Source organism: Comamonas granuli NBRC 101663, assembly GCF_000739995.1.
GTDB classification, from domain to species: Bacteria; Pseudomonadota; Gammaproteobacteria; order Burkholderiales; family Burkholderiaceae_C; genus Simplicispira; species Simplicispira granuli.
Genome location: NZ_BBJX01000002.1, coordinates 278,080 through 335,750 on the forward strand (window position 1 = coordinate 278,080; position 57,671 = coordinate 335,750).

Annotated in this window: 46 protein-coding genes (1 of these 46 running past the window's edge); 30 read left to right on the top strand and 16 right to left on the bottom strand. The window is 70.7% G+C overall.

Features of this window, described 5'->3' with window-relative positions:
- Window positions 1-9 precede the first annotated feature (9 nt).
- Window positions 10-315 (top strand): flagellar basal body rod protein FlgC, encoded by a 306-nt coding sequence (locus CGR01S_RS02985; RefSeq protein WP_042422355.1) that lies wholly within the window; start codon window positions 10-12, stop codon window positions 313-315.
- Here CGR01S_RS02985 and CGR01S_RS02990 read toward each other — a convergent pair.
- Window positions 299-553, bottom strand: coding sequence for a DUF2061 domain-containing protein (locus CGR01S_RS02990; protein ID WP_042422217.1), 255 nt, complete (start codon window positions 551-553; stop codon window positions 299-301). The two genes, CGR01S_RS02985 and CGR01S_RS02990, sit on opposite strands and share 17 nt — an antisense overlap.
- 193 nt (window positions 554-746) lie before the next feature.
- Between CGR01S_RS02990 and CGR01S_RS02995 the strand changes: the two genes are divergently transcribed.
- The 11 genes from CGR01S_RS02995 (at window position 747) to CGR01S_RS03045 (ending at window position 19,791) form a co-directional block, all read left to right on the top strand.
- Window positions 747-1,799 carry an SPFH domain-containing protein gene (locus CGR01S_RS02995; RefSeq protein ID WP_042422218.1) on the top strand — a complete coding sequence of 351 codons (1,053 nt, stop codon included), beginning with the start codon at window positions 747-749 and terminating at the stop codon, window positions 1,797-1,799.
- A 103-nt stretch (window positions 1,800-1,902) separates the two neighbouring features.
- A complete protein-coding gene (locus CGR01S_RS03000; protein WP_042422220.1) occupies window positions 1,903-3,390 on the top strand; it encodes a DUF4178 domain-containing protein in 1,488 nt (495 codons plus the stop codon).
- A gap of 21 nt (window positions 3,391-3,411) precedes the next feature.
- Window positions 3,412-3,633 carry a DUF350 domain-containing protein gene (locus CGR01S_RS03005; protein ID WP_042422222.1) on the top strand — a complete coding sequence of 74 codons (222 nt, stop codon included), beginning with the start codon at window positions 3,412-3,414 and terminating at the stop codon, window positions 3,631-3,633.
- A gap of 75 nt (window positions 3,634-3,708) precedes the next feature.
- The gene (locus CGR01S_RS03010; protein WP_042422224.1) at window positions 3,709-5,349 is read left to right on the top strand and encodes a site-specific DNA-methyltransferase; all 1,641 of its coding nucleotides are present in this window, start codon (window positions 3,709-3,711) and stop codon (window positions 5,347-5,349) included.
- 4 nt (window positions 5,350-5,353) lie between these two features.
- On the top strand, window positions 5,354-7,270 hold the full coding sequence (locus CGR01S_RS03015; protein WP_042422226.1) for a DUF8451 domain-containing protein: 1,917 nt from the start codon (window positions 5,354-5,356) through the stop codon (window positions 7,268-7,270).
- Entirely contained in the window at window positions 7,267-9,963 is a 2,697-nt protein-coding gene (locus CGR01S_RS03020; RefSeq protein WP_042422227.1) for a DEAD/DEAH box helicase, read from the top strand. Before CGR01S_RS03015 ends, CGR01S_RS03020 begins: the two co-directional genes overlap by 4 nt.
- A complete protein-coding gene (locus CGR01S_RS03025; RefSeq protein WP_042422228.1) occupies window positions 9,960-11,537 on the top strand; it encodes a polyamine aminopropyltransferase in 1,578 nt (525 codons plus the stop codon). Before CGR01S_RS03020 ends, CGR01S_RS03025 begins: the two co-directional genes overlap by 4 nt.
- A gap of 85 nt (window positions 11,538-11,622) precedes the next feature.
- Complete coding sequence (locus CGR01S_RS03030; RefSeq protein ID WP_042422230.1) at window positions 11,623-15,318, top strand: PAS domain S-box protein; 3,696 nt, start codon at window positions 11,623-11,625, stop codon at window positions 15,316-15,318.
- The gene (locus CGR01S_RS03035; RefSeq protein ID WP_042422232.1) at window positions 15,315-16,307 is read left to right on the top strand and encodes a response regulator; all 993 of its coding nucleotides are present in this window, start codon (window positions 15,315-15,317) and stop codon (window positions 16,305-16,307) included. Before CGR01S_RS03030 ends, CGR01S_RS03035 begins: the two co-directional genes overlap by 4 nt.
- 34 nt (window positions 16,308-16,341) lie before the next feature.
- Window positions 16,342-18,009 (top strand): FAD-dependent oxidoreductase, encoded by a 1,668-nt coding sequence (locus tag CGR01S_RS03040; protein ID WP_042422234.1) that lies wholly within the window; start codon window positions 16,342-16,344, stop codon window positions 18,007-18,009.
- Window positions 18,010-18,120: 111 nt separating this feature from the next.
- Complete coding sequence (locus tag CGR01S_RS03045; RefSeq protein ID WP_084690535.1) at window positions 18,121-19,791, top strand: flagellar assembly protein A; 1,671 nt, start codon at window positions 18,121-18,123, stop codon at window positions 19,789-19,791.
- Between the two features lie 17 nt (window positions 19,792-19,808).
- On the opposite strand, the gene CGR01S_RS03050 is transcribed toward CGR01S_RS03045, so the two are convergent.
- The 6 genes from CGR01S_RS03050 to CGR01S_RS03075 all read right to left on the bottom strand — a co-directional run bounded on the left by CGR01S_RS03050 (window position 19,809) and on the right by CGR01S_RS03075 (window position 25,720).
- Window positions 19,809-20,120: a hypothetical protein gene (locus CGR01S_RS03050; protein ID WP_042422358.1), complete on the bottom strand. Its 312-nt coding sequence runs from the start codon at window positions 20,118-20,120 to the stop codon at window positions 19,809-19,811.
- A gap of 102 nt (window positions 20,121-20,222) precedes the next feature.
- Entirely contained in the window at window positions 20,223-21,194 is a 972-nt protein-coding gene (locus CGR01S_RS03055; protein ID WP_042422236.1) for an FAD:protein FMN transferase, read from the bottom strand.
- Entirely contained in the window at window positions 21,175-23,382 is a 2,208-nt protein-coding gene (locus CGR01S_RS03060; RefSeq protein ID WP_042422239.1) for a PepSY domain-containing protein, read from the bottom strand. Before CGR01S_RS03060 ends, CGR01S_RS03055 begins: the two co-directional genes overlap by 20 nt.
- A gap of 9 nt (window positions 23,383-23,391) precedes the next feature.
- Window positions 23,392-23,868: a DUF2271 domain-containing protein gene (locus CGR01S_RS03065; protein WP_042422241.1), complete on the bottom strand. Its 477-nt coding sequence runs from the start codon at window positions 23,866-23,868 to the stop codon at window positions 23,392-23,394.
- Between the two features lie 25 nt (window positions 23,869-23,893).
- Window positions 23,894-24,316, bottom strand: a complete 423-nt coding sequence (locus tag CGR01S_RS03070; protein ID WP_042422243.1) for a PepSY domain-containing protein — start codon at window positions 24,314-24,316, stop codon at window positions 23,894-23,896.
- Window positions 24,317-24,337: 21 nt separating this feature from the next.
- A complete protein-coding gene (locus CGR01S_RS03075) occupies window positions 24,338-25,720 on the bottom strand; it encodes a ferredoxin reductase family protein (protein WP_042422360.1) in 1,383 nt (460 codons plus the stop codon).
- Window positions 25,721-25,828: 108 nt separating this feature from the next.
- Here CGR01S_RS03075 and CGR01S_RS03080 point away from each other — a divergent pair, with 108 nt between their 5' ends.
- The 5 genes from CGR01S_RS03080 (at window position 25,829) to CGR01S_RS03100 (ending at window position 29,364) form a co-directional block, all read left to right on the top strand.
- A complete protein-coding gene (locus CGR01S_RS03080) occupies window positions 25,829-26,203 on the top strand; it encodes a PepSY domain-containing protein (RefSeq protein ID WP_052382487.1) in 375 nt (124 codons plus the stop codon).
- Entirely contained in the window at window positions 26,184-26,855 is a 672-nt protein-coding gene (locus tag CGR01S_RS03085; protein ID WP_042422244.1) for a response regulator transcription factor, read from the top strand. Before CGR01S_RS03080 ends, CGR01S_RS03085 begins: the two co-directional genes overlap by 20 nt.
- Window positions 26,852-28,237 carry a sensor histidine kinase gene (locus CGR01S_RS03090; protein ID WP_042422247.1) on the top strand — a complete coding sequence of 462 codons (1,386 nt, stop codon included), beginning with the start codon at window positions 26,852-26,854 and terminating at the stop codon, window positions 28,235-28,237. The genes CGR01S_RS03085 and CGR01S_RS03090 overlap by 4 nt, the downstream gene beginning before the upstream one ends.
- Window positions 28,238-28,312: 75 nt before the next feature.
- The gene (locus CGR01S_RS03095) at window positions 28,313-28,837 is read left to right on the top strand and encodes a GNAT family N-acetyltransferase (protein WP_042422249.1); all 525 of its coding nucleotides are present in this window, start codon (window positions 28,313-28,315) and stop codon (window positions 28,835-28,837) included.
- 38 nt (window positions 28,838-28,875) lie between these two features.
- Window positions 28,876-29,364, top strand: coding sequence for an NUDIX hydrolase (locus tag CGR01S_RS03100; RefSeq protein WP_042422251.1), 489 nt, complete (start codon window positions 28,876-28,878; stop codon window positions 29,362-29,364).
- Between the two features lie 4 nt (window positions 29,365-29,368).
- Here CGR01S_RS03100 and CGR01S_RS03105 read toward each other — a convergent pair whose 3' ends face one another.
- Together CGR01S_RS03105 and CGR01S_RS03110 are read right to left on the bottom strand one after the other, a co-directional pair.
- Entirely contained in the window at window positions 29,369-30,865 is a 1,497-nt protein-coding gene (locus CGR01S_RS03105; protein WP_042422252.1) for a M20 family peptidase, read from the bottom strand.
- 47 nt (window positions 30,866-30,912) lie between these two features.
- Entirely contained in the window at window positions 30,913-31,341 is a 429-nt protein-coding gene (locus tag CGR01S_RS03110) for a hypothetical protein (RefSeq protein WP_042422254.1), read from the bottom strand.
- Between the two features lie 80 nt (window positions 31,342-31,421).
- On the opposite strand from CGR01S_RS03110, the gene CGR01S_RS03115 reads away from it, so the two are divergent.
- The 3 genes from CGR01S_RS03115 (at window position 31,422) to CGR01S_RS03125 (ending at window position 34,675) form a co-directional block, all read left to right on the top strand.
- Entirely contained in the window at window positions 31,422-31,841 is a 420-nt protein-coding gene (locus tag CGR01S_RS03115) for a MerR family transcriptional regulator (RefSeq protein WP_084690536.1), read from the top strand.
- Window positions 31,842-31,932: 91 nt separating this feature from the next.
- Entirely contained in the window at window positions 31,933-33,042 is a 1,110-nt protein-coding gene (gene mnmA, locus CGR01S_RS03120) for a tRNA 2-thiouridine(34) synthase MnmA (protein WP_042422256.1), read from the top strand.
- 181 nt (window positions 33,043-33,223) lie between these two features.
- Window positions 33,224-34,675 carry a catalase gene (locus tag CGR01S_RS03125; protein WP_042422258.1) on the top strand — a complete coding sequence of 484 codons (1,452 nt, stop codon included), beginning with the start codon at window positions 33,224-33,226 and terminating at the stop codon, window positions 34,673-34,675.
- Window positions 34,676-34,801: 126 nt separating this feature from the next.
- On the opposite strand, the gene ssb is transcribed toward CGR01S_RS03125, so the two are convergent.
- Together ssb and CGR01S_RS03135 are read right to left on the bottom strand one after the other, a co-directional pair.
- Window positions 34,802-35,350, bottom strand: a complete 549-nt coding sequence (ssb, locus tag CGR01S_RS03130) for a single-stranded DNA-binding protein (protein WP_042422260.1) — start codon at window positions 35,348-35,350, stop codon at window positions 34,802-34,804.
- 150 nt (window positions 35,351-35,500) lie between these two features.
- Window positions 35,501-36,685, bottom strand: coding sequence for an MFS transporter (locus CGR01S_RS03135; RefSeq protein ID WP_042422261.1), 1,185 nt, complete (start codon window positions 36,683-36,685; stop codon window positions 35,501-35,503).
- Between the two features lie 230 nt (window positions 36,686-36,915).
- On the opposite strand from CGR01S_RS03135, the gene uvrA reads away from it, so the two are divergent.
- Window positions 36,916-39,918, top strand: a complete 3,003-nt coding sequence (gene uvrA / locus CGR01S_RS03140) for an excinuclease ABC subunit UvrA (RefSeq protein ID WP_439644720.1) — start codon at window positions 36,916-36,918, stop codon at window positions 39,916-39,918.
- 58 nt (window positions 39,919-39,976) lie between these two features.
- Here uvrA and CGR01S_RS03145 read toward each other — a convergent pair whose 3' ends face one another.
- Window positions 39,977-40,987, bottom strand: a complete 1,011-nt coding sequence (locus CGR01S_RS03145) for an alpha/beta hydrolase (protein WP_245616744.1) — start codon at window positions 40,985-40,987, stop codon at window positions 39,977-39,979.
- Between the two features lie 142 nt (window positions 40,988-41,129).
- Entirely contained in the window at window positions 41,130-41,615 is a 486-nt protein-coding gene (locus CGR01S_RS03150) for a glutathione peroxidase (protein WP_042422268.1), read from the bottom strand.
- Between the two features lie 180 nt (window positions 41,616-41,795).
- On the opposite strand from CGR01S_RS03150, the gene CGR01S_RS03155 reads away from it, so the two are divergent.
- On the top strand, window positions 41,796-42,200 hold the full coding sequence (locus CGR01S_RS03155) for a DUF2251 domain-containing protein (protein WP_042422270.1): 405 nt from the start codon (window positions 41,796-41,798) through the stop codon (window positions 42,198-42,200).
- Between the two features lie 54 nt (window positions 42,201-42,254).
- On the opposite strand, the gene lplT is transcribed toward CGR01S_RS03155, so the two are convergent.
- A complete protein-coding gene (gene lplT, locus CGR01S_RS03160) occupies window positions 42,255-43,556 on the bottom strand; it encodes a lysophospholipid transporter LplT (RefSeq protein WP_042422273.1) in 1,302 nt (433 codons plus the stop codon).
- Window positions 43,557-43,702: 146 nt separating this feature from the next.
- Between lplT and alr the strand changes: the two genes are divergently transcribed.
- A complete protein-coding gene (alr, locus tag CGR01S_RS03165; RefSeq protein ID WP_042422275.1) occupies window positions 43,703-44,812 on the top strand; it encodes an alanine racemase in 1,110 nt (369 codons plus the stop codon).
- Complete coding sequence (locus CGR01S_RS03170) at window positions 44,809-45,603, top strand: hypothetical protein (protein ID WP_042422277.1); 795 nt, start codon at window positions 44,809-44,811, stop codon at window positions 45,601-45,603. Before alr ends, CGR01S_RS03170 begins: the two co-directional genes overlap by 4 nt.
- A gap of 34 nt (window positions 45,604-45,637) precedes the next feature.
- Here CGR01S_RS03170 and CGR01S_RS03175 read toward each other — a convergent pair whose 3' ends face one another.
- Window positions 45,638-48,508, bottom strand: coding sequence for a bifunctional diguanylate cyclase/phosphodiesterase (locus CGR01S_RS03175; protein WP_245616745.1), 2,871 nt, complete (start codon window positions 48,506-48,508; stop codon window positions 45,638-45,640).
- A gap of 179 nt (window positions 48,509-48,687) precedes the next feature.
- Between CGR01S_RS03175 and otnI the strand changes: the two genes are divergently transcribed.
- From otnI to CGR01S_RS03205, 6 genes are all read left to right on the top strand, one after another.
- Window positions 48,688-49,509 (top strand): 2-oxo-tetronate isomerase, encoded by an 822-nt coding sequence (gene otnI / locus CGR01S_RS03180; RefSeq protein WP_042422278.1) that lies wholly within the window; start codon window positions 48,688-48,690, stop codon window positions 49,507-49,509.
- A 94-nt stretch (window positions 49,510-49,603) separates the two neighbouring features.
- A complete protein-coding gene (locus CGR01S_RS03185; protein ID WP_042422281.1) occupies window positions 49,604-51,613 on the top strand; it encodes a methyl-accepting chemotaxis protein in 2,010 nt (669 codons plus the stop codon).
- A 103-nt stretch (window positions 51,614-51,716) separates the two neighbouring features.
- Entirely contained in the window at window positions 51,717-52,922 is a 1,206-nt protein-coding gene (locus CGR01S_RS03190; RefSeq protein WP_245616746.1) for a GGDEF domain-containing protein, read from the top strand.
- Between the two features lie 51 nt (window positions 52,923-52,973).
- Complete coding sequence (locus tag CGR01S_RS03195; protein WP_042422282.1) at window positions 52,974-54,434, top strand: M20 family metallopeptidase; 1,461 nt, start codon at window positions 52,974-52,976, stop codon at window positions 54,432-54,434.
- A 60-nt stretch (window positions 54,435-54,494) separates the two neighbouring features.
- Window positions 54,495-55,553 (top strand): AbrB family transcriptional regulator, encoded by a 1,059-nt coding sequence (locus CGR01S_RS03200; RefSeq protein ID WP_042422284.1) that lies wholly within the window; start codon window positions 54,495-54,497, stop codon window positions 55,551-55,553.
- Window positions 55,554-55,586: 33 nt separating this feature from the next.
- Window positions 55,587-56,474, top strand: coding sequence for an alpha/beta hydrolase (locus tag CGR01S_RS03205; protein WP_042422286.1), 888 nt, complete (start codon window positions 55,587-55,589; stop codon window positions 56,472-56,474).
- Window positions 56,475-56,534: 60 nt separating this feature from the next.
- On the opposite strand, the gene CGR01S_RS03210 is transcribed toward CGR01S_RS03205, so the two are convergent.
- On the bottom strand, window positions 56,535-57,671 hold the 3' portion of the coding sequence (locus CGR01S_RS03210) for an MFS transporter (protein ID WP_042422288.1). 27 nt of this gene lie beyond the right edge of the window; the window shows 1,137 of its 1,164 coding nt (coding positions 28-1,164); the start codon falls outside the window, past its right edge; its stop codon occupies window positions 56,535-56,537.

A 57,671-nucleotide genomic window follows, 5' to 3' on the forward strand; every position in this document is an offset into this window, starting at 1 on the left:
ATGGCTGCCATGTCCAGCATCACCGCCATCGCCTCATCCGGCCTGCGTGCCGCGCAGCAGCGGCTGGACGCCTCCGCGCACAACATTGCCAATGCCCAGACGCCTGGCATGCGCCCCCTGCGCGTGGAGCAGGCCGAGGCCGCCACGCCGCCAGGCGGGGTGCGCACCAGCGTGCAGCGCGCATCCCAGCCCGGGGTGGCGCTGGAGCAGGAGATGGTGGACCAGATGAGCGCCACCTACGCCTTCAAGGCCAATCTGCGCACCCTGCAGACCCAGGACCGCATGCTGGGCGCCTTGCTCAACGAGCAGGCGTGAGCAGCGCCTGCGCTGGCGCAGGGGTGCGCCGCAGCGCGCGCTCCCAGGCTTTCTCGTGGAAGAAAAAGGCCACGGCCTGCACCGTTGGCTCCAGCAGGCTGAGCGTGAACGAGGCGACCAGATTGCCGGTGATGGCGTAGGCCACCATGGCCGCCACGCAGATGTGGATGAGGTAGTAGCTGCCGGTCTTGAGCAGCATGGCCCGGTTCTGGCGGGCGATGTGGCGGATGCGGGACATGGCGGACTCCTGGAAGGCGGGACCAGCGGATGCGCCGGCCTGTGTAAATAATAATGCTTCGCAATTGCATTGCCCATTGAGTCTCCCTACCAGCGGCATAGCCTGCACGCACCGCCGGGCCCCGCCGCAGCAAGGCTTGTTCTATGATGGCTGGCCCTACCAACCCCCTTCGTTCAGCAACCGGGAGCAGCGCATGGCCCTCATGGACTTCATCAAGAAACAGTTCATCGACATCCTCCAGTGGACCGAGGACGGCGACGGAACGCTGGCATGGCGCTTCCCGATGGAGGGGATGGAAATCCAGAACGGCGGCACGCTGGTGGTGCGCGAGTCGCAGATGGCGGTGTTCGTCAACGAAGGCCAGGTGGCCGACGTGTTCGGCCCCGGCACCTACAAGCTGACCACGCAGACGCTGCCGGTGCTCACCTACCTGAAGAACTGGGACAAGCTGTTCCAGTCGCCCTTCAAGAGCGACGTGTACTTCTTCAGCACGCGCCAGCAGATCGACCAGAAGTGGGGCACGCCGCAGCCCATCACCATCCGCGACAAGGACTTCGGCGCGGTGCGCCTGCGCGCGTTCGGCAACTACGCCTACCGCATCGCCGACCCCAAGCGGTTCCACACCGAGATCTCGGGCACGCGCGATGTGTACCCCGCGGCCGACCTCGAAGGCCAGTTGCGCGGCCTGGTGCTGCAGAACATCAGCAACGCCATCGCCGGCAGCGGCCTGCCCTTCCTCGACCTGGCGGCCAACCAGGTGATGTTTGCCGACGCGCTGGCCAAGGAACTGCAGCCCGCGTTCGAGAAAATCGGCCTCAAGCTGGAGGCGATGACGGTGCAGAACGTCTCGCTGCCCGAGGAGCTGCAGAAGATCCTCGACCAGAAGATCGGCATGGGCATGGTCGGCGGCGACATGGGCAAGTTCATGCAGTACCAGACGGCGCAGGCCATCCCCAAGTTCGCCGAGGGTGCGGGCCATGGCGGTGGCGGCATCGCGGGCGACGCCATGGGCCTGGGCGCCGGCGTGGCGCTGGGCCAGGTGCTGGCGCAGAACCTGCAGGCCGGCCTGCAGGGCGCAGCGGCCCAGGCCGCGCCCGCCGCGGCTGCCGCAGCGGCGGCCGGGGGCGTCAAGCCCGAGGACGTCATGGCCACACTGGAGAAGCTGGCCGAGCTCAAGACCAAGGGCATCCTCACGCAGGACGAGTTTGACGCCAAGAAGGCCGAACTGCTGAAAAAGCTGGTCTGAGTCAATACTATAAAAACTATAGCTGCCAGCGCTTGAGGGGCGGGCACCAGAGGCCTGAAAACCTCTGAGTCCGCACGGAGCGGCGCAGGCAGGCGCACCCACGATGGCGACCAGCCCCACCCAGCGCAGCTACCGGGCGCCCTGCCCGGGCTGCGGCGCGCCCGTCGAATTCCGCAGCGCGCAATCCACGCACGCCGTCTGCGGCTACTGCCAGAGCACGGTGGTGCGCAGCGGCGAGGTGCTCGCGCGCCTGGGCAAGATGGCCGAGCTGTTCGACGACCATAGCCCGTTGCAGCTCATGGCCAGCGGGCGCATCGTGCTCGATGGCCAGGAGCAGCCCTTCACCCTCATCGGCCGCCTGCAGTACAAGAACGAGGCGGGCACCTGGGCCGAATGGGTCGCCTACCTGAACGACGGCAGCATGGCCACGCTGGGCGAGGACAACGGCGCCTACGTCTTCACCCGCCCCGACCCCGCCATCCGCGCCCTGCCCGACGCCGGCCGCCTGCGCGCGGGCACGACCACGGCCATCAACGGCAAGACCTTCAGCGTGGCCTATGCCGGCCAGGGCAGCCTCATCGCCGCGCAGGGCGAGCTGCCGCGCCTGCCACCCCTGGGCCAGCCCTTTGCCATGGCCGAGCTGCGCAGCAGCGACGGCGAGGTGCTGTCCATCGACTACGGCGTGCAGCCCCCGCGTGTGGAGCGCGGGCGCAGCGTGTTGCTCGACGACCTGAAGCTCCAGGGTCTGAAAGACGCGTCGGCCAAGGAGGAGAAGGGCCGCCAGTTCGACTGCCCGCAGTGCGGCGCGCCCGTGCAGGTGCAGCTGGAGACCACCAAGAGCTGCACTTGCCCCTCGTGCAAGAGCGTGATCGACCTCTCCCACGGCCTGGGCGGCGAGCTGCGCGCGGCCGTGCAGGACGAGCCCGTGCGCCCCACCATCGCGCTGGGCGCCAAGGGGCAATTGCAGGGGGTGGACTGGCAGGTGGTGGGCTTTCAGCACCGCATGGGCCAGGAGCCCGGCGACGACGAGCATTTCGGCTGGAACGAATACCTGCTCTACAACCAGAAGCGCGGCTTCGCCTTCCTGGTCGATTCCGAGGAAGGCTGGAGCCTGGTGCGCCCCACCACGGGCGCGCCGCAAATGACGGCCAATGGGCGCAGCGCCACCTACCTGGGCAGCAAGTACGAGCTCAAGTACAGCTACCACGCCGAGACGACCTATGTGCTGGGCGAGTTCTACTGGCAGGTCGAGCGCGGGCAAAAGACCTTCAACCGCGACTTCGCGAGCAGCAAGGGCCTGCTGTCCATGGAGCAAAGTCCCAGCGAGGTCACCTGGTCCAGCGGTGACAGGCTGGCGGCCGCCACCGTGGCCCAGGCCTTCGGCATCGCCCCGTCCCGGATCGGGGACGACGTGGGCCCCTTTGTCCCCGCGGGGGGCGACAGGATCAAGACCATCCTGATCGTGGTGGTCATCGTCATCATCCTGCTGGTCATCCTGAGCGACTGCTCGGGCTCATCGGGTGGCAGCGGCTACACGCGCAGCACCGGCGGCTCCTGGGGTGGCTACTCCAGCGGCGGCGGGCACAAATGAATTTTGCAAGGAGAAACAGCAATGATGGGAATCGAATGGCTCCGGCCCGCGGCCTTCCTCGGGTCCATCCTGTACGCCATCATCGGCGTGGTGGTGTTCTGGCTGTGCTTTGTCATCATCGACAAGATCACCCCCGCCGACCTGTGGCGCGAAATCGTCGAGAAGCAGAACCAGGCCCTGGCCCTGGTGGTGGCGGCCATGTGCCTGGGCATCAGCATCATCGTGGCGGCGGCGATCCATTGACGCGGTGGCGGTGACTCGCCCGCACAATAGCGGACTCGCCCGCCAGCCCGGACACCGGGCACCCCAACATCCGACATGCCTACCCTTGACTGGCTTAACCGCGCCACTGCCTTCACCACCGCCGCCCAAGTGCCCTACCGGCTGCTGGACACCGTCTCCACCCACGGCGATGCCGCCAGTGCGCAGGGCAACCTACTGATCCAGGGCGACAACCTCGAAGCCCTGAAGGCCCTGCTGCCGTTTTACCGAGGCAAGGTGAAGTGCATCTTCATCGACCCGCCGTACAACACGCAAAGCGCCTTCGAGCACTACGACGACCACCTGGAACACAGCCAGTGGCTGAGCATGATGCTGCCGCGCCTGCAACTGCTGCGCGAGCTGCTGAGCGAGGACGGCTCGATCTGGGTGACTATCGACGACAACGAAGGGCATTACCTCAAGGTGTTGATGGATGAGGTGTTTGGGCGGAGGAATTTCCTGACCACGTTCATTTGGCAGAAGAGCTATGGTGGTGGCGCTAAAGCTAGATATTTCGTTGGGCTGCACGAGTACATACACTGCTTCGCAAAAAACATTGCTGCTCTGCCAGACTTCTTTTGGCCACCCGATGAAGGGGTGCTCAAGTACTACAAATTGCGCGACGCAAAGTTTGTAATACGTGGGCCTTACCGACTGCAGCCACTCGCGACCACAAGTAACGACGAAAGACCCAACTTGCGTTACGCCCTTCCCGGGCCAGACGGCACAGAAGTTTGGCCAGTGAAACAGTGGCAATGGTCTCGAGAACGAGCACTCAACGCACTAGCAAATGATGAGCTCGTTTTCACGCCGTCAAAAACCGGCTTTACCGTCAACTACAAACAGTATTTGAGAGATACCGACGGTGAGGAGAGGCGTGCAAAACCAAAATCAATCATTGAAGGGCAGTACACACAACACGGAACACAAGAAAGTGTTGCCCTTTTTGGCCAAGAGAAGAAATTTTCTTTTCCTAAACCCGAAGGAATCATTGAACGCATTCTGGAGGCCGCCACTACCCCCGGCGACCTGGTTCTCGACAGCTTCCTCGGCTCCGGCACCACGGCCGCCGTGGCGCACAAGATGGGCCGCCGCTGGATCGGCATCGAAATGGGCGAGCACGCCGCCACGCACTGCCTGCCCCGGCTGGAGAAGGTGATCGCGGGCGAACAGGGCGGTATCAGCCAGGCGGTAGGTTGGCAGGGCGGCGGCGGCTTTCGCTTCGCCCGCCTGGGCGCGCCCGTGTTCGATGCGCAAGGCCGCATCCACCCCGAGGTGCGCTTTGCCACGCTGGCGGCCTTTGTCTGGCAACAGGAGACGGGCACCGCCTTCGACCCTGCCCAGGGCCGCGCAGGCACGCCCTGGATCGGCACACACTCTGTCTTTGATAGCTGCTCGCGCTCGCCTGATGCGCCCGAAGCGGCAGTTCCGCCTGACATCGCGCTCCTCGAACTCGTGCTGCGCAGCCGCACGGCCTACTACCTGCTGTTCAACGGCATCCTGGGCGACAAGCGCCCCGCCAGCGGCAATGTGCTCACGCGCGCCGTCCTCGATGCGCTCTTGCAACTGCACGCCACCACGCCGCACCCCGAGGCGCCGCTGGTGGTCTATGGCGAGGCCAACCGCCTGGGCCCCGAAACCCTGGCCCGCGCGCGGGTGACGTTCAAGCACATTCCGTATGACGTGAAGGCGAGGTGAGGGGATGACTGCGCAGGAGCTTCTGGAAAGCCTGAATCTGCTCGATGAAAACGAGCGCATCGAGGCCAAGCGCGCACAGGAGGCTGGCAAGTCGCTGCTGGAAACCATTTGCGCCTTTGCCAATGAGCCCCATTTGGGCGGCGGCTGGCTGTTGTTGGGGGTGGCGCCGGATGAACAGGCGTTGTTCCCCGGCTATGCGGTCGAGGGGGTGCTACATCCGGACAAGCTCAGCGCCGACCTGGCCAGCCAGTGCGCCACGACGTTCAACATGCCGCTGCGGGTGGATATCCGCACCGAAACGCTGGCGGGTGAACCTGTCGTCGTCGTGTTCGTGCCCGAGGCTGCGCCGCAGGACAAGCCCATTTACTTCAAGGCCACCGGTTTGCCCAGGGGTGCGTTTCGCCGTATCGGCAGCACCGACCAGCGGTGCACCGAGGACGACCTGGAAATGCTGTACCAGTCGCGCCAGCGCGAAAGCTTTGACGCAGGGCTGGTCTCTGGCGCCGGGCAGGACGATATCGACGACGCGGCCATTGCCGACTACCGCCAGGCCCGGGCCGAGGCCAACCCCGATGCCGAGGAACTGAGGTGGACGGACGCAGAGCTGTTGCAGGCGTTGAACGCGGTACGGCGCGATGCGGCAGGCGCCTGGAAGCCCACGGTGGCGGGCTTGTTGCTGTTTGGGAAGGCTGTGGCTTTGCGGCGCTTTTTCCCGATGACGCGGGTGGATTACATCCGGGTTCCGGGGCGCGAATGGGTGCCGCATCCCGACCGCCGCTTCGACACGGTCGAGCTGCGTGCGCCGCTGTTCACGCTGCTGCGCCGCACCCAGGCGGCCGTGCTGGACGACCTGCCCAAGGGCTTTGGTCTGGAAGAGGGTCAGCTGCAGCGCAGCGACAAGCCCATCATCCCGCTGCGCGCGCTGCGCGAGGCACTGGTCAATGCCCTGATGCACCGCAGCTACCGTGTGCAGGCGCCGGTGCAGGTGATTCGCTATGCGAACCGGCTTGAAATCCGCAACCCGGGTTTTTCGCTCAAGTCGCCCGATCACCTGGGCGAGCCGGGCTCCATGCCGCGCAATCCCCATATTGCTGCCGTGTTGCACGAAACCCGCTTCGCGGAGACCAAGGGCAGCGGCATTCGCGCCATGCGCGAGGCGATGGACACAGCCGGCTTGGTGCCGCCCTTGTTCGAGTCTGATCGGGGGCAGGATCAGTTCAGTACCTTGTTCTTCTTTCACCACTTTCTGGGCGAGGACGACATCCGCTGGCTGGCGCAGTTCAAGGCGCTGCACCTCAGCGACGAAGAGGCTCGCGCCCTGGTCGTGGCCCGCGAGGCCAACGCCATCGACAACGCGACCTACCGCGCTCTGAACAAGGTGGACACCCTCACCGCCAGCAGTGCCCTGCGGCGATTGCGCGACGCGGGCCTGTTCAGCCAGCAGGGCCGTGGCTCGGCCACGTGGTACCAGCCTACGGACAGGCTGCTGGGCGGAGCGCCTGGCGGCTTGCTTGGCAAGCTGGACGCGCTATCCAGTAAGCCTGTCCCTTTATCTAGCATGGCTGAGGGCTTATCTAGTAAGTCCGCCTCCTTATCTAGCAAGTCCGACGGCTTATCTAGCAAGCCTGATCCGGCCCGCATGGCCTTGCTGGACGAACTGCCTGGCCAGCTTGCGGCCCGCATTGGCGCGCTGGGGCAGCGCCATCCGCCGGAGCGAGTGCGCGATCTGGTGGTGGAGCTGTGCCAGCGCCGCCCCTGGCGGGCGGACGAACTGGCGCTGCTGCTGCAACGTAACCCGGAATCCATCCGCCAAAACTACCTGCGTCCTTTGCTGGCGCAAAAGCGCATTGCCATGACCCTGCCAGATACGCCCCATTCTCCGCAGCAGGCATACCGCAGCGTGCAGGAAAGCCTTTCATGACGCCGATCACCCTCAAGACCTACCAGCAAACCGCCCTGGACACCCTGGCCGGTTTCGCCCGTACGGCGCGCCTGCAAGGGGCTGCGCAGGCGTTTGCGTCGCTGGCGGGCCGCCCTTACCAGGCAGATGCTTTTGGCGAGGTGCCCTGCGTGTGTCTGCGCCTTCCCACGGGCGGCGGCAAGACGGTGATGGCCGCGCACGCCGTGCCGGTGCTGGCGCGCGCGTGGGCGGCCGTGGATGCACCCGTGGCACTGTGGCTGGTGCCCAGCGATGCGATCCGCAGCCAGACCCTCAAGGCCCTGCAGACGCCCGGCCACCCCTACCGCGCTGCGCTGGCCGATGCCTACGGTGAGGGACTGCGCGTGTGCGTGCTGGAGGACGTGGCCCAGATTGCCCCGCCCGAATGGGGCCGCAACGCCATCGTGGTGGTGGCGTCGATCCAGAGCTTTCGCATCGAGGATGCGGGCCAGCGCAACGTGTATAGCTTTTCAGAAAGTTTCGAGCCGCATTTCAGGGGCGTGGACGAGCGGGCGCTGGGCCGCCTGCGCGAGCTGCCCGACGCGCTGGTGACGCACGAGGATGTGGCGCGCGACGCCACCGGCGTGCTGGCAGGCTTTGCGGGCCAGCCGCGCTGGAGCCTGGCGAACTGGCTGGCGCTGCACCAGCCCCTCTTGATCGTGGACGAGGCGCACACGGCCAAGACGGACAAGAGCTTCACGGCGCTGCAGCGGCTGAACCCCAGCTTCATCCTGGAGCTGACGGCCACGCCGATCGCTGCCAAGACCAACGTGCTGTACCACGTCAGTGCGCAGGAGCTCGCGGCCGAGGACATGATCAAGCTACCCATCGTGCTGGCCGAGCACCCGGAGGGCTGGTCCGCCGCCGTATTCGGCGCGGTGCAAACCCAGCGCAAGCTGGAGGCCGAGGCACTGAAGGACGAGGCGGCGGGCGCGGGCTATGTGCGGCCCATCGTGCTCTTTCAGGCCCAGAACGCGGGCGAGGAGATGCCCCCCGAAAAGCTGCGCGACTATCTGGTCGATGAACTGAAGCTGCCGGCCCATCAAGTGGTCGTGGCCACGGGCAAGGAGCGTGGCCTGGACGACATCCACTTGGCCGCGCGCGATTGCCCGGTGCGCTACGTCATCACCGTGCAGGCGCTGCGCGAGGGCTGGGACTGCCCTTTTGCCTACGTTCTGTGTAGCCTGCAAAAACTGAGCAGCGCCACGGCGGTAGAGCAACTGCTGGGCCGCGTGCTGCGCATGCCCTACGCCGCGCGCCGGGGGCGCGAGGCGCTCAACCGCGCCTACGCCCATGTGTGCGCGGCGGAGTTCTCGCAAGCCGCGCATGCGCTGGCGGACCGGCTGATCGAGCACATGGGTTTTGAGGCGCTGGATGTGGCGAGCATGATCGCGCCACCGAGCAGCCTGCCGCTGTGGGACAACGGTTTGGAGCAAGATCAGACTCCAGCACCCATCCAGCAAGCGCCAATAGCTACAAATTTTGAAGCGATTTCCGCCACGCCCGAGCTGCTGGCCGTGCCTGGCGTGCAGCAGCGGGCGATTGCCGGCGTGCAGCAGGTGGTGGTGACCGGCCACATCGGCCAGGACACCGAAGCGCTGCTGCTGGCCCAGGTGCGCGGCGCCAAGAAGCAGGAGCAGGTGCGCGAGCAGGTGGCACAGCACAACGCGCTGGTGGCGGCACAGGCGGCGCCCGCTTCGCGCGGCAGGCCCTTCGCGCCACTGCCCCGGCTTGCCTACCGCACGGGTGCGCAAGCGCCGCTGTGGCCGCTGGAGCGCGAGGCGGTGCTGGAAGAGCTGGAGCTGGATTTGCTGCAGCCCCAGGCCGTGCAGTTGCCGGGTTTTCACGCGGCCCAGGAGGCGGAGTTGTTCGAGATCGGTATGCAGAACGCCCGGGTGACGCTGCGCCATGCCGACAGCGCCCAGATGGCCATGGACTTGACCACCAGCAGCATCGACGCACCAACGCTGGTGGGCTGGCTGGACCAGTTGCTGTTCAAGGCCCCCGATCTGGCGGGACTGACACAAGGCGAGCGACGCGCCTACCTGGCGGCGGTGGTGAACCACCAGTTGCACACCTGCGGCGTGCCGCTGGTGGTGCTGGCGCAGGCACGCTTTCGCCTGGCGCGCGACATCGAATCGCAGGTAGCCCAGTTGCGCCAAACGGCAGCACAGCGCACGTTCCGGCAAAAGGTGCTGGCCCAGGGCGATGGCAGCGCCTGGCTGGTGGAGCCGGACTGGGCACACCCCCATGTGTTCGAGCCAGGTCGGTATCCGGTGCCCGTGGCTTCGCGCTACAGCGGGCGCTACCAGTTTGGCAAGCACTACTTCCCGGTGCTGGCCGATCTGAAGGACGGCGGGCAGGAGTTCCAGTGCGCGCAACTCATCGACCGCCACCCGAAGGTGCGCCACTGGGTGCGCAACCTGGACACCGCGCCTTGCGGCTTTGGACTGCCCACGTCGCGCGGACGCTTTTATGCCGACTTCGTGGCCGAGCTGGTGGACGGGCGCGTGGCACTGCTGGAGTTCAAAGGCGCGCACCTGCTGAACGACCCCTACGAAATCGAGAAACGCCAGGTCGGAGAGCTGTGGGCGCGCACCAGCGGCGCCCGCGCGGTGTTTGGCTGGCTAACCATCGAAGGCTTGGCGCAGCAACTGGACACGGCGCTGGCATGAGCACTCCTGGCGGCGCCCCTGACATCACAACCCCGGCCGCACCCCCGCCGGGCCCCCGCCCCATCGACATCGCGCTGCTCGCCAGCGTGTTCGTGGTGGCGGCCTGCGGCCTGCTGTACGAGCTGGCGGCCGGCGCCCTGGCCTCGTATGTGCTGGGCGACTCGGTGCTGCAGTTCTCCACCATCATCGGCACCTACCTGTTCGCCATGGGCGTGGGCTCGTGGCTGTCGCGCTACTTCGAGCGCCAATTGCCCGCGCATTTCCTGCGCATCGAGCTGCTCGTGGCCCTGGTCGGCGGCGCCATGCCGGCGCTGCTGTTCCTGGCCAATGCCTATGTGCCCGAGGCCTTCCGGCTGCTGCTCTACGGCATGGTGCTGCTGGTGGGCACGCTGGTGGGCCTGGAGATCCCGCTGGTCATGCGCATCCTCAAGCGCAACGTGGCGCTCAAGGACCTGGTCTCGCAGGTGCTGACCTTCGACTACCTCGGGGCGCTGGCGGTGTCGCTGGCCTTTCCGCTGCTGCTCGTGCCGCAGCTCGGCCTGATCCGCACGGGGCTGCTGTTCGGCCTGATGAACGCGGTCGTGGCGCTGTGGGCGCTGTGGCTGTTCCGCCATGAGCTGCGCCGCCTGGGCGCGCACCTGGCGGCCTGCGCGCTGGTGCTGGGGCTGCTGGCGGCCGGCATGGCGGGGGCGCAGCACATCACCAGCCTGGCCGAGGACAAGTTCTACCAGGACCGCATCGTGTTCGCCGCGACCTCGCCCTACCAGCGCATCGTGGTGACGCAGGGGCGTGCGGGGCACCGCCTGTTCCTCAACGGCAATCTGCAGTTCGCCGAGCGCGACGAGTACCGCTACCACGAGGCCCTGGTGCACCCCGCCATGGCCGCGCACGGCGCGCCGCGCCGGGTGGCGGTGCTCGGCGGGGGCGACGGCATGGCGGTGCGCGAAATCCTCAAATACCCCACGGTCGAGTCGGTCACGCTGGTGGAGCTGGACCCGGCCATGACCACGCTGTTCGGCCAGAACCCGCAGCTTGCGCGCCTCAATGGCGGGGCGCTGCGCGATCCGCGCGTGCGCATCGTCAACACCGATGCCTTTGGCTGGCTGCAGCAGGGGGCGGGCGGCGGCGAGGTGTTCGACGTGATCGTGGTGGACTTTCCCGACCCGACCAACTTCGCCATCGGCAAGCTCTACACCAACAGCTTCTACGCCCTGCTGGACCAGCGCCTGGCGGCCAGCGGCTATGCCGTGGTGCAGACCACCTCGCCGCTGGTGGCGCGCCGCAGCTTCTGGACGGTGGTGGCCACCATCGAGTCCGTGGGCCTCACGGCCACGCCGTACCACGCGCATGTGCCCAGCTTCGGCGAGTGGGGCTACGTGCTGGCCAGCCGCCGGCCCTGGCGCATGCCCACGCAGCTGCCCGCGGGGCTGCGTTTTCTGGACCTGCCCACGCTGGCGCTGCTGCGCGACTTCCCGCGCGACATGGCGCGCGTGCCCGCCGAGGTCAACCGCCTGTCCAACCAGGTGCTGGTGCACACCTACGAGCAGGAATGGGGCCAGGTGCTGGCGCATTGAGGGCCATGCTGACCAAGTCCCGCGCGCCGCTCCCGCACAATGGGTGCGACCGGCCCACGACCTCCGCCCTTCGCACCCCCCACCCATGTTCGACCGCTACTTTTCCGCCACCATCGCCCCCGACCCGCTGCTGTGGTCGCAGCATGACCCCTGGCTGGTGGCGCTCTCGGTGCTGGTGTCCATGGGGGCCTCGGCCGTGGCGCTGCACATGGCGGCGCTGGCGCGCGCGGCCGAGTCGCGCGGCTCGCGCCAGCTCGCGCTGGGCTCGGGGGCGCTGGCGCTGGGCAGCGGCGTGTGGACCATGCACTACATCGGCATGCTGGCCTTTGCCGTGTGCGGTCAGGGGCGCTTCGATCCGGGGATGACGGCGCTGTCGGTGCTGCCCAGCCTGGGGGCCTCGTGGGTGGCGCTGCGCATGCTGGTGCGCGAACAGGTGCGCGCGCCCGTGCTGCTGGGCAGCGGCGTGCTCGTCGGCGCGGGCATAGGCGCCATGCACTACATCGGCATGGCGGCCTCGGAGCTGGCGCCGCTCATGCGCTACGACGCGCGCGGCTTTGCCCTGTCCATCGTGGTGGCGGTGCTGCTGGCGGTGCTGGCCCTGTGGGTGCGCTTTGGCCTGCAGCAGCGCCTGCGCGTGGGCACGGCGCCGGTCACGGTGCTGGCGGGCGGCGTCATGGGCCTGGCGATCGCGGGCATGCACTACACCGGCATGGCGGCGCTGCGCTTCGTCGAGCCCATCGAGCAGCTCAGCCAGACCGCGTTCAGCGTGCCGGTGCAGACCTCGCTGTCGCTGGCGGTCGCCGTGGTCACGGTGGCGCTGAGCCTGGTGGTCATCGCCGCCAACGCGGGCCTGCGCTACCGCGACCTGTTCCGCCAGATGCAGCGCAGCGAGTCGCGCCAGCGCGCCGTGCTCGACACGGCCGTGGACGGCATCGTCATGATCAATGACCAGGGCATCGTGCAATCCTTCAACCCCGCCGCCGAGCGGCTGTTCGGCTGGAAGGCGCATGAGGTCGTGGGCCGCAACGTCAGCATGCTCATGCCCGAGCCGCACCGCTCCGCGCACGACGGCTACCTGAGCCAGCACCTGGCCACGGGGCGCCAGTACGTCATCGGCGTGGGGCGCGAGGTCGAGGGCCTGCGCAAGGACGGCAGCCTGGTGCCCATGCGCCTGGCGGTGGGCCGCGTCGAGCAGCCGGGCGAGCCGCTGTTCGTGGGCTTTCTCGTCGATCTGTCGGAATACCGCGCGCTCGAGCGCGAGCGCCAGCGCGGCCAGGAGCAGTTGCGCTCGCTCGTGGCCAACCTGCCGGGCGTGGCCTTTCGCTGCCGCAACGAGGGCGACTGGCCCATGGAGTTCATCAGCGAGGCGGTGCAGGCGCTCACGGGCTGGAGTGCCGAGGACTTCCTGCAGGGGCGCGTGCATTTCGGCCGCATCACGCACGCCGAGGATGCGCAGCACATCGCCCCCGAGGTCGCGCAGGCGCTGGCGCAGCAGCGCGCCTACCGCGTCGAGTACCGCATCCGCACGCGCGACGGCAGCACGCGCTGGCTGGCCGAATCCGGGCGCGGCTTGCCCGGCGACGACGGCGGCGCCGGCGCGCGCTGGATCGATGGCGTGATCCTGGACATCACCGAGAGCAAGGCGCGCAACGCCGAGTTCGCGGGCACCTCCGCCGCCCTGCACCAGGCCATGGCCGTGGTGGAGTTCGACCTGGCGGGCCAGGTGCTCACGGCCAATGCCAACTACCTGGACCTCATGGGTTACACACTGGAGGAGCTGCGCCAGCTCCACCACCGCCAGCTGTGCCCGGCGCATATCGCGGAAAGCCCCGCCTACGCCGCGCTGTGGGCCAAGCTGGCGCGCGGCGAGTGCGACGCGGGCGAGCACCTGCGCCTGGGCAAGGACGGGCGGCGCATCTGGATGTACGGCTCCTACAACCCCATCTTCGACGTGGACGGCCGGCCCTTCAAGGTCATGAAATTCGTCACCGACCTCACCGAGCGCCGCGCCATGGAGCAGGAGCTGCGCGAGGCCAAGGAGCGCGCCGAAGCCGCCGCCGCCGCGCGCGCCAGCTTCCTGGCCAATATGAGCCACGAGATCCGCACGCCCATGAATGCCATCCTGGGCTACACCGAAGCGCTGCTCGACGCGCCCCTGAACCCTGCGCAAAGCCGCCAGCTCGGCACGGTGCACGCCTCGGCGCGCTCGCTGCTGCGCCTGCTCAACGACATCCTGGACACCGCCAAGCTCGACAAAGGCGCCGTCGCGCTGGAGGTGCAGGACTTCTCGCTGCGCGCGCTGTGCGGGCAAATCCTCGACTCGCTGCGCATCAGCGCCAGCCGCAAGGGCCTGCCCCTGGTGCTCGACTACCCCGAGGCGGAACCCGAATTCCTGCGCGGCGACGCGCTGCGCGTGCAGCAGGTGCTGGTCAACCTGCTGGGCAACGCCGTCAAGTTCACCGAGCGCGGCCAGGTCCTGTTGCGCGTGCGCCACCGCGCGGGCGAGCTGCACCTGGACGTGCAGGACACCGGCATCGGCATGGATGCGCAGCAACTGCAGCGCATCTTCGACCCCTTCGCCCAGGCCGACGCCTCGACCACGCGCCGCTTCGGCGGCACGGGCCTGGGCACGACCATTGCGCGCCAGCTCGTGGAACTCATGCAGGGGCGCATCAGCGTGCACAGCACGCCCGGGCAGGGCACGGTGTTTTCCGTGCGCCTGCCCCTGCCGACGGGCCAGGCGCCGCAGGCCCTGGAACTGCCCGCCGCGCAGAAGCTGCCACCCCTGCGCATCCTGGCGGTGGACGATGTGCCCGCCAACCTGGAGCTGCTGCAACTGGCGCTGGCGCGCGGCGCCCACCAGGTCACGCCCGCGGGCGGCGGCCAACAGGCCGTGGAGCTGTGCGCCAGCAGCGCCTTCGACCTGGTGCTCATGGACCTGCAGATGCCCGAGGTCGATGGCCTGGCCGCCACGCGCGCCATCCGGGCGCAGGAGCAGGCCGCGGGGCGCGCGCGCGTGCCCATCATCGCCCTGTCGGCCAGCGTGCTGGAGGAGGACCACGCCACGGCGCTCGCGGCCGGCATGGACGGCTTTGCGCACAAGCCGCTGGACCTGCAGCGCCTGTGCGCCGAAATGGCCCGCGTGCTGGGCCTGCGGGCCGCGGGCCCGGCCGGCGCCGTGCAGTCTGCAGAGCCCGGCGCCGCCCCCATCGCCTGGGAGCGCGGCCTGCCGCTGTGGGGCTCGGCCGCGCGCCAGCGCGAGGCCATAGAGCGCTTTGTGCGCGAGCACGCCGGCCTGCCGGCGCGCCTGCAGGCTCTGCAGGCCACCGGCGACAGCGCCGCGCTGGCGGCCTGGGGGCACAAGCTGCGCGGCGCGGCGGGCAACCTCGCCCTCGTGCCGCTGCAGCAGGCCCTGGCTGCGCTCGAAGGCGCGGCGCGCGCGGCCGACGCCGCGGCGCAGCAACGCGCCCTGGCGGCGCTGGCCGCAGCCTGGGAGGCGGTGCTGCAGGCCCTGGCCACGCCCGGCGCCCCGGCGGCACCCGCCGCCCCGGCGCCCGCTGCGCCGCCACAGGGCGCGGACGCCCACGCCGTGCGCGCGGCCGCGCAGGCCGCCGCCCAGGCCCTGCAGCAGGGCGAACTGCCCGAAGCCGCCTTCGCCACCCTGGCCGGCCTGCTGCCCGCCGCCCAACTCCATCCCCTGCGCGAGGCCATGGACCGGTTCGACTTCGACCGCGCCCAGGCCCTGCTGCAGCCCCTGTGCACCCAGGACACCGCCGCATGACCTCCGTACCCGACCACCGCCCGCGCCTGCTGCTCGTGGACGACGAACCCACCGATCTGCAGGTGCTGCGCCACACGCTCGGGCAGGACTACCGCCTGCTCTTTGCCACCGACGGCGCGCGCGCCCTGCAACTGGCGCGCGAGCAGCGGCCCGCCCTCATCCTGCTCGACGTGATGATGCCCGGCATGGACGGCTACGCCGTGTGCGCAGCGCTCAAGGCCGACGCGCACACCGCCGCCATTCCCGTGATCTTCGTGACCGCGCTGGCCGACACGGCCGACGAGACGCGCGGCTTCGACGCCGGCTGCGTGGACTACCTCACCAAGCCCCTGAGCCCGCCCGTGGTGCGCGCGCGCGTGCGCACCCACCTCTCGCTCGTGCGCATGGACGAACTGGCGGCCACGCGCCTGCAGATCGTGCAGCGCCTGGGGCGTGCGGCCGAGTACAAGGACAACGAGACCGGCATGCACGTCATCCGCATGAGCCATTTCGCGCGCCTGCTGGCGCTGGCCGCCGGATGCGGCCCGGACTGGGCCGACGACCTGCTCAACGCCGCACCCATGCACGATGTGGGCAAGATCGGCATCCCCGACGCCATCCTGCAAAAACCCGGCAAGCTCAGCGCCGAGGAATGGGACGTGATGCGCCGCCACCCCGAGATCGGGGCCGAGATCATCGGCGAGCACGCCGCGGGTATGCTGAGCCTGGCGCGCTCCGTGGCCCTGGCGCACCACGAGAAATGGGACGGCAGCGGCTACCCCCACCGCCTGGCGGGCGCGCAGATCCCGCTGGAGGCGCGCATCGTCGCCCTGGCCGACGTGTTCGACGCCCTGACCTCGGTGCGCCCCTACAAGGCCGCCTGGAGCGCACAGGACGCCATGGCGCACATCCAGTCCCAGGCGGGGCTGCACTTCGACCCGGCCCTGGTGGCCTGCTTCGTGCCCCTGCTGCCGCAGTTGCTCGAGATCCGCGAGCGCTGGCAGGATTGACGCCCGACGACCCGCCCAGGCGCTGAGACACCCTATGCACCGCCGCCAATTCCTCTGCGCCGCGCCGCTCCTGGGCCTGGGTGCGTGCACGCGCACGCCGCAGGCCCTGGAGGGCGGCTTCACCGGCATCGCCATGGAGCGCGGCCACGCCCTGCGCGAGCGCCTGGCGCAGGCCGCCGCCGCGCCCCCGGACGCCGTGCGTCGCGCGCGCGTGGTCATTGCGGGCGGCGGCGTGGCGGGCCTGGCGGCGGCGCGCGCGCTGCGCCTGGCGGGCGTGGACGACTTTGTGCTGCTGGAGCTGGAAGACCAGCCCGGCGGCAACAGCCGCGCCGGCAGCGTGGCCGGCCTGCCCTGCCCCCTGGGCGCGCACTACCTGCCCGTGCCCGGCGACGGCGCCCCCGAGGTGCAGGACCTGCTGGAGGAACTGGGCCTGCGCCAGCGCGTGGCCGGGCGCTGGCAGTACGACGAGCGCCACCTGTGCCACAGCCCGCAGGAGCGCCTGTACCGCCAGGGCCAGTGGCGCGAGGGCCTGCTGCCCGCCGAGGAGGTGCCCGCGTCCACCCTGGCGCAGTACCGCCGCTTTGCGCAGCGCGTGCAGGCGCTCGCGCAGACCGCGCCCTTCACCATGCCCACCCTGCGCGGCTGGATGGGGAAAAGAGCTCTGGCGCCCGTCCATCAAGCGCTAGATGCTATGGTTTTTGCTGACTGGCTGGACCGGGAGCGGTTTGACGACGTGCACCTGCGCTGGTACCTGGACTACTGCTGCCGCGACGATTTCGGCGCCGGCCCCGCGCGCGTGTCGGCCTGGGCCGGCATCCACTACTTTGCCAGCCGCCATGGCTTCAGCGCGCCGGGTGACGAGTCCGCGCCCGAGCGCGACGGCGTGCTCACCTGGCCCGAGGGCAACGGCTGGCTCACCCAGCGCCTGGCCGCGCCGCTGCGCGCCGGCGGGCAGTTGCGCACGGGCGCCAGTGTGCTGCGCATCGCCGAGACGCGCCATGGCGTGGAGGTGGACGTGTACCTGCACGCCAGCCGCAGCGTGGAGCGCTGGCAGGCGCAGCGCTGCGTGGTGGCGCTGCCGGTGTTCATCGCCGCGCGCGTGGTGCAGAACCCGCCTGCCTTCCTGCAGCAGGCGGCGCAGCGCCTGCGCTGGGCGCCCTGGCTGGTGGCCAACATCCATATCGACGCCCCGCTGCAGGACCGCCCCGGCGCCGCCCCGGCCTGGGACAACGTGCTCTACCAGGACGCCAACCCCGGCGGCCTGGGCTATGTGGACGCGGGCCACCAGCGCCTGGACCCGCGCCCCGCGCCCACCGTGCTCAGCTACTACCAGGCCCTGGGCGACTGGCCCGACGGGCGCCGCATCCTGCAGGAGCAGCCCTGGACCTTCTGGCGCGACGCCATCCTCGCCACGCTGGCGCAGCCCCACCCCGACATCGGCGCGCGCGCCACGCGCATGGAGATCACGCGCTACGGCCACGCCATGTCCATCCCGGTGCCGGGCGTGCAGGCATTTTTAAGCCAAATCGGGCTGCAGCGCTCGTCTGGCAAGCGCTGGCAGCTATCAAACGGAGAGCGCGTGGCCCTGCCGCCCACGCCCGCCACGGCGCGCCTGGCCTTCGCGCATGCCGACTGGTCGGGCTACTCCGTGTTCGAGGAAGCCTTCACGCGCGGACACGCAGCGGGGCTCGCCAGCGCCTGAGCCCGGGCGCTGCGGCCCGGCCTTGGGCCCGGCGGCAGCATGGTTAACGCGCATGGGCCAATGGCCCGCCAGGGGCTATAAGAGTGCCCATACGTTCCCAGGCTGCTCGGCATGGCACGCGGCGCCCGCGCTGCCGTGCAGGGGCAGCCCAGACCAGAGGAGGCAGCGGCGGGCATGGACTTTCCCGGCATGGAGCTCAGCGAGAGCGACGGCCATGTGTTCCTGAGCATCGCGCCCGCGGCCGCGCGCGGCGTGCTCGAGGTGCGCGCGCTGCGCGACTGGCTGGTGGCGCAGGGCTATGGCCAGTGGCTGCTGCACCCCGATGCGCTGGAGCACGCCGTGCGCAGCGGCAACGCGGGGGAGCCGCGCGCCGTCCTGCTGGTGGCCCAGCGCTGCGACGCCCGGGTGAGCGTGCAGGTCGCCGGCGATGCCATGAGCGCCGTGGTGCAGATCGTGCCCGCCCAGGGGGGGCGGGCGGCGTGCGTGCAGGAGGTGCTCGACGCCCTGGCGCAGGCGGGCGTGACGCATGGCATCGACCTGCTGGCCGTGGCCCAGGCCCTGGCCAGCGAGGGCGAGAGCGTCGTCGTGGCGCGCGGGACGCCGCCCCAGGACGGCTGCGATGCCGCCTTCGAGGAGCTGCTGCCGGCCGCGCCGCAGCGCAGCCCCCAGGTCGATGCCCAGGGGCGCATCGACTACCGCGAGCGCGACAGCATCACCATGGTGCCTGCGGGGGCCTGGCTCATGCGCCGCATCCCGCCCACGCCGGGCGTGGCGGGCTGCACCGTGCGCGGCGATGCGCTGCCGGCCCGGCCCGGGCGCGACGCCGCCTTCGCCACCCCGCTGGCAGGCGCCCAGGTCTGCGCGGAGGACCCCGATGTGCTGCAGGCCAGCCTGAGCGGGCAGGCGATCCGCCTGCCGACCGGCGTCATGGTGGAGCCCGTGCTGCGTGTCGCCCAGGTCGACATGGCCACGGGCAACATCCACTACGAGGGCACGGTGCAGATCGATGGCGACGTGGGCCAGGACATGAAGGTGCACGCCAGCGGCGACATCGTGGTCGGCGGCACGGTCGATGGCGGCTGGCTGCGCGCGGGCGGCGACATCCGCGTCGCCGGCGGCGTGATCGCGCACGCCCGGCTGCACGCCGAAGGGGCGGTGAGCGCGCGCTTTGCCGAGGTCTCGCAACTGCGCGCGGGCACGGTGCTCACGCTGCACGACAGCGCCCTGGAATGCGAGCTGCAGTCGCTGAACGAAATCGCCGTGGGCGGGCACGCGCCGCAGCGCGGCCGGCTCATCGGCGGCTGCGCCACGGCCATGATGCGGATCCAGACGCCCGTGCTCGGCTCGGCCGCGGGCGGGGTGACCCGGCTGGCGCTGGGCGTCAACCCCGTGCTGGAGGAACGCCAGCGCGTGCTGCTGCAGCGCCTGGAGCAGGAGGAGGTGGCATTGGCCAACCTGCACAAGCTGATCGCCCATCTCACCGCGCAGGGCGACCCCCAGGGTCTGCGGGGCCGCGCCCAGGCCTCGCTGGACAAGGCGCTGGCCGAGCACGCACAGACACAGGCGCAGTGCGCGCAGGTGCAGGAGCAACTGGCCCTGGCGCGCCATGCCCGGGTACTGGTGGGCGTGGCGGTGGAGGGCGCCGTCGATCTGGCCTTTGGCCGGCTGCGCCTGGCGCTGCGCCGCGAATGGGGCCGCGGCAGCTTCCAGCAGAACGCCGAGGGCGCCGTGGTGTTCGTCGACGGCCAGGGCTTTGCCGAGCCGGTGCTGCCCGCGCGCTGAGCGCTGGGCGCGCGGCGTCAGTCCTCCTGGGCGGCGGCCACCCAGCGCAGACCCTTGCCGCGGCTGAAGTAGTAGTCGCCCTGCGGGCTGATGACGACGGCGCGGCAGGCCGCAGGGTCGGAGAAGTACTGCCAGCCTGGGTGGCGGTCGCCGTCGCGGGCCTGGAGGGGCACGGCCTGCATGCCCTGGTCCGGGCTGTCGGCCGCGCGGGTGTCTTCGGCGCGTTGCCGTTCGCCGGACGCGCTGCTGGGCGAGGATGCGGCCAGGGTGGCGCCGCTGGCGAGGGCGGCGAGCAGGCTGAGCGCAGTGAGAAGGCGTGTGGATGGCATGGTGGGCTCCTGGATGTGCATTGCAGCCGACGGTGGCTGTGTCTGCAGTCTGCGCCCGGGCGGCTGAATCGGTGCTGAACGGCTTGTTCAGCCGCCGTTCAGTCAGCGCCCCGCAGCGCTGAAGCGGCCCAGGCCGATTTCCGCCACCCCCGCACCCTGGCGCAGCAGCCACAGCGCCTCCAGCCCCATGCGCTGCGCCAGGGCCAGGCCCGCGCCGGGGCCGGCCACCAGCAGGGCCGTGGCCCAGGCGTCGGCGTGCATGCACTGGCGCGCCAGCACCGTCACGCTGGCCACCGCGTTGTGCACCGGCGCCTGGCGGCGCGCATCCATGGTGTGCGCCAGGCGCTGGCCTTGCACGTCCCAGAAATGCCGGTAGTCGCCCGAGGTGGCCACGGCCAGGTCCTGCAGCGCGAGGACGCCGCGCACCGCGCGGCGTCCGGCCTCGGGCTGCTCCAGCGCCACGGGCCAGGCGCTGCCATCCGGCTGGCTGCCCACGGCACGCAGCTCGCCATCGAGCGCGGCCAGCGCCTGGTGCACGCCGTGCTGCTGCAGTACGGCGGCCATGCGGTCCACGGCATGGCCCTTGGCAATGCCGCCCAGGTCGATCTGCAGGGGGGCGTGCTTGCGCGCGCGGCCGGCGCCGGCGTCCAGCTCCAGCACGGCATGCGCGCTCTGCGGCGCCGCGCCGCTGGCGCTGCGGATGGCGGCGGCATCGGGTGCCGCACGTGCCGCGCCAAAGCCCCAGGCGTCCACCAGGGCGCCCACGCCGATGTCGAAGGCGCCCTGGCTCAGGCGGCCGATATCCAGCGCGCAGGCCAGCACGTCCAGCATCTGCGCTGGCAGGTCCACCCAGGCATCCACCGGGGCGTGGTTCAGGCGCACCAGGTCGCTGTGCGGCTTCCAGGGCGACATCTGTGCGTCCACCTGCTCGACGGCGGCGGCCAGGTCCTGGCGCAGGGCCTGTGCCTGCTTCTTGGGCAGCGGCGCGCAGGTCACGGACCAGCGCGTGCCCATGGTGGGCCCGTGCAGCGTGGCGTGTGCGCCGGGGGCGGGGTCAGAACACGTCTTCGGCATAGCGCTCCTGGGCCTTGAGTTGCTGCACGTCCAGGTGCAGCGGGGCCAGCAGTTCGTCCAGCGCCTGGGCCACGCCTTGCGCCATGGCGCGGCTGCCGCACACGCGCACCAGGGCGCCCTGCGCCAGCAGGCCGCGCAGGCGCTCGGCGTCGCGGCGCAGGGCGTCCTGCACGTAGCCGCCGCCGCCGGGAATGCGCGAGAACACCTTGGTCACGCTGGTCACGCGCCCCTGCTGCTGCCATTGCGCGATCTCGGGGCCGAAGTAGTCGTCGCGCGCCGGATCGCGCCCGCCGAAGTACAGGAACATGGGCAGGCGCCGTGCGTTGCGCCGGATGAAGCCTGCCAGCGGCGCCACGCCCGTGCCCGCGCCGATGAGCACCACGCTGCGCCGCGTGCGCCCCAGGGCAAAGCCCGGGTTGGGCCGGAGGAAGGCCTGCACGCTGCCGCCCGGCGCCAGGCCCAGCAGGTGCGTGGAGCACAGGCCGCCGGGCATCTGGCGCACGCAGATCTCCACGAAGCCATCCTTCCAGCCCGAGGCCAGCGAGTAGTAGCGCGGCACGCTGCTGCCCGGCGGCACGATGCCCAGCAGGTCCCCCGCGGCGAAGCGCCCCAGCCCCTGGCCGCGCCAATGCGCCAGCCGGCCCTGTGCCGGCCAGGCAAAGCGCAGGATGGCTGTGGGCTGCCCGGCCTGGCCGGGGTAGTCCTGGCGCGCCGCCAGCGTGAGCGCCGTGGTCGGCGGCAGGCGCGGCACATAGTCCAGTTGCAGGGGTTCGCCCAGCGCCTGGGCCAGGGCGGTGCCCCAGCGGGCGAACTGCTGGCTGGACTGCTGGTGGATGCACTCCAGCGGCAGCAGTGCGGGCCAGCCGCGCGCGCGCAGGGCCGCTTCCAGCGCCTGGGCGTAGGCGCAGAAGCCGGGGTACTGGCGGTCGCCAAAACCCAGCACGGCCACGGGCGCGGCGGCCACCGGCGCGGCCGTGATGCGTTCCAGGGCCTGGCGTGCATGCGTGGGCGCCTGGCCGTCGCCATAGGTGGCTGCCAGCATAAACACCTGGCGCGTGGCGGGCGTGGTCTGGAACCGCTCCAGCGCCGCCGTGTGCACGCGGTGGCCCTGCTGCACGAGCGCGTCGTGCAGCGCCTGGGCGAAACCCCAGGTGCTGCCGCCTTCGCTGGCGACGAAGACCAGCACATCGGCCTGCGCCAGAGGGCTTTGGTGGGCCAGGCGCGGCGCCTGGCGGCGCCCCTGGCGCCAGATGAGCAGGCCCGAGAGCCAGAACAGCGACACGCTGGCGCCCGCCACCCCCAGCACCACGGCCCAGGGCCAGGCGGCCTCGCCCGTGTGCAGCACCACGGCCCAGTCCACCACCTGCTGGGCCAGGCGGGCGTCCTGCCAGGCCAGCCACTGGCCGGTGTAGCGGTCCAGCCAGCCGGCGCCCTGGCGTGTGGCGAGCTTCCAGGTGTCCTCGGGGTCGGCGGCGTCGGGGAAGTTCAGGCGGCGCAGGTCCTGCACGGCCACGCTTTGCAGGAGCGCCAGTTGCGCCACGGGCAGGGCGGCCTGGCCGGTGGGCACGGAGGCCACCTCGGGTTCGGCGCCCGCGTCCAGCGCCACCAGGCCCAGGGTGGAGGCGCTCATGGTGAGACCCGTGACCGATGTCAGGAGCAGCACGGCCAGCAGCACGCGGCCCGTGACGGTGTGGATGCGCTGCGCCAGCGTGCCGCGCACGCGCCCGGCCAGGTGCCGCCAGCCGCCCATGCGGCGCAGCAGCAGCACCAGGCCCGAGGCGCACAGCAGCCCCATGGCCAGGGCGGTGCCTGCGGCGCCCCAGCGCCCGGCGTCGCCCAGCAGCAGCGCGCGGTGCAGGTTCTTGACCCAGCGCGGCAGCACGGAGGCCTGGTAGGCGCCCAGCACGCGGCCGTCGGCCGGATCCACATAGGAGGCCTGTGCCCGCTCGCCGTCGAAGCCGAAGACCACGATGGCGCCCGAGGGCAGGCGGCGGAGTTCCTCGGCGCCCGGCACGCTGCGCGCCACGCGCTCGGCCAGGGTGGCCACGGACAGCCCCGGGGCGGCGGGCCGCGCCTGCCAGGCCTGCTGCACCGGGTCGATGGCCAGCAGTGCACCGGTGAGGCCCAGCACCAGGGCCAGGGCACCGAGCACCAGCCCCACCCAGCGGTGGAGGGTTTTCCAATCCATGCCGGTCCTTTACGGGAGCTGCAAGCTCAGCGACTGGATGTACTGCTTGCCCGCGTGGGGCTTGCCCGCCTGGCTGGCCGACAGCGGCACGCGCACCTCGCTGGGGCTGTCGCGCATGTCTTCCACGGCGGCGTCGACGCGGATCTCGTAGCCCGCGTCGATCAGGCTGTCGGCCAGGTCGGCCGTGACCTTGAGCGTGCGCCCCGCGCCCACGCTGGCGCCCGTCACGCCGGCCAGGCGCTTGGCGTCGCCGGCCGAGAGGCGGTTCCAGTCCGCCAGGTGTTTGTAGTACTTGGCCTTGCCGCCCGCCACCCACAGCGTGCCGGCGTAGGCGCCCTTGGCGTCGGTCAGGTAGACGGCGAGGTAGGCGCCGTCACCGCCGTAGTTCTTGAGTTGCACCGCCAGCGCAACGGGGCGGCTGTGCGCCAGGGCCGGCAGCGTGAGGGCACAGGCGGCGGCAACGGTGGTGAGCAGGGGTTTGGACATGGTGGACTCTCTCCAGTGCAGGGGCTTACTCGACCTGGCCGCGCGGCGCGGTGCCAGGGGTGAAGACGGGGGATGGGGCGGCGCTGCCCGGGGACGGGGCCGCAGCGCCGGGCAGTTGTTCACGGTCACGCGCGCGTTCACGCAGGCGTTCGCGCTCGCCGCCCTCGCGGTCGCGGCGCTTCATCTTCACGACCTTGAGCGTTTCCGGGTCGATCTTGGCCTTGAAGCTGCGGCCCTCGGCGTCCTGGCCGCGGATCTCGTAGCAGCCGTCGTCGATCTTGAGCCGCTGGATCTCCCAGCCGCGCTGGGCGGCCATCTGGCGCACGGCCTCGCGCGGCTGCCAGCGCTGCACGGGGGCGTCGCAGTCGTCGTCCGCCAGGGTGGGCAGGGCGGCCAGCCCCAGGGACAGGGCCAGCAGGCCGCGGCGCAGGGAGGGGTGGTGTGTCATGGCAGGACTCCTTTTGTCAATTTAACGCATGGCGAAGGATTCGCGGTGCAGGCGCCAGGAGCGCGCGCCGCTGGCGTGCGCATCGAGCGCATCGCCCAGGCCCTGGGGGCCGCAGAACCAGATGTCCAGCGGTCCGGGGATGGCCTCCAGGTCCTTGGGCTGCAGGCGCTGGCCCTGGGCGTCGCCGTGCACCGTCAGGTTCACCGGCGGCTGGGCCTGGGCACAGAGCTGGCGCAGGCGGGGCAGCAGCGGATCGGTGGCGGCGTCGCGGGTGCAGTAGTGCATAAGCACGGGCTGCAGCCGGGAACCTGCGGTGGCGGTACCCGGCTGCCGGGCTTCCAACAGCGCGAGGAAGGGGGTGATGCCCACGCCACCGGCGATCCACACCTGCTGCCGCCGCTGGCGGCCCCGGCCGTCGAAGCGGCCGTAGGGGCCTTCGATGTCCACGCGCTGCCCGGCCTGCAGGCGCCGGCCCAGGGTGCGGGTGTAGTCGCCCAGCGGCTTGATGACCAGGCGCAGCAGCTGCTCGCCCTGCGCGCTGGTGCCCAGGCTGCCCGGGGCACTGGCGATGGTGAAGGGGTGGGCGCCTTCCCAGGCATCGAAGCGCACGAAGACGAACTGCCCCGCGCGGTGGCTGGGCCAGCTGGCAGGCAGGGCGCAGATCACCTCAATGGGGGCCGCCGTGCCGCCGTCGCCCAGCACCTGCACGGCATGGATGCGGCCGGTGTGGCTGCGCGCGCGGCCAATCCAGCCCGCCAGCGACCACAGTGCCGCCGCGCTGCCCAGTGCCAGCAGCGTGCCCATGAGCAGGCCCAGCGGCAGTGTCCAGAAAGAAAGTGGCATGAGGGCTACGGTGTGGATCACCAGCGCCAGGAACAGCAGCGGCATGGCGCGGTGCAGAAAGCGCCAGGGGCGGTAGGACAGCAGCCGGGTCAGCAGTGTGATGGCCACCATGGCCAGCAGCAGGTAGAACGCCATCTCGCCCAGGTCCTTGGCAAAGCCCCGCGCATCGGTGAGCCAGGGCAGCACGGCCTCCCGCGCGGGCCGGCCGGCGCGCCCCCACAGGCCCTTGATCCAGTCGCTGGATTCATCGGCGCCCCAGTGCAGGATGGCGGCCAGGGCCGCGCCGATGCCGGCCCATTTGTGCAGGCGGTAGACCTGGTCCATGCCGCCCAGGGCGCGGTCCAGCAGCGGCAGGCGCAGGGCCAGTACCATGACCAGTGCCATCAGGCCTATGCTCCACAGGCCGCTGAGGTAGATCAGGTGCTGGCGCAGCTTCCACCAGCCCAGGGCCTGGCCCTGGGCGTTGACCAGGGGGTCTATGCCCAGGTCGGGCGGGAGCACGGCGGCCCACGCCAGGGTGATGCCCAGCAGCCAGAGGGTCAGCACGGTTTTGATTCGCATGGTGTGCATCCTTTCTTCTTCGCTGTGCATTGTGGAAAATCCAAGCTGAACGGATGCTGAAAGCGCCGTTCAGCCCGCATTCAGGCGGGCCCCGCTATAAACCGGTCCATGATCCTGCGCACCTTGCCCTTTCTGCGCCGCCCGGCCACACTCGCCCTGGCCGGCGTGCTGCTCGCTGCCGCCCCGGCGCTGCAGGCGGACGAGCGCGACCACGAGCTGGCACGCCAGGCGCTGGAGCAGGGCCAGATCCTGCCCCTGCGCAGCGTGCTGGAGAAGGTCGAGCGCGACTACCAGGGCCAGGTGCTGAAGATCGAGTTCGAGCGCGACGACGGCCGCTTCGTCTACAAGATCCGCCTGCTGCAAGGCGATGGCCGCATGGCCAAGCTCAAGGTGGATGCCGTCGATGGCCGGGTGCTGGGCATACAGCGCCGCGAGCACGAGCGGGACGCCGGAAAGGACCGCGATGCGCATCCTCGTCGTTGAAGACGAACCCACCCTCAGCGGCCAACTGGCCCAGGCCCTGGCGGCTGCGGGCCATACCGTGGAGTGCGCCGGCGATGGCGTGGACGCCCACTACCTGGGCGAGGTCGAGGACTTCGATGCCGTGGTGCTCGACCTGGGGCTGCCCCGGCTTGACGGCCTCTCGGTGCTGCGCCGCTGGCGCGCGGCGGGGCGCAACATGCCGGTGCTCATCCTCACGGCCCGCGGCGCCTGGCATGAGAAAGTGACCGGCATGGATGCCGGCGCCGACGACTACCTCGCCAAGCCTTTTCACATGGAGGAGCTGCTCGCGCGCCTGCGCGCCCTGCTGCGCCGCCGGGGCGAGCACGCCAGCGCCGAGTGGCGCTGCGGCCCCATCGTGCTCGACACGCGCCAGGCGCGCGTGCAGGTGGATGGCCAGCCCCTCACCCTGACCAGCCACGAGTTCAAGCTGCTGGCCCTGCTCATGCAGCGCAAGGGCGAGGTGCTCTCGCGCACCGAGCTGTCCGAGCACATCTATCCGCAGGACAGCGACCGCGACTCCAACACCATCGAGGTCTTCGTCGGCCGCCTGCGCAAGAAGCTGCCCGCCGGCAGCATAGAGACCGTGCGCGGCATGGGTTACCGCCTCGTGCAGCCCGGCGCCAGCGCATGAGCGGCGTCGCCGGCAGCTACTCCCTGCGCCTGCGCCTGCTGGCGGGCACGCTGGCGTGGATGCTACTGGCCATTGCCCTGGTGGGCTGGGGCCTGCGCGCGCTGTTCCAGGAGCACATCACCCAGCAGATGCAGGCGCAACTGGTGATGCAGCTCGACCATCTGAGCGCTGCCGTCGACTGGGAGCCCGCGGGCGGCGTGCGCGTGGCAGCCATGGCGGCCGACCCGCGCCTGGGCGAACCCCTGTCAGGCCTGTACTGGCAGATCGACGTCCTGGGTGCGGCGCCGCAGGCCGCCGCAGCGCGGTCGCGCTCGCTGTGGGACCAGGTGCTGGCACTGCCCGCCGTGCCCGCGGCCTACCCGGCCAAAGGCTACCGCGTGCTGGCGCTGCAGGATGCGCAGGGCCACGCCCTGCTGGCCGTGGCGCGCACCCTGCAACTGCCCGAGGACGAGGCCCCGCCGCTGCGCCTGGCGGTGGCGGGCGACCGCGCGCTGCTGGCCGAGCCGCTGCAGCGCTTCACGCGCCTGCTGCTCATGGCCCTGGGCATGCTGGCCCTGGGCCTGGCCGTGGCCGTGGCCGTGCAATTGCACCTGGCGCTGCAGCCGCTGGGCTTGCTGCGCGCGCGGCTGGCCGCCGTGCGCAGCGGCGCGGCCGCGCGGCTGGAAGGGCGCTTTCCCCAGGAGCTGCAGCCCCTGGTCAACGAGTTCAACCACGTGCTGCAGGAAAACGCCGACATGGTGCAGCGTGCGCGCACCCAGGCGGGCAACCTGGCCCATGCGGTGCACACGCCGCTGTCCATCCTGGCCAATGCCGCGGCGCAGGAGCAGGGCGCGCTGGCGCAGCTCGTGCAGGAGCAGGTGGCCAGCGCCCGCCGCCAGGTGGACTACCACCTGGCGCGCGCGCGCGCCGCCGCGGCCGTACGCGCCACCGGCCTGGCCACGCCGGTCCTGCCGCCGCTGCAGGCCTTGCTGCGCACCATGCAGCGCCTGCACGCCGAGCGCGGCATCGCCTTCCGCCTGGCCGCCGGGGCGCAGGAGGCCGCCTTCCGCGGCGAGGAGCAGGATCTGTACGAGCTGCTGGGCAATCTGATCGACAACGCCGGCAAGTGGGCGCGCACCCAGGTGGTGGTGGACGTGCAGCCTCAGGACGGCATGCTGTGCTGCACCGTGGACGACGACGGCCCCGGCATCCCGCAGCCCGAGCGCGAACGCATGTTCGAGCGCGGCGTGCAGCTCGACGAGCAGCGCCCCGGCTCCGGCCTGGGGCTGGACATCGTGCGCGCGCTGGCGCACACCTACGGTGGCAGCGTGCAGGTGCAGGACTCCCCCCTGGGCGGCGCGCGCCTGCGCCTGTGCCTGCCGGCGGCGCTCCCCGGGGGTTGAGGCCGTTGTTGCGCCGATGCGTCAGCAAGCTGACGCACAATACGGCCCACTGCGTATTCACCCCTTTCCCTTCCCGTGACCCTTGCCGACCGATTTGCCCATGCCCAGGTGCGCCCGCTCGCCGAGGAGCACCTGCCCGCGCTGCAGCAGGTGCAGCGCGCCTGCTATGGCGAGGGCTACATCGAAAGCACCGAAGTGTTCGCGCGGCGCCTGGCCTGTACGGCGCAGTGCTCGCTGGTGCTGGAGCTCGACGGCCGCGTGGCCGGCTATCTGGCCGCCTGTGATGTGGTGCAGGGCTGGGTTGCGCCCCTGCACGGCGACTTCGAGGCGCTGACGCCGCCCGACACCCTGTACCTGCACGACCTGGCCGTGCTGCCCGAGCTGTCCGGGCACGGCCTGGCCCAGCGCCTGCTGCAAACCCTGTGGCAGGGCGCGCAGGCACGTGGCCTGCAGCGCTCGGCCCTGGTGTCGGTGCAGGGCACACAGGGCTTTTGGCAGCGCCAGGGCTACCTGGCCTGGACGCTGCAGGACCCCGTCCAGCGCGAGCGCCTGGTCACCTATGGGCGCGATGCGGTGTACATGCAGCGGCGCCTCGGCTGAGCCGCGGCAGCCGCGTGCGCGCTGGCGATAATCCCCCCATGCCAAACCGCTGGAAACCCAATGTGACCGTGGCCGCCCTGATCGAGCGCGACGGCCACTTTCTGCTGGTGGAAGAGGACACGGCCGACGGCCTGCGCCTGAACAATCCGGCCGGGCACCTCGACCCGGGTGAGTCGCCCCTGGACGCCTGCATCCGCGAGGTGCTCGAAGAGACCGCCTACGATTTCACGCCCACCGCCCTGGTGGGCGTGTACCTCAACCGCTTCCGGCGCACGCGCACGGGCGACGACATCACCTACATGCGCTTTGCCTTTGCCGGCACGCTGGGCACGCACCACGCCTGGCGCACGCTGGACGAGGGCATCGTGCGCACCGTGTGGATGACGCCGGCGCAAATCCGCGCCAGCCGCGAGCGCCACCGCAGCCCCGTGCTGCTGCGCTGCGTGGAGGATTACCTCGCGGGCCAGCGCTTCGCGCTCGACGTGGTGCACACCGACCCCAGCGTGGGCCGGCCCGTGGCCGAATAGGCTCTCAGCGCGCGCCCTGGGCCTGGGCCATCTGCCCGATCAGGCGGTGGTAGAAGCGGATGGCGTCCGCGTAGTCCTTCACGGCCAGGCGCTCGTTCGTGCCGTGAAAGCGCGGCAAGTCCTCGCTTTTCGCGCGTATGGGCGAGAACTTGAAGATGTGGTCGCTGATGGTCTCGTAGTGGATGGAGTCGGTCGCCGCCACCATCAGCCCCGGGGCGACGAGCGCGTCCGGGAAGACCTCGCGGACGGTGCGCTGGAGCTGCCGGTACTGGGCCGAATCCGTGGGCGCGACCTTGGAAGCCTCCTTGGCACCGGGCAGGGCTTCGACCTTGACGTGAGCCATGTCCACCACCTTGCCCACGGCCGAGCGCACATGCGCCATCACCCCCTCGCGCGTGTCGCCGGGCAGGATGCGGAAGTTCACCGTCGCGTCGGCGCGCCCGGGCAGCACGTTGTCCTTGTTGCCGGCGCGGGCGATGGTCAGCGCCGTGGTCGTGCGCAGCATGGCATTGGTGCTGCCCGCCCCTTCGAGCTGCTTTTGCACCAGCGGGCCGAAGAGCCAGAGGTTGGACAGCGCCACGCGCGAAAAGCCCTCCATCTCGGGCGCGAGCACGTCGAACATCTCGCCCGCCACGCCGCGGATGGCCGCGGGCATCTGGTCGTTTTCCAGCGCGTTCAGCGCCGCGGCCATCATCGCGATCGCGCTCGTGCCCTTGCCGGGCGGCATCGACGAGTGCCCCGGCGTCGCCGAAGTGCTGAGCGCCACCGACATGTAGCCCTTCTCGGCCACGCCGATGAGCGCGGCCGGTTTTTTCAGCCCCGGCATCACGCCGTCGAGCACCAGCAGGCCCTCGTCGAGCACGAAGTCGAGCTGCACGCCCCGGCTCTTGAGCAGCTCGGCGATTTTGGCCGCTCCACGGTGGCCGCCCACCTCCTCATCGGCGCCGTAAGCCAGGTAAACGGTGCGTGGCGGCTTGTAGCCGCTGGCGATCAGCATCTCCACCGCTTCCAATTGCGAGAGCAGGTTGCCCTTGTCGTCCCACGAGCCGCGGCCCCAGATGTAGCCGTCCAAGACCCGCCCGGCGAACGGCGGCTGCTGCCAGTCGACCTCGGTGCCCGGCGCGATCGGCACCACATCCTGGTGCGCGGCCAGCAGGATGGCCTTGGCCTTGGGGTCCCGCCCCTGCCACGTGTACAGCAGCGACAGGCCGTTCACCACCTCGCGCTTGAGCGTCGCATGCACCCGGGGAAATTCTTTTTCGAGCAGGGCGTGCAGCGCAAGGAACTGATCCCGGCTCAAATCGGCGTCCGTGGCCGACGAGATGGTTTGGAGCCGGACCGCCTGCGCCAAGCGCCCGGCCGCAGCCGCTTCGTCGACGGCCAGCGGCGCGAGCGGCGCCACCTCCAACTGGCGCGAGCCCTTGCGCCAGGTGTTGACAGCCACCGCCGCCACCAGGGCGAGGACGAAGATCAGCAGGGCACCGAGGGTTTTCTTCCACATAAGAACTGGCCTCCTTGATTGGTGATGGTTCTGCACGCCCTCGCGACTCATGCCGCGGCACCCTGTTCGCGCAAGCCCTCGTCCCGGGCCTCGACAGGCATCAGCTGCAATATGCCAAAAAGCAGTTCGAACGCAGTGAACCCGAGAATGATGGCGCTGGCTCCAGAGAAGACCGCATGGATTTGCCACGTCATGAAAAGCAGTCGCGCCACGGCATCCAGCCTTCCCAAGGCCACCGAAGGATAAAGAATGCGCGCCAGCGCCCAGACTACGACCACCGACCCCAGCAAGTTGGCGAACAATATGTGCATGGGCTCCAATTCAGGGATTGCTCCCGGAAGGCCCAAGCTTCTGGCCGTCCAGGCGAGTAGCGTGTAAATCCAGATGAATGTCCATGGCAAAACGAACATCCAGGTGGCCAGCAGGTCGTACCATGCGCTGTACCGTACCATGCGGATGAAGCGGTCTTGTTGCATCGCGAGCTCCCGTGAAGTGCAAAGACCGCAGTGTCAACCTTGAACCATGCTTCAATGTCAAGCGTTTTCGAAGGCAACCCATGCTCATCGGCGAATTGGCCACCACCAGCGGCCTGTCTCGTGAGACGCTGCGGTTCTACGAGAAACTCGGTCTGATTCATTCCCGAAGGCTGCCCAACGGCTACCGTCGGTACTCTCCCGAGACTCTGACCCTCGTCATGTACATCAGGACCGCTCAACAACTCGGCTTCAGCTTGTCCGAGATCGGGCGCGAAATCCCTCGACTTTGGCAAGGCGCGGTTTCAGACGCTGACATCGCGCAGGTTTTGCAGAACAAATTGGCCGACATCGATCAACGCATTGAGGCGCTGCAATCCCTGCGCGACGATCTGGCCGCACGCCTGGCCTCGGCATGCCCGTTGCGCACGCCATCGACCACCTCACCGCATCCGGCCACCGTGGCCGACGGCTCCACCCGTGGTGCGGCACGACGGGCATGACGCCGATTCCCTCCACGATCAGGTTGGTACGGCACATCCCATCCATCATGCGCCGCAGGGATTGGCATTCGGGCCGCCGATAATCCGTGGCATGCACAAGCACCGCATCGTGGTGGGCCTGTCGGGCGGCGTCGATTCCGCCGTCACCGCCCATCTTCTTCAAGCGCAGGGTCACGAGGTCGTCGGCATCTTCATGAAGAACTGGGAAGATGACGACGACGATGAATACTGCTCCAGCCGCCAGGATTTCCTGGACGCCGCCAGCGTCGCCGACGTGCTCGGCATCGAGATCGAGCACGTGAACTTCGCTGCCGAGTACAAGGACCGGGTGTTCGCCGAATTCCTGCGCGAGTACCAGGCCGGGCGCACGCCCAACCCCGACGTGCTGTGCAACGCCGAGATCAAGTTCAAGGCCTTTCTGGACCACGCCATGCGCCTGGGGGCCGAGAAGATTGCCACCGGCCACTACGCGCGCGTGCGCCAGAACCCCGCCACGGGTCTGTTCGAGCTGCTCAAGGGGCTGGACCCGTCCAAGGACCAGAGCTACTTTCTGCACCGCCTGAACCAGGCGCAACTGTCCAAGACGCTGTTCCCCGTGGGCGAGCTGCACAAGACCGAGGTGCGGCGCATCGCCGCCGAGATCGGGCTGCCCAACGCCAGGAAGAAGGACTCCACGGGCATTTGCTTCATCGGCGAGCGGCCGTTCCGCGAGTTCCTCAACCGCTACATCTCCAAGGAGCCCGGCCCCATCCTCGATGACCGCGGCCGCAGGCTGGGCCAGCACGTGGGCCTGTCGTTCTACACCCTGGGCCAGCGCCAGGGCCTGGGCATAGGCGGCGTGAAGGAAAAAGGCGCGGCGCGCGGCGCGGGCGACCATGCGCCCTGGTTCGTGGCGCGCAAGGAACTGGCCACCAACACCCTGCGCGTGGTGCAGGGGCACGACCACCCCTGGCTGCTGGCGCACCGGCTGGAGGCGCAGGACGCCAGTTGGGTGGCGGGCACGCCGCCCGCGCCCGGCGCCTATGGCGCCAAGACGCGCTACCGCCAGCAGGACGCCGCCTGCCAGCTCCAGGCCGCGCCGGACGGCTTCGCGCTGCAGTTCCCCGAAGCGCAGTGGGCCGTCACGCCCGGCCAGAGCGCCGTGCTCTACGCCGGCGAGGTCTGCCTGGGCGGCGGCGTGATCGCCACGGCCCTGGACTGAGCGGCGCCCCCGGCCCGGCGCCGTCCGGGGCGCAGCCTGCGCGCGCCCATCGATCCGGGCAATCGGCGTCTTGCAAGCATTCAATGGGCAGCGTCTTGCCGTGGGAATGCGTCGGTTCAATAATCTTCTGGCCTTGAATAGCTTTTGTTTATTCAGGCGCCGCATTGCACAGGAGAACGCCATGACCCAACGCCTCACCACCGCCGCCGGAGCCCCGGTGGCCAACAACCAGGACGTGCAGACCGCCGGCCCGCGCGGCCCCATGCTGCTGCAGGACCTGTGGCACCTGGAGAAGCTCGCCCACTTCCACCGCGAGGTGATCCCCGAGCGCCGCATGCACGCCAAGGGCTCGGGCGCCTACGGCAGCTTCACCGTCACGGGCGACATCACGCGCTACACGCGCGCCAAGGTGTTCTCTGCCATCGGCAAGCAGACGCCGCTGTTCGTGCGCTTTTCCACCGTGGCGGGCGAGCGCGGCGCGGCCGATGCCGAGCGCGACATCCGCGGCTTTGCCGTGAAGATGTACACCGAAGAGGGCAACTGGGACCTGGTGGGCAACAACACGCCGGTGTTCTTCTTCCGCGACCCGCTCAAGTTCCCCGACCTGAACAAGGCCGTCAAGCGCGACCCGTACACCAACCTGCGCAGCGCCGAGAGCAACTGGGACTTCTGGACCGGCCTGCCCGAGGCGCTGCACCAGATCACCATCGTGATGAGCGACCGCGGCATCCCGCGCGACTACCGCCACATGCACGGCTTCGGCTCGCACACCTACAGCCTCATCAACCACGAGGGTGTGCGCCACTGGGTCAAGTTCCACTGGATCAGCCAGCAGGGCATCGCCAACCTGACCGACCAGGAGGCCGCGGAGCTGGTGGGCAGGGACCGCGAATCCTCGCAGCGCGACCTGCTCGAGGCCATCGACCGTGGCGACTTCCCCAAGTGGACGCTGTGCGTGCAGATCATGACCGAGGCGCAGGCGCAGACCTACCGCTTCCACCCCTTCGACCTGACCAAGGTGTGGAGCAAGAAGGACTTCCCGCTCATCGAGGTCGGCGTGATGGAGCTGGACCGCAACCCCGACAACTACTACGCCGAGGTCGAGCAGGCCGGGTTCGCGCCCTCCAACCTGGTGCCGGGCATCGGCCCCTCGCCCGACCGCATGCTGCAGTCGCGCCTGTTCGCCTATACCGACGCGGCGCGCTACCGCCTGGGCGTGAACCACCACCAGATCCCGGTGAATGCGCCGCGCTGCCCCGTGGCGCACTACCACCGCGACGGCGCCATGCGCGTGGACGGCAACTACGGCCGCACCATCGCCTACGAGCCCAACAGCCAGGGCGTGTGGCAGGAGCAGCCCCAGTACGCCGAGCCCGTGGAAAAACTCTACGGTGACGCCAGCCGCTGGGACTACCGCGCCGACGACAGCGACTACTTCACCCAGCCCGGCGACCTGTTCCGCCTGATGACCCCCGAGAAGCAGAGACTGCTGTGCGAGAACACGGCACGTGCCATCGCCGGGGTGTCGCAGCCCATCGTGGACCGGCACATCGCCCACTGCACCCAGGCCGATCCCGCCTATGGCCAGGGCGTGGCCGACGCCATTGCGCGGCAACGGGCCGGGAAGCTGTAGGCCGCCGCGCTGGGGTTTGAGGGTGTTTTTGGCCTCCAGCCCTTGCTCAGCAAGCGCTAGCAGCTATATTTTCAATAGCAAAAGGCGCCCGCGGGCGCCTTGTTGGCGGCACGGCAGCGGGCCCGCTCAGAACGGCACGTCGTCGTCCATGTCGTCAAAGCCCGAGGACGCGCGCGGTGCTGGCGCCGGGGCCGGTGCCGGGGCCGGTGCCGGGGCGGCGCGCGGCGCGGGCGCCGGGCGCGGTGCGGGCGCGGCGGCGCGGCGCGGGGCCTGGTCGAAGCCGTCGTCACCGTAGCCGCCGGCGTCGTACCCGCCGCCCTGGCCACCGCCCATGCCCTGGCGGCTGCCCAGCATCTGCATGGTGTCGGCGCGGATCTCGGTGCTGTAGCGCTCCTGGCCGCTTTGCGGGTCCGTCCACTTGCGCGTGCGCAGGCTGCCTTCCACGTAGACCTGCGAGCCCTTGCGCAGGTACTGGGCCACGATCTCGGCCAGGCGGCCGTTGAACACCACGCGGTGCCACTCGGTGGCTTCGCGCATCTCGCCGGTCTGCTTGTCCTTCCACTTGTCGGTGGTGGCGATGGTCACGTTGGCCACCTGGTCGCCGCTGGGGAAGGTGCGCATCTCGGGGTCGCGCCCCAGGTTGCCCACGATGATGACTTTGTTCACGGATGCCATAGGTAATGAGTCCTTTGCGGTAGCCCGGCAGTAAGGGGAGGGTTCCGGGCCAGATGAATAGAGACAACCCCTCCGAGGCTGCAGGTGTGCAGCATAGCGGCCTTGGTGCGCCTGCGCGCGGCGGCCGGTCAAAAAAAATGCTGCGAAAAGTCAGTGCGCCTGCGTGTCCCGGCCCACGGGCCGCAGCGGCCAGGTCAGCACCAGCCACAGGGCGGCCAGCAGCGCCGTGGCGCTGAACAGGCCTGGCGCGCCCGCCCATTTGGCCAGCAGCCCGCCCAGCGCGCCGCCGGCGAACAGGCCCACCGACTGCAGCGTGTTGTACGCGCCCAGCGCCGCGCCGCGCAGGGGCGCGGGCGCCATGCGCGAGACCAGGCTGGGCTGCGTGGCCTCCAGCATGTTGAAGCCGCAGAAGAACACGAACAGCAGCGCGCCCAGCACGCCCAGCGAGGGCGGGGCGCCGCTGGCGGCCACCGCGCCCAGGCCTGCCTGCACGGCCAGGATCATGCCGATGGCCAGCAGCAGCGCCGCGCGCAGGCGCCCGCGCCGCTCCATGGCAAACAGCCCGCCCATGGCGACGATGGACAGCACCACCGCCGGCAGGTAGATCTGCCAGTGCGCCTGGCGCTGCAGGCCGGCCTGCACCAGCATGGCGGGCACGGCCACCCACATGGACATCTGCACCGTGTGCAGCACGAATACGCCCAGGTTCAGGCGCAGCAGGTCGGGGTGGCGCCACACGTCGGCCACGCGGCCCGCGGGGGCGTCGGCGCGCCGCGCCGCCTCGGGCGGCACCACCCACAGCACCACGGCAATGCCGCCCAGCGTGAGCGCAAAGGTCAGGCCGAACAGCCCGTCCAGGCCGATATGGGCCGCCAGCAGCGGCCCGGCGATCAGGGCGATGGCAAACATCAGGCCGATGCTCATGCCCACCAGGGCCATGGCCTTGGTGCGCACGGCGTCGCGCGTCTGGTCGGCGATCAGGGCCGTCACGGCCGCCGACACCGCCCCCGCGCCCTGCAGGGCGCGCCCCACGAGCAGGCCCGTGAGCGTATCGGCCAGCGCGGCGATCAGGCTGCCCGCGGCAAACACCGCCAGCCCGGCGACGATCACGCGCTTGCGCCCGAAGCGGTCCGAGGCCATGCCCACCGGCAACTGGAAGAAGGCCTGCGTGAGCCCGTACATGCCCATGGCCAGCCCGACCAGGGCCGGGTCGTCGCCGCCCGGGTACTTGCGCGCCTCCAGCGCGAACACGGGCAGCACGAGGAACAGGCCCAGCATGCGCAGCGCAAAGATCAGCGCCAGGCTGATGCTGGAGCGCCGCTCCAGCGCCGTCATGCGGGTGGCGGGCGCGGCGGGGGCGGCGGAAGGGGGCAGGGCGGTATCCGTCACGGGCGGGGCGGGGGCTCGGGTAAAACCCCTATTTTCGTCCAAGGCGCCGTCTCCCGTCCGGGCGGGATGGGTATTGCACCGCTGCCTGCGCCGGGCGGGGCGGCCACACCGGCCCAGGGCTATCATGGATGGTTCCCCCCGAGCCGCCCCAGCCTGCCGTGACCTCCCCCGCCCCCATCGCCGACGAACCCAGCGGCGCCTACCTCGCCCAGGCCCTGCGCGAGCAGCGCATCAGCATCCGCGGCGCGCGCACGCACAACCTCAAGAACATCGACCTGGACATCCCGCGCAACCAGCTCGTGGTGATCACCGGGCTGTCGGGCTCGGGCAAGTCCAGCCTGGCGTTCGACACGCTCTACGCCGAGGGCCAGCGCCGCTATGTGGAAAGCCTCTCGGCCTACGCGCGCCAGTTCCTCGGGCGGCTGGACAAGCCCGACGTGGACCTCATCGAAGGCCTCTCGCCCGCCATCAGCATCGAGCAAAAGGCCGCCAGCCACAACCCGCGCTCCACCGTGGGCACGGTGACCGAGGTGCACGACTACCTGCGCCTCCTGTGGGCGCGCGCGGGCACGCCCTGGTGCCCGGACCACGGCCTGCCCCTGGCCGCGCAGACCGTGAGCCAGATGGTGGACGCCCTGCTCGCCCTGCCCGAGGACACGCGCCTCATGCTGCTGGCCCCCGTGGCGCGCGCGAGGAAGGGCGAGTTCACCGAGCTGTTCGCCCAGATGCAGGCGCTGGGCTATGTGCGCTTTCGCGTCGATGGGCAGATCTACGAGCACGGCAGCCTGCCGCCGCTCAAGAAGACCGAGAAGCACGACATCGACGTGGTCATCGACCGCGTCAAGGTGCGCCCGGGCCTGCAGCAGCGCCTGGCCGAGAGCGTCGAGGCGGTGCTGCGCGTGGGTGGGCACGAAGGCAATGGCCGCGTGCTCGCGCTGGAGATGGACACAGGGCGCGAGCACCTGTTCTCCAGCAAGTTCGCCTGCCCGCAGTGCAGCTACGCCCTGAGCGAGCTCGAACCGCGCCTGTTCTCGTTCAACTCGCCCACGGGTGCCTGCCCGGCCTGCGACGGCCTGGGCCAGCAGGACGTGTTCGACGCCGCGCGCGTCGTCGCCTTTCCCTCCCTGAGCCTGGCGAGCGGCGCCATCAAGGGCTGGGACCGGCGCAACGGCTACTACTTCGCGCTGCTGCAGAGCCTGGCGGCGCACTATGGCTTCGACATCGAGGCGCCCTTCGAGCAGTTGCCGCCGTCCGTGCAGCACACCGTGCTGCACGGCTCGGGCAGCGAGGACATCCCCTTCACCTACCTGCTCGACAGCGGCGCGCGCAAGGGCCAGGCCATCGTGCGCGCCCACCCCTTCGAGGGCATCCTGCCGAACATGGAGCGGCGCTACCGCGAAACCGACTCCAGCGTGGTGCGCGAGGACCTGGCGCGCTACCGCAGCACCCAGGCCTGTCCCGAGTGCGGGGGCGCGCGCCTGCGCCGCGAGGCGCGCCACGTGCGCGTGGGCGAGGGCGCGCAGGCGCGCGGCATCTACGAGGTCAGCCACATGACGCTGCAGGACGCGCAGGACTGGTTCGAGCGCCTGCAGCTTGCGGGCGCCAAGGCCGAGATCGCGGGCAAGGTGGTGCGCGAGATCGGCGCGCGGCTGCGCTTTCTCAACGACGTGGGCCTGTCCTACCTGAGCCTGGACCGCAGCGCCGAGACGCTCTCGGGCGGCGAGGCGCAGCGCATCCGCCTGGCCAGCCAGATCGGCTCGGGCCTCACAGGCGTGATGTACGTGCTCGACGAGCCCAGCATCGGCCTGCACCAGCGCGACAACGACCGCCTCATCGCCACGCTCACGCGCCTGCGCGACCTGGGCAACAGCGTCATCGTGGTCGAGCACGACGAGGACATGATCCGCGCCGCCGACCACTGCGTGGACATGGGCCCGGGCGCGGGCGTGCACGGCGGCCGCGTGATGGCCCAGGGCCACTGGCAGGAGCTGTGCGCCGTGCCCGCCTCGCTCACCGGCCAGTACCTCTCGGGCGCGCGCGCCATCGCCGTGCCGGCGCGGCGCACGCCCTGGCTGGCGGCCGTGGCGCCACCGGCGGCGCAGCCCGCGGCCCGGCCGCGCTTCCCGGCCAGCGGCGCGCGCGCCGCCCGCCCGGCCGCGCCCGAGGCGCAGGGCCCGCTGCAGGCCCTGCGCGTGCTCGGCGCCACGGGCAACAACCTGAAGAACGTCACCGTGGACATCCCCGTGGGCCTGTTCACCTGCGTCACCGGCGTCTCCGGCTCGGGCAAGAGCACGCTGGTCAACGACACGCTGCACAAGGCCGTGGCGCGCCAGCTCTACCGCGCGCACGACGAACCCGCGCCGCACCTGGGCGTGGAGGGCATGGACCATTTCGACAAGGTCATCAACGTCGATCAAAGCCCCATCGGCCGCACGCCGCGCAGCAACCCGGCCACCTACACCGGGCTGTTCACCCCCATCCGCGAGCTCATGGCCGAAACGACGGTGGCCCGCGAGCGCGGCTACGGTCCGGGGCGCTTTTCCTTCAACGTGGCGGGCGGGCGCTGCGAGGCCTGCCAGGGCGACGGCGTGGTGAAGGTGGAGATGCACTTCCTGCCCGACGTGTACGTGCCCTGCGACGTGTGCCACGGCCAGCGCTACAACCGCGAGACGCTGCAGGTGCAATGGAAGGGCAGGAACATCGCGCAGATCCTGGACCTCACGGTGGAAGACGCGCACGCCTTCTTCCAGGACGTGCCGACCATCGCGCGCAAGCTGCAGACGCTGCTGGACGTGGGCCTGTCCTACATCCGCCTGGGCCAGAGCGCGACCACGCTCTCGGGCGGCGAGGCGCAGCGCGTCAAGCTCGCCCAGGAGCTCTCCAAGCGCGACACCGGGCGCACGCTCTACATCCTCGACGAGCCCACCACCGGCCTGCACTTTGCCGACATCGACCTGCTGCTCCAGGTGCTGCACCAGTTGCGCGACGCGGGCAACACCATCGTGGTGATCGAGCACAACCTCGACGTCATCAAGACCGCCGACTGGCTCATCGACATGGGCCCCGAGGGCGGCGCGGGCGGCGGCACCGTGGTGGTGGCGGGCACGCCGGAGACGGTGGCGGCGCACGCGGCCAGCCACACGGGGCGTTACCTGCGCAGGTATTTAGGGCAAGAATAGGCCCTGTGGCTTGCCTGGCAAGCGCAGGCAGCTATCAAAATGAAAGCGCTGGCGCCCTTCAGCGCCCCAGGCGCTGCGCCACCTGCGCGTCCAGCGAGGCCATGAAGTCCTCCACCGCCTGCGTGTAGTTGCCCTCCAGGCCCAGGCGGGCGTTGATCTCGCCATGCGTGAGCGGCTGCGGCAGCACCTCCGCGCGGCCGCCCTGGCTGCGCACGTGGCGGGCCAGGGCCTGGGCCTGCAGGCAGGGCTGGTCGCGCCGCTCGGTGGAGCAGACCAGTTGCAGGGGCGCGGCGCCCGGCGTCCACTGGTGGTAGGGCGAGAGCGCCTGCCAGTAGGCCGGGTCGCTGCCGAAGGCCTCGTCGTACAGGCGCAGGTGCGGCGCGCGCATGAAGGTGGGCAGGTCCAGCACCGCGCTGTCGAGCGCCACGGCGCCCAGCCAGGGGCTGGCGCCCAGGCTGCGCGCCAGGGCTGGCCGGGCGTTGATGAGCGCCACCAGGTGCGCCCCGGCCGAGTGCCCCATGAGGATGAAGCGCTGTGCGTCCGCGCCCCAGGCGGCGGCCTGCTGCTGCGCGTGCGCCAGGGCCAGCGCCACGTCCTGCACCTGCTGCGCCACGGGTGTCTCGGGCAGCAGGCGGTAGTCCACCGAGACGAGCACCAGCCCGCGGCCTACCCAGCGTGCGACCTTGTTCTCCACGACCCGGCCCATGGCCTTGCCGCCATGGCGCCAGCCGCCGCCGTGCACCATGAAGATCACGGGCGCGCGCGCGCCGTCCGCCGCGGGCGCCGGGTGTGCGGGCAGGTAGACGTCCATGCGCTGGCGCGGGTCGGGGCCGTAGGGCTGGTCGGCCAGCAGGCGCACCCCGGCAGGCAGCGCGGCGGCAGGGCCTTGCAGGCGGGTCGCCAGGTGCTCACGCAGGCGCGCGCCCGGCCCGGGGCCGGCGGGCGCCTGGGCATAGGCCGCGGTCAGCGGGGCCAGGCCGGTGGCGGCCAGCAACAGGGCGGCGGCGCTGCGGCGCAGCAGCGGCATGGGGCCGCAATGGGAGAGTGAGGCGGGACAGGGGTGGTGCATGGCGCGGCTCCAGGGGGGCGGTGGCGCGACTGTGCACCCGGCATGTGTGCGCTGTGTGGCGCGCGCGTTGCCCGTGGTGACAAAACATGACAGGCGCACCGCCGGCGACGGCGTGCGCCGGGCCCTGCGCAGGCCGGGGTGCTCAGGCGGCGAGCGCGGCCTCGATGTCGCCCGCGAGCTTGGCAGGCGCGTCCTGCGGGGCGTAGCGGCGTACCACCTGGCCGTCCTTGCCGACCAGGAACTTGGTGAAGTTCCACTTGATGGCCTTGCTGCCCAGCAGGCCGGGGGCCTCGGCGCACAGCCAGCGGTACAGCGGGCTGGCCTCGGGGCCGTTGACCTCGGTCTTGGCCATCATCGGAAAGCTCACGCCGTAGTTGAGCTGGCAGAAGCTGGCGATCTCCGCGTTGCTGCCCGGGTCCTGGGCGCCGAACTGGTTGCACGGAAAGCCCAGCACCACCAGGCCTTCGCTGGCGTAGCGCTGGTGCAGCTCCTCCAGCCCGGCGAACTGCGGCGTGAAGCCGCAGGCGCTGGCGGTGTTGACGATGAGCAGCACCTGGCCCTCGTACTGGCGCAGCGAGACCGTGCGGCCGTCGATGGTCTGGGCGTCGAAGTCGTAAACCGTGGGCATGGCGGCGTCCCTGTGCTGTGGCAATGCCGCCATGCTAGGGCGCCGGGGCCGTGCGCGCCGGCCGGAGGGCGCATTCCAACACGCGGCGCCGGGATACTGCGCCGGGCGTGGTACCTTTGCGCCTGCGGCCCGTGCCGCCCGCTGCCGGCCTTTTCCGTCTTCTTTCCGTTTGCACGCACCATGCCCATCCATGTCGCCGCCATCCGGCAGATTTTCGTCGGCCAGCCCACCATCGTGGAGGGCACGGCCCCCCGGGGCCGGATCAGCGCCGTGTTCGAGGACGATGGCGACACCGGCTACTTCTACGCCGTGGACCACGAGGCCCGCGGGCAGACCATCCAGGATGCGGTGCACATCTACAACGTGCAGAGCGTGACCGACCGTGCCCAGCCAGCGACGGTGAAGATCGGCTGGTCGGGCGATGGCCGCAAGGCCGTGCTGCTCATCAACGAGCACCCGCATGCGGTATTCGACTTCGACGCCCAGCAGGGCTGGTGCCGCAGCGGCTACCCGCCACCGGGCGTGGGCCCGTGGTCGCAGCAGGGCCACGAGTGGAACGAGTCCTGCGTCACGCTTTTCCTGTGATTTTGGCCTCTGGCGCGCTTCCAGCAAGCGTCAGCAGCTACAAAAAACAGAGCGTCAGTGGTGCACGTCCTGGCGGGCGATGCGCAGCAGCTCGTCCAGCTCGTCGCGGTGGCGGCGGCAGTTGTACGCGTGCCAGCGCTGGATCAGCCACATGGCGCTGGCCACGACCAGACCAAAGGCGGTGATGGCGCCGAACGCCGACAGCCCCAGGCGCGTGGACAGGCTGTAGAACGCCCCCAGGCCCAGGATGGCCGCCTGCTCGTTGAAGTTCTGCACGGCGATCGAGCGCCCCGCGCCCATGAGGTTGTGGCCGCGGTGCTGCAAGAGCGCGTTCATGGGCACGACCAGAAAGCCCCCCAGGCCGCCGAGCAGGATCAGGAAGGGCACGGCCAGCCACAGGCGGTCGATGAAGTTCATGAGGATCACGAGCAGGCCCATGGCGATGCCCAGGGGCATGACGCGCGTGGCCATGTCCAGGCGCATGTGCATGGAAGCGGCCACGGCGCCCACGGCCGTTCCTATGGCCACCACGCCCACCAGGGCCGAGGCCTGCGTGGTGCTGTAGCCCAGGGCGGCGGCGCTCCAGGCGAGCACGATGTAGCGCAGATTGCCCGACACGCCCCAGAACAGCGTGGTCGTGGACAGCGAGATCTGCCCCAGCCGGTCGCGCCACAGGCGCCGGTTGCAGCGCCAGAAGTCGGGCAGCAGCGAGAGCGCGTTGGCCAGGCTGCTGCGTGTGGCGTCCTGCCGCAGCGGGCGCATGGCCACGCCCGTGTGCGGGATGCGCAGATTGATCCAGGCCGCCAGCCCGTAGACCAGCATCAGGGCCAGGATGGCCGCTTCGGCGGGGCTCTCCACCAGCGCGACGCCGGGCAGGTCGATGGCCAGCAGGTACTGCGAGAGCACCGGCCCCACGAGCTGGCCGCCCAGCAGCACGCCCAGGATGATGGAGGCAATGGTCAGGCCCTCGATCCAGCCGTTGGCCTTGACGAGCTGCGAGGGCGGCAGCAGTTCGGTCAGGATGCCGTACTTGGCCGGCGAATAGGCCGCCGCACCCAGGCCCACCACGGCGTAGGCCGCCAGGGGGTGCGAGCCGAACAGCATCAGCAGGCAGCCAACCATCTTGATGGCATTGCTGATGAACATGACCCGGCCCTTGGGCAGCGCGTCGGCAAACGCGCCCACGAAGGGCGCCAGCACCACGTAGAACAGGGCGAACATGGGCACCAGGGCGGCGCGCTGCCATTCGGCGGCGCCGCCGGTGCGCAGCAATTCGACGGCTGCCACGAAGAGCGCATTGTCGGCCAGCGAGCTGAAGAACTGCGCCGACATGATGGTGTAGAAACCGCGCTTCATCGATAGGCAGGGACAGACATCAGCGGTGCTGATGGCGGATTAATTCGGGGGGCCGGACAGATCAGGCGCCGGTTATATCACGCGCCACCAGGGCACCGGTGCCAGAATCCGGGCAATTCCCCTCTGGCCGAAGTGCCCGCGCCGCCATGCCCCGTCCGATTCTTGCGACCATCCACACCGCCGCGCTGCGGCACAACCTGGAGCGCGCGCGCCAGGGCGCGGGCAGTGCGCGCGTCTGGGCCGTGGTCAAGGCCAACGCCTACGGGCATGGCATCGAGCGTGCGTTCGCCGGCCTGCGCGCGGCCGACGGCTTTGCCTGCCTGGACCTGCAGGAGGCCGAGCGCCTGCGCGCCCTGGGCTGGCGCGGCCCCATCCTGCTGCTCGAAGGCGTGTTCGAGCCGCGCGACCTGGAGCTGTGCTCGCGCCTGTCCCTGTGGCACGCCGTGCACTGCGACGCGCAGATCGACTGGCTGGCCGCGCACAAGACGCAGGCGCCGCACCGCGTGTTCCTCAAGATGAACTCGGGCATGAACCGCCTGGGCTTCGGGCCGGCGCGCTACCGCAGCGCCTGGGCGCGCCTGTCGGCGCTGCCGCAGGTGGACGAGATCTCGTTCATGACCCATTTCTCCGACGCCGACGGCCCGCGCGGCATCGCGCACCAGATGGCCGCCTTCCAGGCCGCCACCGAGGACCTGCCGGGCGAGCGCAGCGTGAGCAACAGCGCCGCCGTGCTGCGCCACGCGCAGGACGCCCAGGTGCGCGCCGACTGGGTGCGCGCCGGCATCGTGCTCTATGGCGGCGTGCCCGACTACCCCGAGCACGACAGCGCCCACTGGGGCCTGCAGCCGACCATGACGCTGGCCACGCGCCTGCTGGCCGTGCAGGAGCTGCAGGCGGGCGACACCGTGGGCTACGGCTCGAGCTTCACGGCCCCGGGGCCCATGGCCATCGGCGTGGCCGCCTGCGGCTATGCCGACGGCTACCCGCGCCACTGCCCCACGGGCACGCCGGTGCTCGTGGACGGCGTGCGCACGCGCACCGTCGGGCGCGTGAGCATGGACATGCTCGCCGTGGACCTCACGCCGCTGCGCCAGGCGGGGCGGGCGGCGGGCATGGGTAGCGAGGTCACGCTCTGGGGGCGCTCCAGCCAGGGCGCCGTGCTGCCCATCGACGACGTGGCCTTGGCGGCCGGCACCATCGGCTACGAGCTGATGTGCGCGCTGGCCCAGCGCGTGCCCGTGGCGGTGGACGAATGAAACGCCCCGCCGAGGCCGGGCGCGGCGGCTGGCGCAGCCTGCGCCTGACCGAGCGCGCGCAGATCGCGCAGACGCTGCAGCAGCGCCACCGCCTGCGCTGGCATGGCCTGTGCATCGGCAGCCTCACGCTGCTGGGCATGCTGCTGGCGGCCTGGGGGCAAAAGACGCTGGGCGTGCAGCAGTTGTCGGTACGCTATGCCGTCACGCTCACCGTGGGCTACCTGGCGTACCTGCTGGTGCTGCGCCTGTGGGCCGCCTGGCTGCTGCAGCCCGAGGGCGCGCGCCAGGACAGCGGCTGGGGTGCGGGGGACGCGCTCGATGCCGGCGAGATGGCGCTGGACGTGGCCGATCTGGCGCGTTCTGCCGCGCGCGTGCGCCCCCTGGCCCCCCGGCCCGCGGGCGGGGGCGATGCCCAGGGCCTGGGCGACCTGGCCGGGGGCGCGCTCGACGGCCTGGGCAGCGCCGACGAGGGCGCCGTGGTGGTGGTGCCGGTGCTGGCCATCTTCGCCATTGCCGCGCTGGTGGTCATGGGCGCGGGCGCGCTGGCCCTGCTGTTCTTTGGCTGGGACGTGCTGCTGGCCGTGGCCGTGGAGCTGGCGTTTTCCCTGGCCACCGCCCGCGTGGCCATGGGCGTGGAGCGTGCGGGCTGGCTCAGTGCCGCCGTGCGCCTGACCTGGAAGCCGCTGCTCGGTGCGCTGCTGTGCGCCGTGGCGCTGGGCGCCACCATCGACCATTTCCTGCCGCAGGTCGATTCGCTGCCCGAGGCGGTGCGCGTGCTGCGCCAGCGCTGACCGGGAGCCTGCTGCGCGCGCCGCGCGTGCCGGTTCAGGGGGACTGCAGCGGCGCGGGCTCCGGCGCGGCCTGCCGGCTGCGCACAAAGGCCTCGAACGCCGCAGGCGCGAGCGGGCGGCTGAGGTGGTAGCCCTGCACCGCATTGCAGCCGCGCGCCTGCAGCCACTGCAGTTGCTCGGCGGTCTCCACGCCCTCGGCGATGGTGGAGAGCTCCAGGTTGCGCGCGAGCTCGATGATGGCGGTGGCGATGGCCTGGTCGTCGGGGTCGCAGCCCAGGTCGCGCACGAAGGACTGGTCGATCTTGAGCGTGTGGATCTTGAAGCGCTTGAGGTAGCTCAGCGAGGAGTAGCCCGTGCCGAAGTCGTCGATGGAGAGCCGGATGCCCTTGGCGCGCAGGGCCTCGATGCGCTGCGCGGCCACTTCGGGGTTCTTCATGGCCACGGCCTCGGTCAGCTCCAGCTCCAGGCACTGCGGCGCCACCCCGGCCTGCTGCAGCAGGTGGTCCACCACCTCGGGCAGGTCGGGCTGGTTGAACTGCACGGCCGAGAGGTTCACGGCCACGGTGAGCGGCGCCAGGCCCTGGTCCTGCCAGGCGCGCAGTTGCGCCAGCGCCTCGCGCAGCGCCCACTCGCCCATGGCCACGATGAGGCCGCTGGCCTCGGCCAGGGGGATGAACTCGGCGGGCGAGACGGCGCCCCACTGCGGCGAGTTCCAGCGCATCAAGGCCTCGGCGCCGGTGATGCGGCCGCTGGCCAGGTCCATCTGCGGCTGGTAGGCCAGGTGCAGCTCGCCGCGCTGCTGCGCCTGGCGCAGGGCGTGGCCCAGGGCCAGGGTGCGCGCGGTGCGCTCCTGCATCTCGGGCATGAAGAAGCAGTAGCCGTTGCGGCTGTCTTCCTTGACGCGGTACATGGCCGTCTCGGCATGCTTGAGCAGGGTGTCGAACTGCGTGGCGTCGCCGGGGCACAGCGCGATGCCTATGGAGCCGGTGACGGTGATCTCCTGCGCGGCCAGGGTGAAGGGCTGGGCCAGGCTGGCCAGCAGCGCGGCCGCGAGTTCGGCCGCCCCGCCCTGCTCCAGGCCGGGCAGCAGGGCCACGAAGTCGTCGCCCGCGTGGCGCGAGAGCACGTCCTGCAGCCGCAGCGTGTTGCGCAGGCGGCGCGCCATCTCCAGCAGCAGCATGTCGCCCATGACATGGCCCAGGGTGTCGTTCACCTCCTTGAAATGGTCCAGGTCGATCCACAGTACGGCCAGGCGCTCGTCCTGGGCGCGCGCATGCGCGAAATGCTCCTGCAGCAGGCTGCGGTTGGGCAGACCGGTGAGCGGATCCTGGCGCGAGAGCTGCTGGATGCGCTCGGCCGTGCGCTTCTTCTCGGTGATGTCTTCCTTGTGCGCCAGGTAGTGGATGACCTCGCCCGCGGCATTGCGCACCGGGCTGATGAGCACCGACTCCACGTACTCCTTCCCGGACTTGCTGCGGTTGACCAGCTCGCCCTGCCAGGGCTTGCCCTGCGAGAGCTGCGCCCACATGGCCTGGTAGGTGGACGCCGGGGTCTTGCCCGACTGCAGCAGGCGCGGGTTGCTGCCGATGGCCTCTGCGGCGCTGTAGCCGCTGCGGCGCGTGAAGGCCGCGTTGACGTACTCGATGCGCGCATCCAGGTCGGTGATGACGATGGACAGGGGGCTTTGCTCCACCGCCTCGGAGAGCTTGAGCAGGGCCAGCTCGGTCTGGCGGCGCTCGGTGATGTCGCGCGAGATCACCACGAAGCCCTCGTGCTGCCCCGACACCGCGGTCTTGCGCGCCACGGACAGCTCGAACCAGCGCACGCCGCCGCCGAGCACCGGCAGGGCAATGATCTTGCCGCGCGACAGGCCGTGCTCGCGCGCTTCGGCGATGGCGTCCACCGATGCCCCCAGCGCCTGGGGGGGGATGACATCGGTCAGGCTGCGGCCCAGCAATTGCGCGGTGGGGACGGCCAGCTCCTCGGGCCGGGAGGCGTGCACGGACAGGAACCGCCCCTGCTCGTCGAGCTCGAACAGCAGGTCGGGCAATGCGTCGAGCGTGGCGCGCAGGCGCCGCTGCGAGTCGCGCAGCAGGCGGTAGGGGTTTTGCACGGTCTCGACGAAGATCGCGCGGTACAGAAAGGCGTAGGCCACGACCTTGTAGAGGTGGCCGAAGAAGTTGTAGACGTCCGACACCTCGGCGTAGAGCGTGAAGAAGAACTCGCCCAGGGCCATGATGCACACGGCCGCAAACAGCCCGCTGGTGTTCTGGCTGCGCGGCTGGCGCAGGCGCCACAGCAGCACGGTGGCGGCCAGCAGGTTGAGCGCGATCAGCGCGTACTCGGCCGCGATCTTGACCGGCGTGAGCCCCTGCCCCGGCACGAAGGTGCGCGGCAGCCAACCGGGGGCGAGGAGGAACAGCGCATGCAGCGCCCCCACCAGGGCCAGCACCAGCGCCAGCAGCACCCACGGCGCGTGCGGCGGCAGGCGCCGCTCGCCCCAGGGCACGGCCGCGGCCAGCAGCGCCAGCGCGCCGAGCAGGCGCGCGGCCAACCAGAAGAGGATGGCCTTCTCCGGATCGTTGGGCGTGAAGTACTCGGGCATGCCGGCATAGGACAGCATGTGCGAGAAGTCCAGCAGCGCCACGCCCAGGAAGGCAATGCCCGGCAGCAGCACGTGCTGCGGCAGGTTCTCGTGGCGCACGCTCCACACCAGCGAGAAGGTCAGCGCAGCCACGGCGATGGCCAGCGTCTCCAGCCCCATGTGCAGCGGCAGGTACCGCGCCAGGCCCTGGGCGCCCGGCATGCTGGGCAGGCTGCTGACCAGGAGCAGCAATGCGCCCAGGGCGGCGACAGTGCGCAGGACTTGGCGGGCCTGGGGCTGGTGGCTGGGGTGGATCAGCATAGGGTGCGTCGAGGTGGCGAACCGGGCAAATGTACTGGCCCCGCAGGGCCAGGCAGGACGGCTGGCGCCGAACCCCCGCAGCGCGCTGTGGCAAGGCGCTGGCGTGCGCTATTTAATTGATAGCTTCTGGCGCTTGCGGTAGAAGCGCTACGGCCCGATTTGGTGCAAAAATCTGCGCCATGCCGAAATTCGCCGCCAACCTGAGCCTGATGTACACCGAGCTGCCCTTTCTGGAGCGCTTTGCCGCCGCCGCGCACGACGGCTTTGCCGCGGTGGAATACCTGTTTCCCTATGCCTGGGAGCCCGAGGTGCTGGCCGAGCGGCTGCGTGCGCACGGCCTGCGCCAGGTGCTGTTCAACGCGCCGCCCGCGGGCCTCACGCGCACGGCCATGGCCGCGGCCTGGGACCAGGGCGCGCGCGGCACGGCGGCCCTGCCCGGGTGCACGGCGGAGTTCCGCGCCGGGGTGCTGCAGGCGCTGGACTATGCCGAGGCGCTCGACTGCCCGCGCATCCACTGCATGGCCGGCTGCGCCCCCGCCGGCGCCGCGCCGGGCGCGCTGCCCGCCTGCTACGTGGACAACCTGCGCTGGGCCGCCGAGCAGGCCGGGCGCCGCGGGCGCACGCTGCTCATCGAGCCCATCAACCCGCGCGACATGCCCGGCTACCTGCTGCAGCGCCAGGACCAGGCGCACGCCCTGCTCGACGCCGTGGACTCGCCCCACCTGCAGGTGCAGATGGACCTCTACCACTGCCAGATCGTCGAGGGCGACCTTGCCACCCGGCTGCGCCGCTACCTGCCCACGGGCCGCGTGGGCCACCTGCAGATCGCGGGCGTGCCCGAGCGCCATGAGCCTGACCAGGGCGAAGTCCACTACCCCTACCTGTTCGACCTGATCGACGCGCTGGGCTACGCGGGCTGGATAGGCTGCGAGTACCGCCCGCGCGGCGCCACCACGGCCGGGCTGGGCTGGCGCGCGGCAAGCGCCCGTAGAACTGCGTAAGGGAAAGCGCGCTGCGTATGTAACAAAATTTACGCATACATTCGCTTGACGTTACGGAACGCGCCGCCAGGCATTTGACGTCAGGAGACATCCCATGGGTACCAGCCAGAGCCATTCTCCCGCTCAAGCACCGGCCCCTTCGGTCCACACCCAATCGGTCGCACGCCGTGTCACGCTGCTGGCCATCGGGCTGGTGGCCGTGGTGCTGATCCTCGTGGGCTGGGCCATTGCGGCGCTCACCAGCAGCAGCACGCGCGCCCAGGTCGTGCGCAGCGTGGGCGACACCACGCAGAGCGTGGCCCAGTCGCTGGACGCCGCCGACGCCACCAACCGCGAACTGGTGCAGGGCGCGATGAAGGGCTTTCAGCGCTACTTCGAGGCCACCATGCAGCTCGACGAAGGCACGGGCGAGCTGCGCAGCTACGGCGCCCTGGTCAACGAGGACTACGGCTCGGTGGACAAGTTCGCCAACGAGACCGGCGGCATCGCCAGCGTCTACATGCGCAAGGGCGACGGCTTCGTGCGCATCACCACCTCGCTCAAGGGCCAGGACGGCAAACGCCTGCTGGGGCAGATGCTCGAGAACCGCGCCGTGCTCGACAAGGTGCGCAAGGGCGAGCCCTACGTCGGGCGCATGGTCGTCGGCGGCAAGCCCTACATGGGCTACTACCTGCCCGCCAAGGACGCCGCGGGCCAGGTCGTGGCCCTACTGTTCATCGGCAGCGATGTGAGCGTGTTCGAGGGCATGTTCGAGAAGCAGGCGGCGCAGACCCGGTTCTTCGAGCACGGCGGGCTGTACGTCATCGACCCGCGCGGCGGGCTCGACGAGGCGGTGTTCGTCGCCCACCCCACGGCGCGCGGCCAGAAGGTGCTGCAGGCCTACCCGCAGGCACGCGCCTTCTTCGAGGCCCTGGGCGCAGCGCCCGGCGGCCTGGTGCCCGCCGCCGCCAGCGTGCTGGGCAGCGAGGGCGGCCCGGCCTGGGCGCTGCTGCGCAAGACGCAGGCCGACGGCTGGTGGGTCGTGGCCGAGGTGCCTGAGGCCGAGGCCATGGCCAGCCAGCAGCGCGTGAACCTGGCCGTCTGGGGCCTGATGGCCCTGGCCCTGGCGCTGCTGGGCGCGGGGCTGTTCGTGGTGCTGCGCCGCGGCGTGAGCGCGCCGCTGCGCGAGCTCACGCACGCTATCACCCTGGTCGGGCAGGGCGATCTCACGCAGGCCTTCCACACGCGCAAGCACGACGAGATCGGCGCGCTGGTGCAGGAGGTCGAGGCCATGCGCCAGCGCTATGTGCACATGCTCCAGCAGGTGCGCCAGGCGGTGGACAGCATCACCACCGCCAGCGCCGAGATCGCCACCGGCAATCAGGACCTTTCGGCACGCACCGAGCACACGGCCAGCAGCCTGGCCGAGACGGCGCAGAGCATGGAGCAGCTCACCGCCACGGTGCGCCAGTCGGCCGATGCGGCGCGCCAGGCCAATGCGCTGGCGGGTTCGGCCGCCGAGGTGGCGGCGCGCGGCGGCCAGGTCGTGGGCCAGGTGGTGGCCACCATGGGCGACATCCACCAGAGCGCGCGCCGCATCGCCGACATCATCGGCGTGATCGACGGCATCGCCTTCCAGACCAACATCCTGGCGCTCAACGCCGCCGTGGAGGCGGCGCGCGCGGGCGAGCAGGGGCGCGGCTTTGCCGTAGTGGCCAGCGAGGTGCGCTCCCTGGCCGGGCGCAGCGCCGACGCCGCCAAGGAGATCAAGCAGCTCATCACGGCCTCGGTCGAGAAGGTCGATGCCGGCACCCAGCTCGTGGAGAACGCGGGCAGCACCATGGACGAGATCGTCGGCTCCGTGCAGCGCGTGGGCGGCATCATCGGCGATATCACTGCCGCTGCGGCGGAGCAGTCCGACGGCATAGGCCAGGTCAACCAGGCGGTGAACCAGCTCGACCAGATGACGCAGCAGAACGCCGCGCTGGTCGAGCAGTCCGCCGCTGCCGCGCAAAGCCTGCGCGAGCAGGCCCAGCGCCTGGTGGCGGCGGTGCAGGTGTTCCGCCTGGAGCAAAGGCCCGCCGGCGCGCAGGCCTTGCCGGCACCGGCGGCAGGGGCCGAGTAACAGGCGCCTTGTCCCGAAGGCATGGAAGGGCCTGCGCCAAGGTGCTTGCAGGCCCGGGCGCGCTCGTTCATGATGCTGCGACCGTGCCCTGTGTGTCCTGCCCGTGACCTTCCTGCTGCCCCCCCTGGATATTCCCACCACGCTGCAAATGATTGTGGCGGCCTCTTTCACCATGGCGGCGGCGCTCGCGGCCATGGGGCCCCAGCAGCGCGACGGCATCAGCCTCTGGGCCCTGGCCCTGGTCCTGCACGGCGGGGCCTTTGCGCTGTTCGTGCTGCGCGGCCAGGCGCCCGACTGGGCCAGCATCGTGCTTGGCAATGCCCTGCTGGCGGGCACGCTGGCCCTGTTGCTGGGCGCCGTGCAGCAGTTCCACGCCCGCCCCCTGCCCTGGATGGCCATGGGGCTGCCGGTGCTGGGGCAGGCGCTGCTCGCGACGCTGCTGCTGGACGACTACCGCTGGCGCCTGGCGGGGATCAACGTCGTCCTGACCCTGCAGACCGCCGCCGTGCTGTGGGCCCTGTGGTTCCCCCAGCGGCCCCAGCCTGCGCGCGGCGCCGTGCTGGTGACGTTGGGGCTGGCGCCGCACACCCTGCTGCTGGCCGTGCGTGCGGGCTGGGTGGCCTGGTACGGCGCGCCCAACCAGGGGCTGCTGCAAAGCGGGACCACCCAGGGCGTCACCTTCCTGACGTCCTACGTCGTCATCATCCTGGCCTCCCTGGGCTTTGTGCTCATGACCAAGGACCGGGTGGACGCCGCCAACCGCCGCCTGGCCACCACCGATGCCCTGACGGGCGTGGCCAACCGGCGTGCCCTCATCCAGGCGCTGGACCGCGACATGGCCCTGGCCCTGCGCACGCAGGAGCCCTACGCGGTCATGATGCTCGACCTGGACCATTTCAAGAACGTGAACGACCGGCACGGCCACCTGGCGGGCGACCAGGTGCTGTGCCATGTGGCGGGCGTGCTGCGCCAGCGCCTGCGTGCGCAGGACATGGTGGGCCGCTATGGCGGCGAGGAGTTCCTCGTGCTCATGCCCTGCACGGCCGCGGCCGGCGCGCTGGAGGCCGCGCAGGCGCTGCGCCAGGCCGTGGAGCAGTCGCCCTGCCCCTATGGCGGCCAGACCATTCCCATCACGGTCAGCATCGGCGTCTGTGCCAGCCCGCTTGCGCCGGGGGACAGCTGGGACCAGCTCATCCACGTGGCCGACCAGGCGCTCTACAGCGCCAAGCAGGCCGGGCGCAACCGCGTCGCCTGGGCCCCGCTGCCGCGCCATGCCGGGCCGGAGACCCTGCCGAACACTGAATTTTGAGCGCAGGACTATGCTGCGCACTGCATTGTCTGCCCCCCTGGAGGTTTCGCCATGAACGCACCCCTGCCGCCCGCCGCCCTCGATGCCGCCGCCGCCCTGGAGCGCATTGCCCAGACCTGGGACGCGCACATCGTCCCGCAGCTGCAGGACTACATCCGCATTCCTGCCAAGTCGCCCCTGTTCGCCCCGGACTGGGCGCAGCAGGGCCTGCTCGACACCGTGGTGCGCCACGCCGCCGACTGGGTGCAGGCCCAGCCGGTGGCCGGGCTCACCGCCGAGGTGGTGCGCCTGCCCGGCCGCACGCCGGTGCTGTTCTTTGAAATTGCCGCCACGCGCCCCGCCAGCCCGCAAACGGTGCTGATGTACGGCCACCTGGACAAGCAGCCCGAGTTTTCCGGCTGGCGCGCCGACCTCGGCCCCTGGACGCCCAAGATGGAGGACGGCAAGCTCTATGGCCGCGGCGGCGCCGACGACGGCTACGCCGTCTACGCCAGCATCGCCGCCGTGCAGGAGCTGCAGCGCCAGGGCGTGCCGCACCCGCGCATCGTCGGCCTCATCGAGACCAGCGAGGAAAGCGGCTCGCGCGACCTGCTGCCCTACATCGACGCCCTCAAAAGCCGCCTGGGCGCGGTGGCGCTGGTGGTCTGCCTCGACTCGGGCGCGGGCAATTACGACCAGCTCTGGCTCACCACCAGCCTGCGCGGCATGGCCAGCGGCACGCTCAAGGTGGAGATCCTTACCGAGGGCATCCACTCGGGCGACGCCTCGGGCCTGGTTCCCTCGTCCTTCCGCATCATGCGCCAGGTGCTCGACCGGCTGGAGGACTCGGCCACCGGGCGCCTGCTGCCCGCCAGCTTCCACTGCGCTGTACCGGCCGAGCGCCTGGCGCAGGCGCGCGCCACGGCCGCCATCCTGGGCGAGGAGGTGTATCGGCGCTTTCCCTGGGCGCAGCACGACTGCGGCGGCTCCACCCTCACCGCCCTGCCCACCACCCAGGATCCGGTGCAGGCCCTGCTCAAGCGCACCTGGGAGCCTACGCTCAGCGTGACCGGCGCCGAGGGCTTCCCGGCCCTGCAGGACGCGGGCAATGTGCTGCGCCCCTACACCGCCTTCAAGCTGTCCTTGCGCCTGCCGCCGCTGGTGGACGCGGCGGCCTGCGTGCAGGAGATGAAGGCGCTGCTCGAAGACAACGCCCCCTACCAGGCCAAGGTGACCTGGGAGAGCGCTAGCGGCGCCAACGGCTGGAACGCGCCCGACACGGCGCCCTGGTTCGCCCGGGCGCTGGACGCCGCCAGCCAGGCGCATTTCGGCGCGCCCTGCGGCTTCATCGGCCAGGGCGGCACCATTCCGCTCATGGGCCTGCTGAGCCAGGGCTTTCCGCAGGCGCAGATGATGGTCTGCGGCGTGCTGGGCCCCAAGAGCAACGCCCACGGCCCGAACGAATTCCTGCACGTGCCCTACGCCAAGAAGCTGACGGCTGCCGTGGCGCAGGTGATTGCCAGCCTGCCTTGAGCCAGAGGGCGGGGCGCCGGCCCCGCCCCTGGCCGCACCCACGCCTTGCTTGCGCACGCCATGACTGATGCAAGACGCTGGCTGGTCCTGTGCTGGGCCAGCGCGCTGCTGTCGACGCTGCTGTTGGCCCTGCATGTGCCTGCGGCTGTGTTGCTGGGCTGCATGGTGTGCGCCATGGCCTTGGCGGTGCGCGGCACCACGCTGGCCGTGCCGCGCACCTTGTTTGGCTGGGGGCAGGGGCTGCTGGGCTGCCTCATGGCGCACAGCCTGCAGCCGCAGCACCTGGGTACGGTGGTGCAGAGCTGGCCGGTGTTTCTGGGCGCCACGCTGCTGCTGATTGCCGCCAGCACCGCGCTGGGCTGGTGGCTCACGCGGCGCCAGGTCATGCCCGGCACCACGGCCCTGTGGGGCATGGCGCCCGGGGCGGCAGCGGCCATGGTGGTCATGTCGGAGTCCTATGGGGCCGATGTGCGCCTGGTGGCCTTCATGCAGTACACGCGGGTGGTGGTGGTCACGCTGGTGGCGGCGCTGGTCACGCGCGCCGTGGTGGGCCCGCTGCCCGACGGCGCCGGCACACTCCCGTGGTGGCCGCCCACGGCGCCGCAGGAGTTGGCGCTGACCGCTGCCCTGGTGCTGGGTGGCGGCGCGCTGGCGCGGCGCCTGAACCTGGCGGGCGGGGCCATGGTGCTGCCGCTGGTGGGTGCCGCGCTGGTGCAGGGCCTGTGGGGCTGGACGCCCGCGCTGCCGCCGGCACTCATGGCGCTGGCCTATGCGGCCATTGGCTGGAGCGTGGGCCTGCGTTTTACGCGCGGCATTCTGCTGCACGCGCTGCGCGCCCTGCCGCAGGTGCTGCTGTCCATCGCCCTGCTCATGGGGGTGGGCCTGGCCACCGGCACGGTGCTGGTGCTGACCACGGGGCTGGACGCGCTCAGCGCCTTTCTCGCCACCTGCCCCGGCGGGGCCGATTCCATGGCCGTGATTGCCGCCACCAGCGCGGTGGACACGGGCTTTGTGATGGCCATGCAGCTGGCACGCTTTCTGGTGGTGCTGGTGGCGGGGCCGGCCGTCACGCGGCGCGTGGCCCAGGGCAGCGTGCCGGCGGGACCGCCTCCTCTATGATGCGCTCCAGTAACGCCCAGCCCCTGCAGCACCATGGTTGAGACCTCCGACGCCGACTCCGCATCCCCCGCCTACACCTTGAGCGCCTTCACCGCCAGCGACGGCGAGAACCTGGCGGTCTACGACTGGCCCCTGGCCGAGGACGAGCCCCAGCGCGGCACGGTGCTCATCGTGCACGGCCTGGGCGAGCACGCCGGGCGCTACGACGCCACCGCCCAGCGCCTGAACGGCTGGGGCTTTGCCGTGCGCGCCTACGACCAGTACGGCCACGGCCAGTCGGGCGGGCCGCGCGGCGGGCTCAACCACGGCATGCGCCTGCTCGACGACCTGGCCGACATGGTGGACGCCGCCCGCGCCCACACCCCGCCGGGCCGACCGCTGGTGCTGCTGGGCCACAGCATGGGCGGGCTGGTGGCGGCGCGCTTCGTGGCGCTGCGCCTGCGGCCGCTGGATGCGCTGGTGCTGTCCTCGCCGGCGCTGGACCCGGGCCTCAACGCCGTGCAAAAGCTGCTGCTGGCCACGCTGCCGCGCCTGGTGCCCAACCTGCGCCTGGGCAACGGCCTGCAGGTGGACTACATCTCGCACGACCCGGCCGTGGTCGCCGCCTACCGGGCCGACCCGCTGTGCCACGACCGCATCAGCGCGCGCCTGGCGCAGTTCCTCGCCGACGGCGGCCCGGCCACCCTGGCGCGCGCCGCGCACTGGAGTGTGCCCACGCTGCTGATGTGGGCCGGCGCCGACCGCCTGGTGCGCCCCGCGGGCAGCCAGGCCTTTGCCCAGGCCGCGCCCGCCCGGCAGGTGCGCAGCCAGGGCTTTGACGGCCTGTACCACGAGCTGTTCAACGAAAGCCCGGAGCTGGCCGCGCCGGTGTTTGCGCTGCTGCAGCAGTGGCTGCAGCAGCAGTGCCCGGAAAAATTATGAGTGTTTCAGGGTTCTGGCGCCCATCCAGCAAGCGCCAATAGCTATTGAATCAATAGCGTTTCAGGCTTTGCGGCGCAGCGCGAGCCACAGCAGGGCCACGCCCGTGAGCGCAATGGGTGCCAGCGAGCCGTAGTTGAGCAGCGTCCAGCCCTGCGTCGTGACCAGCGCGCCCGAGGCAAAGGACGTGAGCGCCATGGTGGCGAACACGAAGAAGTTGATGGCGGCCTGCGCGCGGTCCTTCTCCTCGGGGCGGTAGGCCTGCAGCGCCAGCGTGGTGCTGCCGGTGAACAGGAAGTTCCAGCCCACGCCCAGCAGGAACAGCGCAATGCCGAAGTGGTGCAGGTCCACGCCCATCAGCGCCACGGCCACGCAGGCCAGGTTGAGCAGCACCCCCGCGCCCATCACCGGCAGCACGCCCAGGCGCTGGATCAGGTGGCCGGTGAAGAAGCCCGGCGCGAACATGCCGATCACATGCCACTCCAGCACCAGCGCGGCGTCGTCGAACGCATAGCCGCACACCTGCATGGCCAGCGGCGTGGCGGCCATGAGCAGGTTCATCACCCCATAGCCCAGCGCGGCGCCCAGCGTGGCCACCACAAAGGCAGGCTCGCGCAGCAACTGGCCCACGCTGCGCCCGGCTGGGGCGGCCATGGCACTGCGCGGCGGTGGCGCATCAAACCGAATGGCCGCCATGCACAGCATGGACAGCAGCGCCACCCCCGCCAGCGCCACATAGGCCCCGGCAAAGGGCACGGACAGCAGCGTGCGCGTGTGGCTGGCCAGGTTGGGCCCAGCCACGGCGCCCAGCAGGCCGCCAGCGAGCACCAGCGAAATGGCCTTGTCGCGAAACGGGGGCGCGGCCAGCTCGGCGGCGGCAAAGCGGTACAACTGCCCGTTGGCGCTGTAGTAGCCCGCCACCACGGTGGCCGCGCACAGCAGCCAGAAGCTGCCGCTGAACACGGCCAGCGCGCCCAGCAGCGCCGAGCCCAGCGCCACCGCCAGGCCGATCTGGAACGACACCTGCCGCCCCCAGCGCTGCTGCGTGCGCGCCACCAGCCCGGTGGCCAGCGCACCGCCCACCACATAGCCCATCACGGGCAGGGTGGCCATCCAGCCATAGGGCGCCAGTTGCAGGCCCACCAGGCCGTTGATGGCGATGAAGACGACGTTGTTGGTCAGGAAGAGGCCCTGGCACAG

Coding starts and splice junctions, on each gene's coding strand:
- CGR01S_RS03145 (WP_245616744.1), bottom strand. CDS start 40,987: ATGCACCACCCCTGTCCCGCCTCACTCTCCCATTGCGGCCCCATGCCG.
- CGR01S_RS03005 (WP_042422222.1), top strand. CDS start 3,412: ATGATGGGAATCGAATGGCTCCGGCCCGCGGCCTTCCTCGGGTCCATC.
- CGR01S_RS03010 (WP_042422224.1), top strand. CDS start 3,709: ATGCCTACCCTTGACTGGCTTAACCGCGCCACTGCCTTCACCACCGCC.
- CGR01S_RS03175 (WP_245616745.1), bottom strand. CDS start 48,508: ATGCTGATCCACCCCAGCCACCAGCCCCAGGCCCGCCAAGTCCTGCGC.
- CGR01S_RS03115 (WP_084690536.1), top strand. CDS start 31,422: ATGCTCATCGGCGAATTGGCCACCACCAGCGGCCTGTCTCGTGAGACG.
- CGR01S_RS03110 (WP_042422254.1), bottom strand. CDS start 31,341: ATGCAACAAGACCGCTTCATCCGCATGGTACGGTACAGCGCATGGTAC.
- alr (WP_042422275.1), top strand. CDS start 43,703: ATGCCCCGTCCGATTCTTGCGACCATCCACACCGCCGCGCTGCGGCAC.
- CGR01S_RS03085 (WP_042422244.1), top strand. CDS start 26,184: ATGCGCATCCTCGTCGTTGAAGACGAACCCACCCTCAGCGGCCAACTG.
- otnI (WP_042422278.1), top strand. CDS start 48,688: ATGCCGAAATTCGCCGCCAACCTGAGCCTGATGTACACCGAGCTGCCC.
- CGR01S_RS03000 (WP_042422220.1), top strand. CDS start 1,903: ATGGCGACCAGCCCCACCCAGCGCAGCTACCGGGCGCCCTGCCCGGGC.
- CGR01S_RS03080 (WP_052382487.1), top strand. CDS start 25,829: ATGATCCTGCGCACCTTGCCCTTTCTGCGCCGCCCGGCCACACTCGCC.
- CGR01S_RS02990 (WP_042422217.1), bottom strand. CDS start 553: ATGTCCCGCATCCGCCACATCGCCCGCCAGAACCGGGCCATGCTGCTC.
- CGR01S_RS03060 (WP_042422239.1), bottom strand. CDS start 23,382: ATGGATTGGAAAACCCTCCACCGCTGGGTGGGGCTGGTGCTCGGTGCC.
- ssb (WP_042422260.1), bottom strand. CDS start 35,350: ATGGCATCCGTGAACAAAGTCATCATCGTGGGCAACCTGGGGCGCGAC.
- CGR01S_RS03045 (WP_084690535.1), top strand. CDS start 18,121: ATGGCACGCGGCGCCCGCGCTGCCGTGCAGGGGCAGCCCAGACCAGAG.
- CGR01S_RS03170 (WP_042422277.1), top strand. CDS start 44,809: ATGAAACGCCCCGCCGAGGCCGGGCGCGGCGGCTGGCGCAGCCTGCGC.
- lplT (WP_042422273.1), bottom strand. CDS start 43,556: ATGAAGCGCGGTTTCTACACCATCATGTCGGCGCAGTTCTTCAGCTCG.
- CGR01S_RS03185 (WP_042422281.1), top strand. CDS start 49,604: ATGGGTACCAGCCAGAGCCATTCTCCCGCTCAAGCACCGGCCCCTTCG.
- CGR01S_RS03070 (WP_042422243.1), bottom strand. CDS start 24,316: ATGACACACCACCCCTCCCTGCGCCGCGGCCTGCTGGCCCTGTCCCTG.
- CGR01S_RS03205 (WP_042422286.1), top strand. CDS start 55,587: ATGGTTGAGACCTCCGACGCCGACTCCGCATCCCCCGCCTACACCTTG.
- CGR01S_RS03035 (WP_042422232.1), top strand. CDS start 15,315: ATGACCTCCGTACCCGACCACCGCCCGCGCCTGCTGCTCGTGGACGAC.
- CGR01S_RS03100 (WP_042422251.1), top strand. CDS start 28,876: ATGCCAAACCGCTGGAAACCCAATGTGACCGTGGCCGCCCTGATCGAG.
- CGR01S_RS03015 (WP_042422226.1), top strand. CDS start 5,354: ATGACTGCGCAGGAGCTTCTGGAAAGCCTGAATCTGCTCGATGAAAAC.
- CGR01S_RS03200 (WP_042422284.1), top strand. CDS start 54,495: ATGACTGATGCAAGACGCTGGCTGGTCCTGTGCTGGGCCAGCGCGCTG.
- CGR01S_RS03050 (WP_042422358.1), bottom strand. CDS start 20,120: ATGCCATCCACACGCCTTCTCACTGCGCTCAGCCTGCTCGCCGCCCTC.
- CGR01S_RS03135 (WP_042422261.1), bottom strand. CDS start 36,685: ATGACGGCGCTGGAGCGGCGCTCCAGCATCAGCCTGGCGCTGATCTTT.
- CGR01S_RS03065 (WP_042422241.1), bottom strand. CDS start 23,868: ATGTCCAAACCCCTGCTCACCACCGTTGCCGCCGCCTGTGCCCTCACG.
- CGR01S_RS03105 (WP_042422252.1), bottom strand. CDS start 30,865: ATGTGGAAGAAAACCCTCGGTGCCCTGCTGATCTTCGTCCTCGCCCTG.
- CGR01S_RS03040 (WP_042422234.1), top strand. CDS start 16,342: ATGCACCGCCGCCAATTCCTCTGCGCCGCGCCGCTCCTGGGCCTGGGT.
- CGR01S_RS02995 (WP_042422218.1), top strand. CDS start 747: ATGGCCCTCATGGACTTCATCAAGAAACAGTTCATCGACATCCTCCAG.
- CGR01S_RS03025 (WP_042422228.1), top strand. CDS start 9,960: ATGAGCACTCCTGGCGGCGCCCCTGACATCACAACCCCGGCCGCACCC.
- CGR01S_RS03150 (WP_042422268.1), bottom strand. CDS start 41,615: ATGCCCACGGTTTACGACTTCGACGCCCAGACCATCGACGGCCGCACG.
- CGR01S_RS03020 (WP_042422227.1), top strand. CDS start 7,267: ATGACGCCGATCACCCTCAAGACCTACCAGCAAACCGCCCTGGACACC.
- mnmA (WP_042422256.1), top strand. CDS start 31,933: ATGCACAAGCACCGCATCGTGGTGGGCCTGTCGGGCGGCGTCGATTCC.
- CGR01S_RS03055 (WP_042422236.1), bottom strand. CDS start 21,194: ATGCCGAAGACGTGTTCTGACCCCGCCCCCGGCGCACACGCCACGCTG.
- CGR01S_RS03090 (WP_042422247.1), top strand. CDS start 26,852: ATGAGCGGCGTCGCCGGCAGCTACTCCCTGCGCCTGCGCCTGCTGGCG.
- CGR01S_RS03125 (WP_042422258.1), top strand. CDS start 33,224: ATGACCCAACGCCTCACCACCGCCGCCGGAGCCCCGGTGGCCAACAAC.
- CGR01S_RS03195 (WP_042422282.1), top strand. CDS start 52,974: ATGAACGCACCCCTGCCGCCCGCCGCCCTCGATGCCGCCGCCGCCCTG.
- CGR01S_RS03155 (WP_042422270.1), top strand. CDS start 41,796: ATGCCCATCCATGTCGCCGCCATCCGGCAGATTTTCGTCGGCCAGCCC.
- CGR01S_RS03030 (WP_042422230.1), top strand. CDS start 11,623: ATGTTCGACCGCTACTTTTCCGCCACCATCGCCCCCGACCCGCTGCTG.
- CGR01S_RS02985 (WP_042422355.1), top strand. CDS start 10: ATGTCCAGCATCACCGCCATCGCCTCATCCGGCCTGCGTGCCGCGCAG.
- CGR01S_RS03075 (WP_042422360.1), bottom strand. CDS start 25,720: ATGCGAATCAAAACCGTGCTGACCCTCTGGCTGCTGGGCATCACCCTG.